Origin of the sequence: Desulfovibrio desulfuricans, assembly GCF_004801255.1 — a bacterium.
GTDB classification, from domain to species: domain Bacteria; phylum Desulfobacterota; class Desulfovibrionia; order Desulfovibrionales; family Desulfovibrionaceae; genus Desulfovibrio; species Desulfovibrio desulfuricans_C.
Window position 1 is genome coordinate 55,992 of record NZ_CP036295.1, and the last position, 57,671, is coordinate 113,662.

Annotated in this window: 44 protein-coding genes (2 of these 44 cut by a window edge); 22 read left to right on the forward strand and 22 right to left on the reverse strand. The window is 60.3% G+C overall.

The window, feature by feature from the left end; genetic code table 11:
• Both DDIC_RS00260 and DDIC_RS00265 read left to right on the forward strand, forming a co-directional pair.
• Positions 1 to 507, forward strand: the 3' portion of a protein-coding gene (locus DDIC_RS00260; RefSeq protein ID WP_136398584.1) for an NADPH-dependent FMN reductase. It extends 36 nt beyond the left edge of the window; the window shows 507 of its 543 coding nt (coding positions 37-543); its start codon lies beyond the left edge, outside the window; its stop codon occupies positions 505 to 507.
• Positions 508 to 580: 73 nt separating this feature from the next.
• Positions 581 to 781 carry a hypothetical protein gene (locus tag DDIC_RS00265; protein WP_136398585.1) on the forward strand — a complete coding sequence of 67 codons (201 nt, stop codon included), beginning with the start codon at positions 581 to 583 and terminating at the stop codon, positions 779 to 781.
• Between the two features lie 433 nt (positions 782 to 1,214).
• Here DDIC_RS00265 and DDIC_RS00270 read toward each other — a convergent pair whose 3' ends face one another.
• Positions 1,215 to 3,362 carry a hypothetical protein gene (locus DDIC_RS00270; protein WP_136398586.1) on the reverse strand — a complete coding sequence of 716 codons (2,148 nt, stop codon included), beginning with the start codon at positions 3,360 to 3,362 and terminating at the stop codon, positions 1,215 to 1,217.
• A gap of 135 nt (positions 3,363 to 3,497) precedes the next feature.
• Entirely contained in the window at positions 3,498 to 7,049 is a 3,552-nt protein-coding gene (locus DDIC_RS00275; protein ID WP_136398587.1) for an FAD-binding and (Fe-S)-binding domain-containing protein, read from the reverse strand.
• Positions 7,050 to 7,515: 466 nt separating this feature from the next.
• On the opposite strand from DDIC_RS00275, the gene DDIC_RS00280 reads away from it, so the two are divergent.
• The gene (locus tag DDIC_RS00280) at positions 7,516 to 8,406 is read left to right on the forward strand and encodes a hypothetical protein (RefSeq protein WP_136398588.1); all 891 of its coding nucleotides are present in this window, start codon (positions 7,516 to 7,518) and stop codon (positions 8,404 to 8,406) included.
• Positions 8,407 to 8,731: 325 nt separating this feature from the next.
• On the opposite strand, the gene cydB is transcribed toward DDIC_RS00280, so the two are convergent.
• Both cydB and DDIC_RS00290 read right to left on the reverse strand, forming a co-directional pair.
• Positions 8,732 to 9,757, reverse strand: a complete 1,026-nt coding sequence (cydB, locus tag DDIC_RS00285; protein WP_136398589.1) for a cytochrome d ubiquinol oxidase subunit II — start codon at positions 9,755 to 9,757, stop codon at positions 8,732 to 8,734.
• A 2-nt stretch (positions 9,758 to 9,759) separates the two neighbouring features.
• Entirely contained in the window at positions 9,760 to 11,076 is a 1,317-nt protein-coding gene (locus DDIC_RS00290; protein ID WP_136398590.1) for a cytochrome ubiquinol oxidase subunit I, read from the reverse strand.
• Between the two features lie 297 nt (positions 11,077 to 11,373).
• Here DDIC_RS00290 and htpG point away from each other — a divergent pair, with 297 nt between their 5' ends.
• Complete coding sequence (gene htpG / locus DDIC_RS00295; protein ID WP_136398591.1) at positions 11,374 to 13,353, forward strand: molecular chaperone HtpG; 1,980 nt, start codon at positions 11,374 to 11,376, stop codon at positions 13,351 to 13,353.
• Positions 13,354 to 13,458: 105 nt separating this feature from the next.
• Here the strand turns inward: htpG and DDIC_RS00300 are convergent, their stop codons facing one another.
• The 3 genes from DDIC_RS00300 to DDIC_RS00310 form a co-directional block, all read right to left on the reverse strand.
• On the reverse strand, positions 13,459 to 14,169 hold the full coding sequence (locus DDIC_RS00300; protein ID WP_136398592.1) for an OmpA/MotB family protein: 711 nt from the start codon (positions 14,167 to 14,169) through the stop codon (positions 13,459 to 13,461).
• 173 nt (positions 14,170 to 14,342) lie between these two features.
• On the reverse strand, positions 14,343 to 15,191 hold the full coding sequence (motA, locus tag DDIC_RS00305; protein WP_136398593.1) for a flagellar motor stator protein MotA: 849 nt from the start codon (positions 15,189 to 15,191) through the stop codon (positions 14,343 to 14,345).
• Between the two features lie 274 nt (positions 15,192 to 15,465).
• Positions 15,466 to 17,496, reverse strand: a complete 2,031-nt coding sequence (locus DDIC_RS00310; protein ID WP_136398594.1) for an AsmA family protein — start codon at positions 17,494 to 17,496, stop codon at positions 15,466 to 15,468.
• Between the two features lie 338 nt (positions 17,497 to 17,834).
• Between DDIC_RS00310 and DDIC_RS00315 the strand changes: the two genes are divergently transcribed.
• Complete coding sequence (locus tag DDIC_RS00315; RefSeq protein ID WP_136400962.1) at positions 17,835 to 19,400, forward strand: cobyric acid synthase; 1,566 nt, start codon at positions 17,835 to 17,837, stop codon at positions 19,398 to 19,400.
• A 16-nt stretch (positions 19,401 to 19,416) separates the two neighbouring features.
• Here the strand turns inward: DDIC_RS00315 and DDIC_RS00320 are convergent, their stop codons facing one another.
• Positions 19,417 to 20,340, reverse strand: coding sequence for a DMT family transporter (locus DDIC_RS00320; RefSeq protein WP_136398595.1), 924 nt, complete (start codon positions 20,338 to 20,340; stop codon positions 19,417 to 19,419).
• A gap of 163 nt (positions 20,341 to 20,503) precedes the next feature.
• Here DDIC_RS00320 and DDIC_RS00325 point away from each other — a divergent pair, with 163 nt between their 5' ends.
• From DDIC_RS00325 to DDIC_RS00365, 9 genes are all read left to right on the forward strand, one after another.
• Positions 20,504 to 23,305, forward strand: a complete 2,802-nt coding sequence (locus tag DDIC_RS00325) for a response regulator (RefSeq protein WP_168732428.1) — start codon at positions 20,504 to 20,506, stop codon at positions 23,303 to 23,305.
• Positions 23,302 to 24,126, forward strand: a complete 825-nt coding sequence (locus DDIC_RS00330) for a glycosyltransferase family 8 protein (protein WP_136398597.1) — start codon at positions 23,302 to 23,304, stop codon at positions 24,124 to 24,126. The genes DDIC_RS00325 and DDIC_RS00330 overlap by 4 nt, the downstream gene beginning before the upstream one ends.
• 226 nt (positions 24,127 to 24,352) lie before the next feature.
• Complete coding sequence (locus DDIC_RS00335) at positions 24,353 to 24,850, forward strand: chemotaxis protein CheW (protein WP_136400963.1); 498 nt, start codon at positions 24,353 to 24,355, stop codon at positions 24,848 to 24,850.
• A gap of 157 nt (positions 24,851 to 25,007) precedes the next feature.
• A complete protein-coding gene (locus tag DDIC_RS00340; RefSeq protein WP_136398598.1) occupies positions 25,008 to 26,147 on the forward strand; it encodes a DegT/DnrJ/EryC1/StrS family aminotransferase in 1,140 nt (379 codons plus the stop codon).
• A 24-nt stretch (positions 26,148 to 26,171) separates the two neighbouring features.
• Positions 26,172 to 26,708 (forward strand): GtrA family protein, encoded by a 537-nt coding sequence (locus tag DDIC_RS00345; RefSeq protein ID WP_247647504.1) that lies wholly within the window; start codon positions 26,172 to 26,174, stop codon positions 26,706 to 26,708.
• Entirely contained in the window at positions 26,705 to 27,679 is a 975-nt protein-coding gene (locus DDIC_RS00350; protein ID WP_136398599.1) for a glycosyltransferase family 2 protein, read from the forward strand. Before DDIC_RS00345 ends, DDIC_RS00350 begins: the two co-directional genes overlap by 4 nt.
• Before the next feature lie 173 nt (positions 27,680 to 27,852).
• Positions 27,853 to 29,526 carry an L-lactate permease gene (locus DDIC_RS00355; protein ID WP_136398600.1) on the forward strand — a complete coding sequence of 558 codons (1,674 nt, stop codon included), beginning with the start codon at positions 27,853 to 27,855 and terminating at the stop codon, positions 29,524 to 29,526.
• Between the two features lie 191 nt (positions 29,527 to 29,717).
• A complete protein-coding gene (locus DDIC_RS00360; RefSeq protein WP_136398601.1) occupies positions 29,718 to 31,532 on the forward strand; it encodes a KUP/HAK/KT family potassium transporter in 1,815 nt (604 codons plus the stop codon).
• 35 nt (positions 31,533 to 31,567) lie between these two features.
• Positions 31,568 to 31,840, forward strand: coding sequence for a hypothetical protein (locus DDIC_RS00365; protein WP_136398602.1), 273 nt, complete (start codon positions 31,568 to 31,570; stop codon positions 31,838 to 31,840).
• Positions 31,841 to 32,094: 254 nt separating this feature from the next.
• On the opposite strand, the gene lepA is transcribed toward DDIC_RS00365, so the two are convergent.
• The 12 genes from lepA to DDIC_RS00425 form a co-directional block, all read right to left on the reverse strand.
• Entirely contained in the window at positions 32,095 to 33,900 is a 1,806-nt protein-coding gene (gene lepA, locus DDIC_RS00370) for a translation elongation factor 4 (protein WP_136398603.1), read from the reverse strand.
• A 112-nt stretch (positions 33,901 to 34,012) separates the two neighbouring features.
• The gene (locus tag DDIC_RS00375) at positions 34,013 to 34,387 is read right to left on the reverse strand and encodes a hypothetical protein (RefSeq protein WP_136398604.1); all 375 of its coding nucleotides are present in this window, start codon (positions 34,385 to 34,387) and stop codon (positions 34,013 to 34,015) included.
• 87 nt (positions 34,388 to 34,474) lie between these two features.
• Positions 34,475 to 34,876: a F0F1 ATP synthase subunit epsilon gene (locus DDIC_RS00380; RefSeq protein ID WP_136398605.1), complete on the reverse strand. Its 402-nt coding sequence runs from the start codon at positions 34,874 to 34,876 to the stop codon at positions 34,475 to 34,477.
• A 94-nt stretch (positions 34,877 to 34,970) separates the two neighbouring features.
• Entirely contained in the window at positions 34,971 to 36,392 is a 1,422-nt protein-coding gene (gene atpD / locus DDIC_RS00385) for a F0F1 ATP synthase subunit beta (RefSeq protein ID WP_136398606.1), read from the reverse strand.
• A gap of 10 nt (positions 36,393 to 36,402) precedes the next feature.
• Positions 36,403 to 37,287 carry a F0F1 ATP synthase subunit gamma gene (locus DDIC_RS00390; RefSeq protein ID WP_136398607.1) on the reverse strand — a complete coding sequence of 295 codons (885 nt, stop codon included), beginning with the start codon at positions 37,285 to 37,287 and terminating at the stop codon, positions 36,403 to 36,405.
• 26 nt (positions 37,288 to 37,313) lie between these two features.
• Positions 37,314 to 38,822, reverse strand: coding sequence for a F0F1 ATP synthase subunit alpha (atpA, locus tag DDIC_RS00395; RefSeq protein WP_136398608.1), 1,509 nt, complete (start codon positions 38,820 to 38,822; stop codon positions 37,314 to 37,316).
• A gap of 3 nt (positions 38,823 to 38,825) precedes the next feature.
• The gene (gene atpH / locus DDIC_RS00400; protein WP_136398609.1) at positions 38,826 to 39,377 is read right to left on the reverse strand and encodes an ATP synthase F1 subunit delta; all 552 of its coding nucleotides are present in this window, start codon (positions 39,375 to 39,377) and stop codon (positions 38,826 to 38,828) included.
• Positions 39,374 to 39,955 (reverse strand): ATP synthase F0 subunit B, encoded by a 582-nt coding sequence (locus DDIC_RS00405; RefSeq protein WP_136398610.1) that lies wholly within the window; start codon positions 39,953 to 39,955, stop codon positions 39,374 to 39,376. The genes atpH and DDIC_RS00405 overlap by 4 nt, the downstream gene beginning before the upstream one ends.
• A gap of 109 nt (positions 39,956 to 40,064) precedes the next feature.
• A complete protein-coding gene (locus DDIC_RS00410) occupies positions 40,065 to 40,484 on the reverse strand; it encodes an ATP synthase F0 subunit B (RefSeq protein ID WP_136398611.1) in 420 nt (139 codons plus the stop codon).
• A 426-nt stretch (positions 40,485 to 40,910) separates the two neighbouring features.
• Positions 40,911 to 41,972, reverse strand: coding sequence for a glycosyltransferase family 2 protein (locus DDIC_RS00415; RefSeq protein WP_247647505.1), 1,062 nt, complete (start codon positions 41,970 to 41,972; stop codon positions 40,911 to 40,913).
• Between the two features lie 67 nt (positions 41,973 to 42,039).
• Positions 42,040 to 42,573, reverse strand: a complete 534-nt coding sequence (gene aroL / locus DDIC_RS00420) for a shikimate kinase AroL (RefSeq protein WP_136398613.1) — start codon at positions 42,571 to 42,573, stop codon at positions 42,040 to 42,042.
• 51 nt (positions 42,574 to 42,624) lie between these two features.
• Positions 42,625 to 43,698 (reverse strand): M24 family metallopeptidase, encoded by a 1,074-nt coding sequence (locus tag DDIC_RS00425; protein ID WP_136398614.1) that lies wholly within the window; start codon positions 43,696 to 43,698, stop codon positions 42,625 to 42,627.
• A 197-nt stretch (positions 43,699 to 43,895) separates the two neighbouring features.
• On the opposite strand from DDIC_RS00425, the gene DDIC_RS00430 reads away from it, so the two are divergent.
• The 7 genes from DDIC_RS00430 to DDIC_RS00460 all read left to right on the forward strand — a co-directional run bounded on the left by DDIC_RS00430 (position 43,896) and on the right by DDIC_RS00460 (position 53,879).
• Positions 43,896 to 44,705 carry a dihydroorotate dehydrogenase electron transfer subunit gene (locus DDIC_RS00430; protein ID WP_136398615.1) on the forward strand — a complete coding sequence of 270 codons (810 nt, stop codon included), beginning with the start codon at positions 43,896 to 43,898 and terminating at the stop codon, positions 44,703 to 44,705.
• Between the two features lie 171 nt (positions 44,706 to 44,876).
• Positions 44,877 to 45,803, forward strand: a complete 927-nt coding sequence (locus tag DDIC_RS00435; RefSeq protein WP_136398616.1) for a dihydroorotate dehydrogenase — start codon at positions 44,877 to 44,879, stop codon at positions 45,801 to 45,803.
• Between the two features lie 2 nt (positions 45,804 to 45,805).
• Complete coding sequence (locus DDIC_RS00440) at positions 45,806 to 46,936, forward strand: hypothetical protein (protein WP_136398617.1); 1,131 nt, start codon at positions 45,806 to 45,808, stop codon at positions 46,934 to 46,936.
• Positions 46,933 to 48,033 (forward strand): NAD-dependent epimerase/dehydratase family protein, encoded by a 1,101-nt coding sequence (locus DDIC_RS00445; RefSeq protein ID WP_136398618.1) that lies wholly within the window; start codon positions 46,933 to 46,935, stop codon positions 48,031 to 48,033. The genes DDIC_RS00440 and DDIC_RS00445 overlap by 4 nt, the downstream gene beginning before the upstream one ends.
• Entirely contained in the window at positions 48,030 to 50,042 is a 2,013-nt protein-coding gene (locus DDIC_RS00450) for an ATP-binding cassette domain-containing protein (protein WP_136398619.1), read from the forward strand. Before DDIC_RS00445 ends, DDIC_RS00450 begins: the two co-directional genes overlap by 4 nt.
• Before the next feature lie 82 nt (positions 50,043 to 50,124).
• Positions 50,125 to 50,532 carry a (deoxy)nucleoside triphosphate pyrophosphohydrolase gene (locus DDIC_RS00455; protein ID WP_136398620.1) on the forward strand — a complete coding sequence of 136 codons (408 nt, stop codon included), beginning with the start codon at positions 50,125 to 50,127 and terminating at the stop codon, positions 50,530 to 50,532.
• Between the two features lie 290 nt (positions 50,533 to 50,822).
• On the forward strand, positions 50,823 to 53,879 hold the full coding sequence (locus DDIC_RS00460) for an EAL domain-containing protein (protein ID WP_136398621.1): 3,057 nt from the start codon (positions 50,823 to 50,825) through the stop codon (positions 53,877 to 53,879).
• A 126-nt stretch (positions 53,880 to 54,005) separates the two neighbouring features.
• On the opposite strand, the gene DDIC_RS00465 is transcribed toward DDIC_RS00460, so the two are convergent.
• Together DDIC_RS00465 and DDIC_RS00470 are read right to left on the reverse strand one after the other, a co-directional pair.
• The gene (locus DDIC_RS00465; RefSeq protein ID WP_136398622.1) at positions 54,006 to 55,355 is read right to left on the reverse strand and encodes a sugar transferase; all 1,350 of its coding nucleotides are present in this window, start codon (positions 55,353 to 55,355) and stop codon (positions 54,006 to 54,008) included.
• The gene (locus DDIC_RS00470; RefSeq protein ID WP_136398623.1) at positions 55,352 to 56,509 is read right to left on the reverse strand and encodes a glycosyltransferase family 4 protein; all 1,158 of its coding nucleotides are present in this window, start codon (positions 56,507 to 56,509) and stop codon (positions 55,352 to 55,354) included. The genes DDIC_RS00465 and DDIC_RS00470 overlap by 4 nt, the downstream gene beginning before the upstream one ends.
• Before the next feature lie 226 nt (positions 56,510 to 56,735).
• Between DDIC_RS00470 and DDIC_RS00475 the strand changes: the two genes are divergently transcribed.
• A protein-coding gene (locus DDIC_RS00475) for an SDR family oxidoreductase (protein ID WP_136398624.1) crosses the window boundary here: on the forward strand, positions 56,736 to 57,671 show its 5' portion. It continues 87 nt past the right edge of the window; the window shows 936 of its 1,023 coding nt (coding positions 1-936); it begins with the start codon at positions 56,736 to 56,738; its stop codon lies beyond the right edge, outside the window.

The following is a 57,671-nucleotide window of genomic DNA, read 5'->3' on the forward strand; positions in this document are numbered from 1 at the left end:
CTGCGCAAGGCCTCGCGCAATACCGGGCTTTTGCGCTGCTGCGCTGCGCATCTTCCACAGGGCGTAAGCCTGCGGATTGCAGATATTTCGTCCCTGCCGCTGTATAATGCGGATATGGAAAAACCCGAGGCAGCGCAGCAGCTGATTGATCTGGTCAGCGCTGCGGACGGTTTGGTGCTGGCCTGCCCGGAATACAACTATTCGTTGGCCCCGGCGCTCAAAAATGCGCTGGACTGGCTTTCGCGCGAGCCTGATCTTGCCCCGCTGGCGGGCAAGACGGCCTGCATTGTGGGCGCGGGCGGCGGTATGGGCACTTCGCGCGCGCAGTACCATCTGCGCCAGGTGTGCGTGTATCTGAACCTGCACCTGCTGAACAAGCCCGAGCTGTTCTCCAATGCCTTTACCCCTGCGTTTGCCGACAACGGCGACGTGCAGGACGAGGCCCTTGCCCAACAGGTGGCGGCGCTTATGCAGGCCATGGCCGACTGGACGCTGCGGCTTAAATAACCCGCTCTTGCGGCCCCGTGGCGTTGCCCATCCGCAATGCGCTGCGGGGCTGAAATGTGCAAAAGGAACTTCAATGGCTGGCTGTGCCGCAAAAGACGCCGTAAGCTGCAGGTACCACAACCGGCGTATGGAGCGCATGCTGCCCGGCATGGATCTGTTGCTGGACGCTTATGCTCCGGTTGATTGCGGCATGGCGAGGGCCATTGACCACAGGGGGCAAAAACCCGCTGCGGGGCTGGCGTCGACTATTGCGGCACGCAGTCTATCCCGATAACGCCGCTGGAAATTGAGGGTTTGCGTCTGTTTGTGCAGCAGGAGGCCTTGCCGCATGAATATGCGGCGCTGTCAGCGGCCTGCGCGATGTTTCGTGGCCAAAAGGCCGTGCTTGGAGCTACGTGCCCTATTTTGCGCGGCAGGTGCTGCGCCGTGTAGCCCGTGCGCCCCATGGACTTCGGTATATTGTGTACGGCCAACCCTGCGCCCATGGCGAGAACCGCACCCAAACGCGCCCGCAGGACGTGCTGTGACCGGGGCGGGATTTTTTGCAGGCTGACTTGCGGCATACACTGCCCTGGCACCGCGAGCGGCATTCGTTGCCTGAGCAGGTGTCCACGGCTGAGGCTCAGGCGTTTTTTCGTTCCGCTACAACCATCTTCAGTCCGTGCCTTGGGCAAGGTAGCTTACGCCGCAGGGCGTGGCCGCCAAAGTCAGCGATTTGCCAGGTCAAGCCTGACCAGCGCTCCGTTGTTTATCCCCACAAAAAGCCCCAGAGGCGTGCTGGCGGCCGGGCAGACCGGCACGGCCAGATACTGGCCGGTTTTCCAGGCGTCTGCGGCAAAGGGCAGGTATTCGCCAGCCAGGGCAACGGCAATCTGGGCAGGGTCTTCCGCCAGAGGCGCGGCGACGGACTTGACGGATGGCCGCGCAAGCAGCATCTCTGCTGCCTGCTGCTGTACAAACAGCGGCAACAGCCTGCGCCAGTCAGGCTTGCTGACGCGCAAAACCGCAATGCGTTCAATCCGGGTCATGTCCTGCCCGTGCAGTACCAGCCACAGATTGCTGAAGGTGGCAGAGGCGGAGAGGGCTTCTACGCCAGCGGGCGCGCCGTTGGCGCGCACCAGCCATGCGCCGTCGATGCCATGCGTGCCCAGGTCCTGCGTCAGCGTCAGCGCCAGCGGTTTTTGCGCCGCAAGCTCGGCCCGCGCCGTCAGCGCGCCAACGGCGGCACTGGCGAGGGGTTGGGCGCTGTGCACGCTGCCAAGCCCGAACATCCAGGCCACCCAAAGGTTGGGCCACGTTTCCGGCTGCGCGGGCAGGGCCTCGCCCGTCTGCACAGGAAAAATTTCATCCGGGATACTGCGCTGCACCGCAGGCTGGGGCTGGCTGGGGTCAATGGCCCGCTTGCGTGCTCCGGGACGGTAAATTTCGCCCAGCAGTCCAAAGCGCGGAGAGGTATTTTGTCCTTGCGCGGCCTGTCCAATGGCTTGCAGGGCGTCGTAGCGTTGCTGCAGCTGCAGGCCAAGCTGCAGCATGCTGCCGTTGACCGTGTTGACAGCCGTAGTGCGCCAGTTGGCGCTGCCAGCCAGCAATCCCAGCAGCAGAACAAGCAGGGCAGGCATCAGTGCCTGCCGGGGCAACCGCGCCAGCGCGCGCTCCAGAGCAGGCATGGCTTCAAGTATTCCCCACAGGGCAAAGCCAAAGGCGTAGGCAGAAAAAATGGCCAGCCCGGAGGGCAATTTGCTTGAAGAGCTGACGGTCACGTCGCTTAAGGCGTGCAGCACGGTGATAAGGCCCGAAAGGCCCATGTAGGCCGCTACGGCGAGCGCCGCCAGCAGCAGGCCCGAACGGGCCGCGCCGGCGGAAGGGCGCAACGGAGGCTGCCCCCGCAGGCCTCGCAGTACAAGCACAAGCAGCAGCACCGCCCACGGCCACAGCCCGTCAAAAAACCAGAAGGCCGCATGACGCCATTCGTCAAACGCCGCAGCCAGCTGCCGCAGTTGCGTGGCCGTATCAATATGGCGGGTGGCTCTGCGCATCTGGTTGCCCGGCGCAAGAAACGAAACAAGCAGCGCGCCAAAAATCCATAGCCATACAACGCACATATGGCGAAACCGCATGCGGGCCGTCTGCGCGGCGTCGGGCTCTGTTTCACGGGCGTCAAAGCGGTCGGCAAGGGCCAGCAAAACCGTAACAGTGCTGGCGGTCAGCGCCGCCAAGGCGGAATGCTCAAACACGCCCACGGTCAGCACGCCCACAATGACGGCGTGCCTGCGCGCCGAGCGCGCCTGTGCAGCGGGCGCGGTCCACAGGCGGCACAGCACCCACAGGTACACCAGCGTCATGGCCTGCAAAAGGCCCATGGTCAGGCTGTCTGTAAGAAGGTAGAGGTTGGGCAGACTCTGGTGGCAGGCCAGCACCGTCAGCACGGCCAGCAGGCCGCAAAAGGCGGCAGGCCCGCGCCGCAGCCGCACCACGCGCGCAAGGCCGTACAGCCCCAGGCCGTACAGCGCCGCCACGCCTGCGCACACAAGACCGTAAAGAGGGCGCAGCTCTGCCGCCTTGCCCAGAAATACCGCAAGAAAGTGATAGGTGTAGCGACCACTCCAGGTAAGCCACTCGCGCACGATCTCATACAGCCCGCCGGGCAGGTCAAAGGGAAACATGGCCCTGGTGACCTCGTCAAAGTCGTCCCCGCGCGGAAACAGGAAACAGCAGGCGTAGGCAAAAGGCAGCAGCAGAGCCAGCAGCAGAGCCCACCAACCCCAGCCGGGGGCTGGCAGAATCAGACGGGAGGGAGACGGTAAGGCCGGGGATGCGCCGTCTTGTGACGCGGCAAAATTGGCAGGCTGCGCCATGTGCTGACAGACCTTGTGTTTGCGCGGGAGGCCCCGTGATCCGGAACCCCCCGCGCGTTATCTTTTGCAGAGATGCCGCCCGGTTGGCAGGCGGCGGGCGGTGCTGTCTGACAGGGCCGCCGTTTGAGCTGCACGTTATTTTACGTCGACGATGCGCACTTCGCCCCGCGCTTCGTTGGCCTTTTTGCGGAAGGTCTGGCGGCGGTCCTCGCCGTCGACCTGTCCGGCCAGCCACTCGACCACATGCATGACCGGGCGCTTGTCGTGCATATTGATAAGGCAGCGGCCAATGCCGATCTTGCACGAGGGGCAGCCCACAATGACCGGCGCATCACTGGCTTCTTCAAAGGCGTCGCCAAGGCGTTGCTGCTTGCGCGAGCGCAGCAGGTTGTAAATTTCGGGCGAGGTCATGGCGCCCATGCCAGATTCGCCGCAGCAGCCGGGGTTGAGGGAGATTTTGGCTCCGCTGAAGTCGCCCAGCGCCTTGACGATCTGCTTTTGCCCCTTGATCTTGTGCACGTCGGCCCATTCGCAGTGGCAGGCGCCGTGGTAGACGACCTGCGATCCCTCGGGCAGGGGCCCCCTGAGATCCTTTTTGTCGAGCAGGGGCAGGGTAAGCTGGCCCACGTCGCGCAGGGTAAGCTGGGGAAACTGCGTTTCCATGTGCAGGCGCTCAAGGCCGTCGCGGCACGAGCCGCAGGCCGTGACCAGATGCTTGCAGTCAAAGCCCTGCTTGGCGAGGTTGCGCAGCATGGAGGCCAGATACTGGCGGTTTTGGGCCATGTTGTCTTCAAAGGCCGTATCCATGCCCGCCGCCAGCAGAGGAAAGCCGCAGCACAGATGCCTGGGCGGCACGGCAACGGCAAAGCCCGCCTTGAGCAGCAGCATGACGGATGAAATGCCGATGCGGTCATGAAACAACGCGCCGCCGCAACCGGGGAAGTACAGCACGCAGGGCATGCCCGGCGCGGGTTCGGCAGGTGCAAAGATGGAACCCTTGTGCAGCTTGAGGGCCTCGTACAGGTTGGTATAGCCCATCTTGGGGCCGCGCCCGGAAAACAGCGGGCTTTTCATGCGCCGCTTCCACATTTCGGGTACGAAACCAAGAAACTTGTTTTGCATCTTTTGGCCCAGCGAGGCCATTTTGGCCGCCTTGGGCACACGGTGCTGAATATCGCCCGAGAGCCACTCGAGGGCATGCCCCTTGATGGGGTGGCCGCCCGCGCCCTCGTGCTCCAGCAGGGCGCGCAGGGTAAGGGCCACCTCGCCCGAGGGAATCTTGACCGGGCAGTTGGCCATGCAACGCCCGCAGGCCGTGCAGTGCTCCACAATGTCGCGCAGCGCCTTGTGCAGGCTTTCGTCAATGCGCCCCTTGTTGACCTGGCTGTAGTAGACAGCCTCAAGCAGCATGCCCAGCACCATGTTTTTGTTGCGGGGGTGATACTGCATGGAGCGCTCGGGGTAGCACATGGAGCAGACCTGCTTGCACTTGCCGCAGCGGGTGCAAACCTGAATGGAAGTGAGCAGGCTGATGAGCTTTTCCTTATCGGGCAGGCCGCTCTCGCGGATATCGCGGATGAGCCTGTTGAACGAAAAGGTGAAGGGCCTGACCGGCAGCTCGCGAAACACCAGCTTGGCCGGGTTCATGACGTCGCGGGGGTCAACGCGCTCTTTAAAGGCGCGTAGCGCGTCCATCTTGTCCTTGCCAAAAAAGGCGATCTTGGTGATGCCTATGCCGTGCTCGCCCGAGACCTCGCCGCCCATCTCCTGACATTCGGCCATGATGCGGGCTGCGGTTTCTTCCGCTTCTTCCAGCATATGGGCGTCGTTGGAGTTGACGGGGATGTTCACATGGCAGTTGCCGTCGCCCGCGTGCATGTGGCTGGCCACCACAATGCGGCTGGCGTCCATGTATTCCCTGATCTTGTCGATTTTTTTGGCAAGATGGGGATATTTTTCCTTGAGCTTGGCAAGGAAGTCTTCCGCCCTGGCGGCCAGCTCCATGTCCGAAACTTCGGCGGCTGCCACGTCGCCCGAGGCGGCCTTGGAGGCCTGCGAAAACTCGCGGTTAAAGTCTTTGTCTTCCATGGGAAAGCCCGGCAGGCGTCCCACTTCCTGCAGGGCGTGGCGGTAGGCCGCTGCCGTGCATTCAAGGTTGATCTGCTCAAGGAACAGCGCAAAGTCGGGGATGCGGTCCATGGGGATAACCACGTCCTCGTTCATTTTAAAGCCCGAGGTGCGTTTGGCGATGGCCGAGAGCCTGTGCCGGTCTTCCCAGAAGCGCTCGCCTTCCTTGTCGTCGGCGGCAACGATAATATCCACGTTGTCCTGCTGTTCGACAACGCCCACGATGTCGGCCACGCACTTGTCGAGCAGGTAGGGGTCGTCGCCGTCCACCTGCAGGATGATGACCGAAATGGGCGAGCCCTCGTATTTTTCGGACTTGCGCTTGTATTCGATGGCCTGCACGTACTTGGCGTTAAATTCTTCCATGGCCGAAAGGTGGGCGTAGTCGCCCTCCTGGCGGATGCGGTTGCGCAGGGCCACCAGCTCGCGCACCACCACGGCTGCGGGGTGCATGGAGCGGCCAAAAAATTCAAGCACCATGACGCGGCTGTACTTGGGCTTGGGGTGGATGATAAAACAGGCCTCGGTGATGATGCCGTCCACGCCTTCCTTCTGCATGCCGGGCAGGCCGCCCAGAACCTTGTTGGTCACGTCCTTGCCAAGGCCGGGCAGGCGTATCTCGTCGCCGCGCAGGTGCACCACGTTGCGCACGCCGCCGCTCACGTCCTTGACCACAAAAACGGCGGTTTCGTCGGGCAGAATCTTGTGGCGGGGGTGGTTTTCGCGCTCGACGGTGATTATTTCGCCCGTAGGGGTAACCATGCGCCACCACAGCAGGTTGTCGAGGGTGGTGCCGTATTCGAAGGCGCTGGGGCCGCCTGCGTTTTCAGAGACGTTGCCGCCGATGGTCGAGGCCTGTTTGGAGGCCGGGTCGACGGAAAAAAGCGCGCCCTTGGCGTCCACCGCATTGATGACAGCCTGCGTGATGACCCCCGCCTGACAGGTGACGGTCATGGCTTCAAGGTCGACGGGGCCTATGCGCGTAAGGCGCGTAAGGCTGACAATGACCGTGCGCTTGCGCGCGGGCACAGCGCCGCCGGTCATGCCCGAGCCGCCGCCGCGCGGGATAAGCGCAAACTTCATGTCGTTGGCAAGCTTGACCAGCTCGGCCACCTGCTCGGTATTGTCTGGCTCGACGACCAGCAGCGGCAGTTCCATGCGCAGGTCTGTGGCGTCGGTGGCCGATTCGACCATGGCGGCAGGGTTGGTGAGGATGCACTCATCGGGCAGGATGCGGTGCAGCGCGTCCACCAGTTTGGTGCGAAAGGCCGTCTCGGCCTCGTGGGCCGACCAGAACATGGTAAGGCCTTCGCTGATGGCGGTGGCGTAGTAGTGCGCCAGCGAAACCGATTCCTTGTCAAAGCTCTCGCGCACGCTGGTGCGCACGGTTTCCGCATTGATAAAGGGGTTGTAGGCCACCAGAAAAAGCTCTTCGGCTATGGCGATGGCCAGGCTGCGGACAGATTCGGGCCATTCTGCGAAGTCGTCGATGTTGATACGCAGAATCCTGTTCACCACATAGTCAGGAGAAATGGAGATATGCGGACCCTTGTGGGGCATGACGTTCTACCTCATGAAGCTCTTGCGGCGTTGCCGCCGGTCAAATCCAATGAAGACAGGGCGGGTATGCGCAACCCGTCGCCGTTTGTGCCCCGCATCTTGCCGTAACCCTCACCTGCCATGCGTTGCGCCGCCAATAGCCAACCATGCCGAACCGAAGCCCGTATTTGTGCGGGGTCGGGCGGCATGGTAAATGGGTAACAGCTCGCGCGCTTGTCAGGCCGCAGGCGGCTGGCAATTTTTAAAACCACCGGGTACGCCGATGGTCTCTTGCGCGGGGAAGCCTTTTATCTACGTTCTATATGGGCGGTTGGCAAGTGCGCAGGGCAGGCCCCGCGCCACGATCAGGCCAGTAATACGCGATAACAGGAATAGTAGTCTTTGACATTTGGCGGGCTGTGGATATTCTCTGCCTGACGGCAGGCCCCCTTGGGAGTTTCCGCTTTTATCTACGGAGTTATCTTTGATGTTTATTGTAAAATTACAGCCTATTACGGATGTTTTTGACTGGCTGCATTCTGCCTGGGAGCGGGCCACAACCCAGCGGAGGGTGGCCCTGTGCATCCTGTGGGTATACTTGCTCTCGCTGCTTGGGGTGGAGCTGAACAGGCTGAGCATTTTTCCGCCCTGGTTGGCGGCAATCACGCCGCGCAGCCATTTTTATGCGATCCATCTGGCATTTACGTTGATTCTCGGGCTTGAGGTCATGAGCCTCATCTTGGTGATACCCAGTTCACTTTCGCAATCCATGGGCAAGCAGTTTGAAATTCTCACCCTCATACTGTTGCGCAACGCTTTTAAGGAGCTGGCCCACCTGCCCGAACCCGTGAGCGTGGTCAACGACCTGTTGCCGGTTCTCAACATTGCGGTTTCCGGGGCGGGAGCGCTGGCCGTGTATCTGTGCCTGGGGCTGTACAAGCGTATTGCCAGGCAGCATCTGCACTTTATCGCCTCCGCCGATCTGCGCATGCGCTATGTCATGAGCAAAAAAATGCTGGCGCTGGCCTTGTTCGGCATTTTTCTTTTCACGGGCCTCAGGGATCTTGTCCTTTTTGTGCAAACCGGCGAGGAACATAATTTTTTTGAGACGCTCTACACGGTGCTGATTTTTGCCGATATTGCCATGGTGCTCATAGCGCAGCGGTACATGCCCGCCTTTCATGCGGTGTTTCGCAATTCCGGCTTTGTTATCGGCACATTGCTCATGCGGCTGGCCCTTTCGGCCACGCCGCTGTGGAGCCCGGCCATCGGTATTTTTGCCGCCGTGTTTGTGCTGGCCGTAACCTGGGGAACCAACTATTTTACGCCCCTGCACCAGCAGGGCTACTGCGTGCGCGAGGTCGAATCCACCGACTGAGCCTGCCGGGCTAGCTGAACTAAAGCAGACATTGGGCCGCACCGGCATGGCGCTTTTTACGCCCCGGTGCGGTTTTTTGCGCGCATTGCCAGCTCGTGCGGCGTGCCAGGCGAGTGGCCGCGTATGAATCGGCGAAATGCCCGCCCGCGCGGCGTCGCGCGCAAGCGCAAGCGCTGCTGCGGCCGTGCGTGGTAAAATATATCTGTCTACGCCTGCAGTTTTTTTATGCTGTTTGCGGTTCTGCGCCGGAATTGCCTTGATCAATAAAAACGTCCCGCACTGCAAGGCAGCGCGGGACGTTTTGTCAATCAACCGGCAGAGCAGGCTAGTAGGCGTGCTCGTCCTTGAGGTCGTCGTTGGTGACCGGCGCGGAGAATGTCTTGTACAGCCAGAACTGGTAGGCAAGCACAATGGGAACCATCACCAGGGCCACGCCCAGCATGATCTTGAGGGTCAGCTGGCTCGAAGCGCCGTTGAAGGCGGTGACAGTGGCGGCAGGATCAATGGAAGAAATGATCATGCCGGGGAACATGCCCGCCACGCCAAAGAAGGTAACTCCCAGGATGAACAAGGCGCTGCAGGCCCAGGCCAGCCAGAGCTTGCCCGCGCCAAGCATGACGCGCGCGCCCACAAGGCCGGCCAGAGCCAGCAAAGGCAGAGCAAACAGCACTGGCGAGGCAAAAAAGTTGGCGTAGAGCTTGGTGTAGATGCCCGTAAGCACCAGAAACACCACCAGCAGCAACAGCATGAGGGGCCACAGGAAGGTAGCCGAAGCCACAGCGCGGGTCTGCAGGCTGCCTGTGCTCTTGATGGCCAGCCACAGCGAGCCGTGCAGCAAAAACATGCAGAGAAAGAACACGCCGCCCGCAAGGCCGTAAATGCTCAGCAGGCCAAGCAGGTTGCCGTGGTACACGCCCCTGGCGTCAACAGGAATGCCCATAAACAGGTTGGCAAAGGCAACGCCGAGCAGCACGCAGGGCACAAGGTTGGAGATAAAGTGCACGCAGTCCCACAGGGCGCGCCAGCTGTCGTGCTCGACCTTGTTGCGAAACTCAAAGGAAACAGCCCGGAAAATAAGGGCAAAAAGCAGCAGCAGCAGGGGCGCGTACAGCGCGCTGAACATGACCGCATAGGCCTTGGGAAAAGCCGCAAAGGTCACGCCGCCGGCGGAAATAAGCCACACTTCGTTACCGTCCCAGAAGGGCCCGGCAGCATTGTACATGATGCGGCGCTCAGACTCGTTTTTGCCCAAAAAGGGCAGCAAAGCGCCAAGGCCAAGGTCAAAGCCGTCCAGAACAAAGTACACGGCCCACAACAGCGCCCACAGCACAAACCAGATGGTTTCCAACATGGCTATACCTCCTGGGCGTCGGGGCCCTTGATGGCGTATTTACGCAGCAAGTAAATGTCCAGCAGGCCCAGCAGTGAATACACCACAATAAAACCGCCAAGCGAAATGGCGATATTCTCTGCGGGTACCGGCGATACCGCGTCGGAAGTGCGCATGAGACCGTAGACAATCCAGGGCTGACGGCCAATTTCGGCCACTGCCCAGCCCAGCATGATGGCAATGTAGGGCAGGGGAATGTTCCATACCAACGCCTTGAGCAGCAGCGGGCAGGGTTCGTCCTTTTTGCGCTGCAAAAAGGCGCCAACCGCCAGCAGCACAAATATTCCCGCCATGGCGATCATGCCGCGGAAGCTCAGGAAGGTGGGCATAACCGGGGGTCGGTCTTCCTTGGCAAAGTCTTTGAGGCCCTTCACTTCGGCATCGGCGTTGCCATAGGCAATCCAGCTCAGCATGCCGGGCAGGCCAATGGCCTGCACCTTGTTGCCCTCGTTGGCTTCATCGGGCCAGGCCAGCAGGTAGAAGGGCACGTTGCGCCCCGTTTCCCAGTGCGATTCAAGCGCAGCCAGCTTGGTAGGCTGCACCTGGGCCACGGTTTTGCCCTGCTGGTCGCCAGACAGGCCCAGCAGCAGCACAAGCGCCAGCGTAAACCCAGCGGACATCTTGAACGATGCGCGGAAAAATTCCACGTTGCTCTTGCGCAGCAGGTGCCAGGCCGAAACGCCCAGCACAAAAAAACCGCCAAGCGCCCACGATGCCAGCACTGTGTGGGCGTACATGCCCCAGGCGTAACCGTTGGTCACCACCTGCCAGAAGTTGGCAAGTTCGGCGCGCCCCATGGTTTCATTGATGGTATAACCCACGGGGTTCTGCATAAAGCCGTTGGCAAGGATGATCCAGAGCGCGGAAAGGTTGCCCGCAAAGGCCACAATGTAGATGGACGCGAGGTGCATTTTTTTGCTGACCCGCTTCCAGCCAAAGTGCCAGACGGCAAGAAATGTGGATTCCAGAAAAAAGGCCACCGTGGCTTCAATGGCCAGCAGTGAACCAAAAATATCGCCCACGTACTCCGAGTAGCGCGACCAGTTTGTGCCAAACTGAAATTCCAGCGTGATGCCAGTCACCACGCCCAGGGTAAAGTTGATGAGAAAAAGTTTTCCCCAGAATTTGGCTTGTTTTTTCCAGAATTCGTCACCGGTGCGGACATATCGGGTTTCCATCCATGCAAGAATGATGGAAAGACCGAGCGTGAGCGGCACGAATATGAAATGGAAAAAAACGGCCACAGCGAATTGCAAACGCGAAAGCATTACAGCGTCCATGCAGGCCCTCCTTGAATATCCTTCAGGCGAGATAGCTTTTTTCCCATCAAATGGCAAGTAGTTACGAATATCGTTTTACCTCGCATTCCTTTAATGGCGCGGGTATTATTATTTATCCCCCTTATTTTTGAAATATGATTTCATATTTTTGGGCCAAAATTTTACCGCCGCAGCCAGTCTTTCTGCTGCGTTGCGGCAAAGTCCACGCAAAAAACAGGTGCTTTTTTTACGTGCCTCCCCTTGAAAATTCGGTAAGGGATATTATTTTAAACCATATCGTTTTTCAGGAGGTTTGTCATGGCAGAGGCTGGTAATAATTCCCGCCAATTCCGCGCTGAGGTGCGCAAGGTCCTGCATATCCTCACCAATTCACTCTACACTAATCGCGAAATTTTTTTGCGGGAACTTGTTTCCAACGCATCGGACGCGCTGGATAAATTGCGTTATCGCATGAACCGGGGCGAGAGCCCGAGCTTGCATGATCTTCCGCTCGAAATCAGCATCACCCTGGACAAGGACGCCAAGGTGCTGACCATTGCCGATACAGGCGTTGGCATGACCGCAGACGAGCTGGCCGAAAACCTGGGCACCATCGCCCGGTCCGGTTCGGAACAGTTTTTGGCGGACGTGGCTGCGGACAATGCCGCCAAGGCAACAGACCCAGCAGCCGAAGCCGCACCTGGTGAAGAAGGCGCGGATGCCCGGCCCGCGGATGCAGCCAACATCATCGGACGCTTTGGCGTGGGCTTTTATTCCGTCTTTATGGTGGCCAGCAAGGTCGAGGTTACCTCGCGTCCGGCTTTTGGCGACAACGCCGAAGCCAGCGTGTGGGTGAGCGACGGCCTGGGCACGTTTACCATTGACCCCGCCACTGGCGACGCCCCCAGGCGCGGTACGGTCATCAAGGCCTGGCTCAAGGACGACGCCGCCGAGTTTGCAGAAAAATTCCGCGTGGAATCGGTCATCCGCAAGCACTCGGCCTTTGTGCCCTTTCCCGTGCTGGTGGACGGCGAGCGCGTAAACACCCAACCCGCCCTGTGGCGCGAGCCCAAGTTTTCGGTCACCAAGGAGCAGTACGACTCCTTTTACAAGGCGCTGACGTATGACGCCAAGGATCCGCTGGATACCTTGCATCTTTCGGTGGACGCGCCCGTGCAGTTTAACGCCCTGCTGTTCACGCCCGATTCGGCGCAGGACTTTTTTGGCGCTGACCGTGAATACTGGGGGCTTGATCTCTATGCCCGGCGCGTGCTGATCCAGCACCGCAACAAGGAGCTTGTGCCGGAGTATCTGGCCTTCCTTAAGGGCGTGGTGGACACCGAAGACCTGCCGCTGAACATCTCGCGCGAAACGCTGCAGGAAAACGTGGTGCTGCGCAAGATCAGCCAGGTACTGGTAAAGCAGGCCCTTGGGCATCTTGAAAAGCTGGCTGGCAACGACGCGGAAAAGTACAGCCGCTTCTGGCAGCTGCACGGCAAGGTCTTCAAGCTGGGCTACCACGATTACGCCAACCGCGAGCGCATCTGCGCCCTGTTGCGTTTTAACTCCTCGGCGCTGGCAGACGCAGATGCGCTCACGAGCCTTGACGAGTACATGGCCCGCGCCCCCGAGACGCAAAAGATCATCTGGTACGTGGCCGCGCCCAACCGCGAGGCCGCCCGCCTCAACCCGCACATGGAGCGCTTCCGGCGCAAGGGTGTGGAGGTGCTGTGGCTCTACGAGCCGGTTGACGAATTTGTCATGGACAGCCTTGCCAAGTACAAGGACTGGGAATTCAAGTCGGTGGAAACAGCGGCGGACGACGCCCTGAAGGATTTTGCCGACAAGGAGCAGCCGGAACACGAAGCGGCAGCGCCGCTTTCGGAAGACGATACGGCGAGCTTTGACGCCCTGTTGGCAAAAATGAAAGAGATTCTGGGAGAAAAGGTCACCGACGTGCGTGTGTCGCATCGCCTGGCCGACAGCCCGGCTGTGCTGGTTTCGCCCGACGGGGGCATGTCCTCTTCCATGGAAAAACTGCTCAAGGTCATGCAGAAGGACGACTCCATCCCCGTAAAAGTGCTGGAGGTCAACCGCGACCACCCGCTGCTGCGCAGCATGCTGCGCATCTTTAAGGCCGACGCCGACGACAGGATCCTTGCCGACATGACGGGCTGCCTGTTTGACTCCAGCCTGCTGCTGGACGGTTACCTCAAGGACCCGCAGGCGCTGGCCGCACGCACGGGCAAACTGCTTGAGGAAGCCGCCGCCTGGTATACGGAAGTGCGCAAGATATAGTTGGCGGGGCGCCCCAGCTGGGTGTACCGGCCATGGCCAGAATACAAACGGCCCCTGTGATCGCTCACGGGGGCCGCTTTATTTTTTATCTGTGCAAGCCGGGGGTTAGTACACCACGCTGTACGACATGACCTCGGGCCTGTGGAAGAAAAACTCTACCCGCCGGTTCATGGCGCGGCTTTGTTCGTCAATGCCGGGCTTGAGGGGGCGGGTGTCGCCGTAGCTTACAGCGCGCATGCGCGTGGGCTTGATGCCCTTGTTGGCGAGATAGTGCACCATGGCCGAGGCGCGCGCGCCGGAAAGCTCCCACGCAGAGGCAAAAGGCGGCCTGGCCTCGGACGAATCCGCATGTCCCCGCACCACGAGGTACAGGTTATACTCGTTCATGAGTTTGAGCACCGCTTCGAGCACTTTTGTGCCCTCGGGCAGCAGGTCGATGCTGCCGGGCTTGAACATGACGTCCGAGTTGACGCGCAGCTGCACGCCCACGTCGTCGGCGCTGATGCCCGACGAATTTTGCGGCACGGCGTCAGCCATGAGCATCTGCTTGATTTTTTGCGCGATGGCGTAGTGCGACTTTTCAACCTCGTTGATCTTGAGGTCGCGCGCGTCGATCTTGTCCGTATTCTGGATAAACGGATTGTTGGAAATGGGGGATGTGGAACTGGAATCGAAGTTTCTGTCGCCGCTAAAATAGGCGGCAAGACCCGCCTTGGTATCCGGCGGAACCATGCTGAGGATCCACAGCAGAAGAAAGAAGGCCATCATGGCCGTAACAAAGTCGGCATAGGCCACTTTCCATGCGCCGCCGCCCATAGGCTTTCTCCTTTCTGTAGTATTTTGCGCCGGGCCGTGCTCATACTGCCGGGGCCAGCAAAAGCTGGCCTTCAGCGCCCTTGCCTCCAATCCATATCAGGTTTTTGCGCAAGGGCAAAATATCAGCACGTTCACGCCCCCGCCGGGGGGGCAGCCAGCCCCGCATGGGCCTGTTAGCCGCTCTTGAGGCGTTCTTCCATTTCGGCAAACGAAGGCCGGAAGGGATAGGGTATGGCCCTGCGTCCGTATTCAACGGCGATAAGCGGGGTAGAGCCGCGAATAGCCGCCGCCACGGCTTCCTTGATGGAGTTGAAATAAAAATGTTCTTCAGCCACATAGTTTTCAAGCTTTGCGCCCATGGGGCCAAAGAGGCCATAGCAGGCAAGAATACCAAAAAACGTGCCTACAAGTGCTGCCGCGATGTAGTGGCCCAGAACTTCCGGCGGTTCGTTGATCTTGCCCATGGCAAGCACGACGCCCAGCACGCAGGCCACAATACCCATGCCCGGCAGCGATTCGGCCATGTGCGATACGGCATGCGCCGGCAAGATGCCTTCTTCGCGCATGGTCTCGATATCCACGTCCATAAGGCTGTCAATGTCGGCGGGGTCGCCGGTGGTCAGGTACACGCGCAACGTGTCGCCCACAAAGTTGACCACTGTGGCGTCTTTGGAAATGTTGGGATACTTGCTGAAAATGGGGCTGGATTCGGGCTTTTCCACATCGCTTTCAATACTGATGACGCCTTCGCGGTGCATCTTGGAAAAAAGCGCGTAAAGCAGGGCCAGCGTTTCGAGGTAGTGTCCCTTGCTGGAACCCGGGTCGGCAAAGAGGTGCTTGAGGCTTTTGACAACCAGGCCAAAGGTGTACTTGGTCTGCGAACCAAAAAAAGCCCCAAGACCGCAACCCAGAATGATGATGAACTCGGCGGGCTGAAAAAGAACGCCCCAGTCGCCGTGGGCCATGGTGTAGCCCGTGCCGACAGAAGCCGCAACAATGACCAGTCCTATAAGTAAGTACATACCGCCGCCTGTTCTCTCAATGCTGTCCGTGTCGTTCGGTCACCTGCCAGGGGCGTCGCCGCCCTGAAAAAACGCGTACTAGCCCGATGAACGGGATTTCGTACCCATAAATCACGTGCGCATGTCGTCGCACTGTCAGGCCTTCTTGTATGCTTAACGCCCGCAATGCTAATAGCTTTAGCCCAAGGCGCTGAAAAGGCAAGCCCTGGTTCAAATTCGCTGGCTCCGCGATGTTGCGGACAGCCTGTTCATGGGGCTGCCCGTTTGCCGGGCGTTACTTGCCCAAAATGCCGCGCAACAGGCCGCCCGCGCCCTTGGTCGCGTCCTTGGTGACGCCTCCGGCCTGTTTGCCCGTGTTTACCAGCGTGCCGGGCAGACTTTTGGCCATATCCAGGGCAAATTTGGGGTCAACGCCGTACGAAATGTCACTCAAAGGTCCCTTAGCCGTCACAGGTATGGTCAGCCCTAGGGTCTTGATGTCCATTGCGGCGTCGAGGTGCTGCCTGGGCAGGCTGATGCGGGCCTTGCCAAGGGCGTTGAGGCTGGGCGAGGTCACGGTTATGGGCGCTGCGTTTATTTCGCCGTCCTTGGCCGTAAAGGGCGCGCGGGCCAGATCAAACCGGTCGGGCAGGGGGCCGCCCTTGCCCGCGAGCATGGGCAGGCTTTTTGAAAGCTCGGCCATGGCGGGCACGTGCAGCTGGCGTATTTCAACCAGCCCTCGCCCGGCGAGGCTTTGCCGCATGTCTGCCGCTGAGCCGCAGCCCATGGTCAGGTCCGCGTCGAACAGGGCTGTACCGTCCACCATACGGCTCTTGCCAAGGGCCACCATAAGCGGGCCAAGTTCCACATCGGCGGCATGGGCCTTGACGGCGCAGGTCTGCGCGGCCATGTCCATGCTGCCCGTGGCCTTGACGGCTCCGCCGCTGCCAAGGCTGGCCGTCAGCGAGGTCAGGTTGTAGCGGCCTTTTTCGCCCTTGAGGGCCAGTATAATGTCCTTGACCTGCAGGCCGTCCTTGCTGATGCCGCCCACCTTGGCGCGGATGTCCAGGGCGGGCATCTTGCGCATTGCCGCAGCATCTGGTTTGGCGGTGCGTTTGGCGTGGGCCGGGCCGCCGTCGCTGGCTTGGGCCTTGGCCTCCGCACCCTTGGCGGGAGCCTCGGGGGCAGGCAGATAGGGGTCGAGATTGATCATGCCCGCCTGTACGTCCGCTGTTATGCCCATAGGGGCATCAGCAGGCAGGTCGAGGCGCAGCCCGCCGCGCAGGGCAATATCGTCCAGCTGCAGCTGCATCTGGCTGAAGTTGAGGGCATCGGACGTGTAACGCAGCATGGTTCTGAACCGCAACTCGTCCTTGCCTGCGACGGCCTTGATTTTTTGGCCCGCCAGCGCCGCCAGCTTGTGGGGCGAGCCTTCGATCTCCAGTGAGCCGTTAAACGACGGCGCGCCAAGGGCCGCCTCGCCGGAAATGTTCAGACGCGCCTGCGGCATGTTGAGCACGGCCTTGTTCAGCTGCAGGTGCAGGTCGCTGAGCCGTAGCGAACCCTCGCAGGTCAGCTGCAGAGGGCCTGCCTCCTTGGGCAGCAACCCTGTCAGTGGGGTGACGGTCAGCGCGGTCTGCCGAAAAAGCAGCTGCGGCGGCGCGTAGCGCAGACGGGATGAAAAGGCCAGCGTTCCTGTCATGCTGCCAGCCTCAGACGCGGCGGCGGTTTTGCCGCCAAGGACAAAGGTAAAGTCGCACTGCACCACGGCCTCTTGCCCCACGCGCAGGTTTTCGACCGAAAGATTCACGTCGTTGATGCTCAGGGTCTGGCCGCTAGCGGCCATATAGACAACCGAACCCTGGCGCAGGACCAGGCGTTTCAGTTCAATGGGCAGGGCTACGGGTTCCGCGCCGGCCTTGGGCGCGTTTTCGGCGGCGGGCTGGTCGGTTTTGGGCGAGCCGGCGGCGACGGATTTGCCCTCGCGCACTTCGATGGCAGGGCTGTCCAACCGGATTTCGCGCACAACCACATTGCCCGCCAGCAGCGGGCTGAGTTCCAGCTGGGCCATGCCGCTCTTGACCGCGATGGACACGCCCTGTCCGTCGCTTGCATTGCCCCAGTGAGCTTGACCAAAGTGGACGCCAGGGGGGAAAAAGGAAATTCCGGGCGGGGTGTCGAACTGCAGGGGCTGGCCTGTGGCTTTGGCCGTGGCGTCAGCGATCTGCCGCACCACAAAGCCCGTGTCCACGCGACTGACCAGAACAAACGCCGCCCCTGCCAGCAGGGCAATGCCGCCCATAATCCATAAAAAAACACGCTTCATTGAAACTCCGCAGGCGTCGCGCGGCCAGAAGGCCGCGTTAGCCGTCCGTGCCTTGTGGGCAGCGGGGTATGGATATGACCACTGTTTCTCTTATACGAAAAGCCCGCGAGCAGCGCAAGGCGAAGAAAAGGCGGGTTTGTTGCTGTGCATCCCTGTGCGGTCGTAGTTGCGGTCAGCCCTTGCAATCCATATATTGCCAAAAAAAGACGCATAATGCTCGGCGCTCCATACGGCCTGGGCCGCAGGTGCAGGGAGGACGTATCAACATGGCGGGCAAAACCATCCAGACAACAACCAGGCGGGGGGGCGGCGCGCCCTCGGCCCTGCCACCAGCCCTGATGGTTCAGGGAACCTGCTCCAATGCAGGCAAAAGCCTGCTCGCGGCCGCCCTGTGCCGTCTGCTGGCCCGGCGCGGCCTGCGCGTGGCGCCCTTCAAGGCGCAAAACATGGCCCTCAACTCCTTTGTCACCAGCGACGGCAAGGAAATGGGACGCGCCCAGGTGCTGCAGGCGGCGGCCTGCGGTCTTGCCCCCGACGTGCGCATGAACCCGGTTTTGCTCAAGCCCACATCCAACACCGGCTCGCAGGTCATCGTGCTGGGGCAGCCCGTGGGGCAGATGCGCGTGGGCGAGTACCTGCGCTATAAACCCACGGCCTGGCAGCATGTGCGCCAGGCGTATCGCAGCCTGTCGGCGGGCATGGACGTCATGGTGCTTGAGGGGGCAGGCAGCCCGGCGGAGATCAACCTCAAGGCGCACGACATCGTCAACATGCGCATGGCCCGTTATGCCAGGGCGCACGTGGCGCTGGTGGCCGACATCGATCGCGGCGGCGCCTTTGCCGCGCTGGCGGGAACCATGGCCCTGCTCACCCGCGCTGAAAGGGCGCGGGTGGGAGGATTTATTCTCAACAAATTCCGGGGCGACGCAAGCCTGCTGGATCCGGCCCTGACCATGCTGCAAAAGCGCACAGGCAAACCCTTTTGGGGGGTGGTGCCCATGCTGGAAGACCTGCGCCTGCCCGAAGAAGATTCGGTCAGCCTCAAGGAAGGGCTGACGCCGGGCCTGCACTCGGGCGCGGCAGACGGTACGGCAGACGTGCTGGATATTGTCGTGCCCGACCTGCCGCATCTGAGCAACGCCACCGACCTTGACGCTCTGCGCGACGAACCAGGGGTGCGGCTGCGCATTGCGCGCAACGCCGACCAGTGGGGCGCGCCGCATGCGGTTATCCTGCCGGGAAGCCGCAATACCGTAGACGATCTGCGCTTTTTGCGGCGCACAGGTCTGGCGGCCTGCGTGCTTGATTTTGCCGACCAGTGCCTGCGGCACGGGCGCGGCGCGCTGGTGGGCGTTTGCGGGGGCCTGCAGATGCTGGGGGCGGAAATCGTCGATCCCCTGGGGCTTGAAGAAGGCGGCCGCGAGGCGGGGCTTGGTCTGCTGCCGCTCGGCACAAGCCTGCAGGCGGCCAAGCGGCTGTGCCGCTCAAACGGGTGGGCGCAGGCATGCCTGACCGGGCAGGGGCGGCAACAGGTCTGGGGTTACGAAATTCACCATGGGCAGACCTCGCCTGTGACCACTGTGGCCCGCCAGCGTCCCGACGGCCTGGCGCAATGGGCGTGCGCCCCAGTGCAGGTGGTAATGGCGGACAGCGAGGGGCAGCCTCTGGGCTGGGGCTTGTGCGATGCGCGGGGCCGCGCCCGGGTGTGGGGCAGTTATCTGCACGGGCTTTTTGACGCGGATGCCTTTCGCCACGCGTTTTTACAGGGCCTGCGGCACGAGGCCGGTCTGCCGTCCGGACCGAAGACCGTGTACAGCCTTGGCCCGGAGCTGGACAGGCTGGCGGACGCTGTGGAGTCGGCGCTGGACATGCCCGCCATACTCAGGCTGATGGGGCTGGACTGAAGCCTGGGCCCGCCAGCTAGCTCGCGGGGTTTGCCGCAGCCTTGCCCCGCCACTGGCTCAGCAGTACGCCGAGCACTATGAGGGCAGCCCCGCCGTATTGGGCGGGGAGCAGTTTTTCGTCCAGCAGGGCAATGCCGAACAGCAGGGCAAAAACAGGGATAAGGTTGGTGTAGGCGGCGGCCCGCCCGGCGTTAAGGCGCTTGACGCCAAAATTGTACAGGCCGTATCCGGCAAAGGTAACGATGCCGCCAAGATAGAGCAGACAGGCCCAGGGCGCCCAGGCGGGAAAGGTTCTGCCAAGGCTGACAAGCGCGGCGGATTCAGGAATGGTCGCGGCCAGCAGGCAAAAAAAGACCATGCCCACAAAGGCCTGCACGGCCGTGATGCACAGTGCGCTGTACTGGGCCGAAAGGTGGCGGGCCAGCACGGTGTACCCGGCGGCGCAACACATGGCGACGCCTTCAAGGATGTTGCCCAGCAGGGGGTTGGCCGCTTTTTCGTCCGGCACGGCGGTCAGGGTCAGCCAGGTGACGCCGCATACCGCCAGCAAAAAACCCAGCCACATGCGCAGGCCGGCGTGTTCGCGCAGCGTGGCAAAGGCGGTTACGGCCACCAGCAGCGGCAGCATGGAAGTGATCATGCCTGCCTGCGAGGCGGTGGTAAGCCGCAGGGCGTTGGTTTCAAAAAGAAAAAAAAGACAGGGTTCGCACAGGGCCATGAGCGTGAGCGTGCCCAGATGCCCGTGCGTTTTCAGTTCGCGCCACAGCCTCGGCCATAGGGGCAAAAAAACAATGCAGGCCACGAGCATGCGCCCTGCCATGGTTTGCAGGGGGCTCAGGGTGGTCAGGGCAATGCGCAGCACGACAAAGGTGGACCCCCAAAAAGCCATGGCGGTCAGCAGTGCCAGATGGGGCAGCAGATTGGGAGCGGTGGGGGGCATGGCGGTTTTTCGGTTTCTCCAGACTGGTCGCGGATGATTTTTGCTGCAGCCTATGGTAAGAAGCCCAATACTTCAAGGTTCAGCTGTACCAGTTGATTGCGCGGGGCATTGCCTGACGGTTTGCGGTTTGGCGGAGGCAACATTGCCTGCGGGAGCACGAAGCATGAGCATCAAAACCATCATCAAAACTTCCAATCTCGCGCAGTTGCTGCTTCTTTTGCTGCTGGGGCTTTGCCTTGTATCCTTTGGGCGCGGGCTGCACGAAAGCAGGCGGACGCTCGAAAACTATTACAGGCTCGATTCCCTGCTGGTGGATGTGGAAACCAACACCCGCCAGAGCTATGAAGAAGCCAATGCCTTCATGTTTACCGGCAGTCCTGAAAGGTACGCCAACTGGCAGATACTGAGCCAGGCCAGAGCGGGGGCGCAGCAGGATTCCGCCATGCACGGCGTGTCTTTTGAGGACACGGCGCGCAATCTCAACCTGTCCACGAGCCTGCAGGTGCAGGTGCAGTCGCTGCTTGCCCGGCGCAAACACCTGGACAATCTGCTGGATACCGCCGTCAGCATGGCCGTGGGCAGCAGCGGCCCCCCGCACTGGGACAGGGACAGCCTTGATTTGCGCGGCGCGCAAAACTGGGCCGACAGGGTAAACCTGGACAGCGAGGTGCAGCAGATGCTGTTCAGCGCCCAGACCCTGCGCGAGGTGCAGTACCGCAGTTTTCTCGACCAGGTAAGCATGCAGGAAGAGCCGCTCGTGCAGATGGTCTGGGCCATGGGTATCGCCTTGCTGGCCCTGGCCGCCAGCGCGCTTGCCAACATCTATATTTTTCAAAAAAGGGTTGCGCAGCCGCTGGACGAGGTCAGCCTGTACGCCGAGGGCGTGGCTGCGGGCGAGGATCCCCAGCCGGTCAAGCTCAGATACAGGGACGAGCTTTCGGGCATGTTTGGCTCGCTGCAGCGCATGAAGGGAACCCTGTTTACGCGTATACGCGAGCTCAAGGAGGCCGAACGCTGGGCGCGTAAAAGCAAGCAGCAGGCCGTGCTTGCCCGGGCGCAGGCCCTGACCTCGCTGGAGCTTGCCCAAAAGGCCTCGCATGTGCAGGAAGACTTTTTGCGGCGTATGAGCCACGAAATACGCACGCCCCTCAACGCCATTATCGGCATGAGCTATCTCAGCCTGCAGACGGGCCTCAGCGGCGTGCAGCGCGATTACATGTCGCAGATCAACACGTCCGGCAGCGTGCTGCTGGACATGGTCAACCGCATCCTCGATTTTTCCAGCGTCAACGAGGGCTTGCTGCGGCGTGAAAGCCGCGCTTTTCTGCTGCCCCGGCTGCTGGAGCTGCTGCGGCAAAGTGTTGCGGGCAGCGCCCTTGATAAGCATCTGGAACTCCATTTTACCCTTGATTCTGACGTGCCCAAAGTTATAGAGGGCGACGAGCGCCATCTTGAAGAAGCGCTGCGCATCCTTTTGGACAACGCGGTCAAGTACACCCGCACGGGTTCTGTGGAGTGCAGCGTGCAATACGCGCGCGACGGCGGGCAGGACGATGCCTGCCGCCTGCTTTTTGTGGTGGCGGACACCGGTCCCGGCATGGATTCGACCCTTAAGGAAAAACTTTTTGAGCCCTTTGCTCTGGGCGACGAATCGATGACCCGCTCGACCAGCGGCCTCGGCCTCGGGCTGGCGCTGGCCCGTCAGCTGGTCAACCTGCTGGGCGGCGAGCTGTCTGTGGCAAGCTCGCTGGGCAAGGGCAGCCGCTTTTTCTTTGAGCTTTCGTTTGGCCGGGTGCAACATGGCGAAGCGCCGGAATCCCTCTCCGCCCAGGAGGAGGCGCTCGCCGCCGTAGAGAGCATTTTTACCCCCGCCGATGTGCAGCAGCAGACCGTGCTGGTAGTGGAAGACAACGACATCAACGCCCAGATCGCCAGCGAGCTGCTTGCTCAGGCCCGGCTGGCAGTGCGTGTGGCCTCCAATGGCCTGGCGGCGGTGGAAGAAGTGCGCCGTGGAGGCGTTGACCTGGTGCTCATGGACGTGCAGATGCCGGTGATGGACGGCCTCGAAGCCACTACGCGCATACGCGAACTGGGCTATACGCCGGAGATTCTGCCGATTTTGGCCATGACGGCGCATGCCGACGCAGCCTCGCGCATGGACGGAAAAAATGTGGGGATGAACGACTACCTCACCAAGCCGGTGGATCCGGCAGCCCTGTACGCGGCGCTTGAAAAATGGCTGCCGGGCGGGCTTGAATTCAACCCGCTGACCCAGGGCGGCGTCCCATGCGTGGCAACGGTGGAGGAGAGCGCAGGGCAGGGGCTGGACGTTATGCGTTCAGCGGATGCCGCCGTGGCTGAGCCGGAGGGGCTGGCCGTCAACGTGGAGGCGGGGCTTGCCACCGTGGGCGGCAACCGCGACCTGTACCGCGAGCTTTTGCTGCGTTTTGTCGACCACTATGGCGAAAGCGCCAGAGAGCTGCGCGGGATGCTGGCCTGCGGCGACTTGCGGGGAGCGGCGCGGCTGGCGCATACGGTCAAGGGCGTTGCCGCCAATCTGGGCGTGGAGCGCGTCTGCCGCCTCACGCGGCGCATGGAAAGCTCCCTGCCGCTGAACCCGCCCGGCGAAAGCCTGATGGATGAATTTGAAAAGAGCATGGATGAAGTGCTCATGCGCGTACGTTGCCTTGAGGGCGCAAACGCCATGACCACCACCGGCACGCTGCACCTGGACGGCGAGCACCGCGAGGCCCTGACGGCCCTGATGGCGGAGCTGCCGGAACTGATGGAAGTTGACTGGGGCAATGCGGAAAGCACGCTGGAAAGCTTTGTGCCCTTTGTGGACGGCACGCCGTATGCGGAAGATCTGGCCGCCATCCTTGCTTCGGTAAAGGACTTTGACAACGGGGCGTTGCAGGGGCAGGCGGCCGCCCTGCAAATCCGCCTGCTGGGTGATCGAGCGTGAAAACCGTATTTTGCCTCGACGACAAGATCCAGTACCTGACGCTGCTCAAGGTGGCTGTGCGCTCCCTGCGCGCGGTGCAGGGCAGCGAAGCCCCCTGCCTGTGCGTGTATGCGGGCAGCGACGCGGCCCTGCTGGCCGAGCTTGAGGCCGAGAACATCCCCGTGGCGCGGTATGCTCCGCGTCTTGACCCCAGCGGCTTTACCCCGTTGGGGCAGGCCTGCGCCGGGTGTTTTCTCAAGCTCGAGCTGGCGCTTGTGCCCGAGCTTGCGCAGGACGACCGCGTGCTTTACTGCGATACGGACGTGCTGTTTTACCGTCCGCTTGATGAACTTTTTGCGCAGCAGCCGACGTATGTGGGCATGGCCAGGGAATACACGGCGCCCTTTTTTCACCAGTACCAGCAGCTGTCGTACGAATACAGGGGCGCCAGCTACACGGTGCCCCTGCCGTTCCCCATCTGGACATATTCGAGCGGCGTGGCCCTGTTTAATCTGGACAGGCTGCGCAAGCGCGATTTTATCGGGCACTTCATGGCCTTTTGCAAAGAGAACGAATCTCGCATCGGCAACCTTGACCAGTCGCTGATCAATTATTTTTTCGGCAAGCGCATCACCCGGCTGGACGACTGCTGGAACTGCCCGCCGTACCGGGAGGAATGCAGGGATGCGGCACGGATAGTGCATTTTCACGGGCCAAAACCATGGGAGCACAACAGGCCCGAGCTGGCCGACCTGCGCATCAACCATTACCCCTACATGCGTGAGCGCTGGATGGAATACCTGACCTCGCAGGAGCGTGCGCTTGTGCAGAGCTGGGCCTGAAACCGGTGTTGCGTCAGGATGCGCGGCCAGCCGGGTGGACGGTCTGGATTTGTTCTGACCTCTGAAGTATTTTGCGCATTGACCGATAAGAATGAAAACCGGGCCTTAAAAAACCCAATTAACGCAGTCGGCAACGGCGCGTAACAGGCCTGGCCGCAGCGGTTGCGGCGGTTCAAGGGCCGAAAACGCCCGCTTATACCATGGAGGCCATCCCATGACGGATACAATGGACGCGGCGCAAGCGCCGAGGCTGGAGGCGCAGGACTCTGACCAGGAACACGACGGCGACCTGCTCCAGCTCGTCACCTTTCGCATTGGCGAAGAAGAATTCGGGGTTGATATCCTTTCTGTTCAGGAAATCATCCGGCTCATGCAGATTACCATGGTGCCCCATGCCGCAGCGTTTATCGAAGGCGTCATCAACCTGCGCGGCAAGGTTATTCCCGTCATCAACATGCGCACCCGGTTCAGCCTGCCTGCGGTGGAGCATGACGCCAACACGCGCATTGTGGTGATGGAATTCAACCAGAAGATCGTGGGTTTTCTGGTTGACGGCGTGTCCGAAGTGCTGCGCATCCCCGTCTCAACCGTCGAACCCGCGCCCCCGGTAGTGTGCGGCATCGGCTCGGAGTACATACGCGGGGTGGGCAAGCTCGAAGACCGACTGCTCATTCTGCTTGACCTCGACACGTTATTGAGCGACATGAACGCCGATGCGGGTTAGCATGGCGGCCAGGCGCGCACACCTGAATCTGCACGGACGGCGGGTCTGTTGAAGCCCGGCTGCCTGCGCTTTTTTGAGTGAACGACGCGCAGCCTGAAGCCAAAGCCAGCCGGAGCGGCCCAGCCGCTACGGTCATGCCGCCGCAGCAGGAGGCCTTATGTCCATGCGTCTTTCCCGTTCCATTGTGGGTGAAGCAGAAGCCCGCGCAGTCAGCCGCGTCATCACTGAAGATGGCTACCTCGGCATGGGCAACGAGGTGCGCCTTTTTGAAGAAGAAGTGGCGCGCTACATTGGCGTCAAGCCCAGTCAGGTTATCACGGTCAATACGGGCACAGCGGCCCTGCATCTGGCTGTGGACGCCGTTGCCGCGCAGTGCCGCGTAGACGGCAAACCCGAAGTCCTCGTTCCATCGCTTACCTTTGTGGCGTCTTTTCAGGCCATCGCCGCCGCAGGCTGCGTGCCTGTGGCCTGCGATGTGCTGGCAGAAACCGGCACCATTGATCTTGCCGATGCCGAGCGCCGCGTGACCCCCCGCACCATTGCCATCATGCCAGTGCACTATGCCAGCAACCCCTGGCATCTCGATGCCGTGTACAGTTTTGCCCGCGACAGGGGCCTGCGCGTTGTGGAAGACGCCGCCCATGCCTTTGGCTGCAAAAGCCACGGGCGCATGATCGGCAGCTTTGGCGACATGGTCTGCTTCAGCTTTGACGGCATAAAAAATATCACCTGCGGCGAAGGCGGCTGTCTGGTGGCCTTTGACGAAGAGGCCGGGCAGCTGGCTTCGGACGCCCGCCTGCTCTCTGTGGCCAACGATGCGCAAAAGCGCTTTACGGGCGGGCGCTCGTGGGATCCGGACGTCAAGCGGCAGGGCTGGCGCTACCATATGAGCAACATCATGGCCGCCATTGGCCGCGTACAGCTTGGACGCCTTGAGGCGGAATTCATACCGGCCAGGCGGGCGCTTACAGCCATTTATGAAGAACGGCTCGCCGGGGTGGACGGTCTGGCGTTGCTGGCCACTGACCCGCAGGATTTTGTTGTGCGCCACATCATGCCCGTGCGTGTGCTTGACGGCCGCAAGGACGCGGTCAAGGAATTTTTGGCCGCGCGGGACATCCCCACCGGCGTGCACTACAAGCCCAACCACCTGTTGAGCTGCTTTGGCGGGGGAGCCCAGTCGCTGCCCGTAACAGAGCAGCTCTATGCCGAGCTGGTAACCCTGCCCCTGCACCCCGGCCTCAGCGTCGAAGATGTGGAGAGCGTGTGCGAAGCGCTTGTTGCGGCACTGAAGTAACCGCATCCGCAAGGGTGGCCCGCCGTGGCTAGCGGCTGGCAAAGACTGCCTGGCTGCTCCCGGCTTGCGGCGCTGGCGCGCGGGCTTTTGGCCCGGCGCTGGGTGCGCTTTGGCATTGTGGGCGGCGCGGCTTCGGCGAGCTACTTTTTGCTGGGGTTGCTGTTTGTCAACGTGCTGCAGCTACCTACGCTGGCGGGCAATGCCCTGGCCTTTGCGCTCAGTTTTATCGTATCCTATCTTGGGCAATGCCTGTGGACGTTCCGCGCGGCGGATGCGGGCGCGGGCATTGCCACCCACCGCTCCATGCTGCCGCGCTATGCGGCTACCCAGGCCGTGGGCCTGGGTCTGAATTCAGCCATTATCTGGCTGCTCATGCAAATGGGCGTCCCCTATGCCTGGGCCATGCCCATAGCCGTATTGCTTGTGCCGGTTATGGTCTATATGCTGTGCAAAGTCTGGGTATTCAAAAAGCAGGCGTCGTTTGCCCCGGTCGGAGCAAGGCAGACGCCTCCGCAACCTTCGGCCGACTCCGGCCCTGCCCGCAACAAGGATAACGCATGAATGCCCCAGCTGTTTCGGTTATCATGAACTGCCTGAACAGTTCCCGCGATCTGCGCGAAGCCATGGACAGCCTCATGGCCCAGACCTTTGCGGATTTTGAAGTCATTTTTTGGGACAATTGCTCCACTGACGGGAGCCCCGCCATTGCCCGGAGTTACGGCGACAGGGTGCGCTATTTTCGCGGCGAGACCATCGTGCCGCTGGGCGAGGGGCGCAACCTGGCGCTGGCCCAGGCGCGCGGGCGCTATCTGGCCTTTCTCGACTGCGACGACGTGTGGAAACCCACCAAGCTGGAGCGCCAGGTCGCCCTGTTTGAAGCCAACCCCCGCGTGGGGCTGGTATGCACCGATACGGAGATATTTGACGGCAGGCGGGTGCTCAAACGGCTGTTTGCCGAAACCTCGCCCGCAAGAGGCATGGCCTTTGCCGCGCTGATGCAGCGGCAGTGGATATCCATGTCGTCGGCCATGGTCAGCCGCGAGGCGCTGACGAGCCTTTCGGCGGATAAAATTCCCTCCGGGCAGGGCAGCAACGGGGGCTGGTTTGACCAGAGCCTCAACGTCTGCGAAGAGGCCGACGTTTTTTATCGCATTGCCCACGACTGGGAGCTGGACTTTGTGGATGAGCCCCTGACCATGTGGCGGGTGCACGGCAACAACACCACGTTCAGAAAATTTGGGCAATTTGCCGATGAAACCCTGCGCATACTTGAAAAGCACCGGATGCTTTATCCCGGATATGATCAGGAATATTCGGAGCTTGTAGCAATGATGACCCGCAGGGCGGGTTTTCAGAAAGCAGTGGCGCTGTGGCGCGAGGGACACAACAGCGCCGCCCGCGAGGCTATAAAGCCCTGGCGGTACAGCGGGCTCAAGTTCAAGATTTTTTGGTGGGCCAGTTACCTGCCTGGAGTTTTTTTTGACATGGCCGCCCGCCTCTATTTCGCTCTACCCGCCAATTTGCGACAATAGCGCTAAGTTTTGTGTCGTCAATATAGGAAAAACGTGTTGTTTTTTTGGCTAAAAGATTATATTCGCTCTCAATGGTCTTAGAGGGGGACAAGGTAGTATTACAGGGTCGCACGGAAGGGACTCCGCACTGCCATATGCCCCCTAGTAACACATAACAGTTGAGGGTCTGTTATATGGTTTGGACACAAGTGTATGATCCATTGGAAAAAATGCTGGGCTCTTCTGGTTACCTCTTGTCTGCCCTAGTGGCAGCCATCCCCCTGTACATTCTCTTTTACATGCTGGCAGTAAAGCGGGCTGCCGGGCACAAAGCCGCTTTCTGCGGCACGCTCGCAGCTGTTTTGCTGGCTATTGTTGCCTGGCACATGCCTGTGGGTCTGGCTGTCAACGCTACAGTCAAAGGCGCTGCCTTCGGTCTGTTCCCCATCGTCTGGATTATCATCACCGCCGTTTGGATTTACAATATGACGGTGGAATCCGGTGAATTTGAGATCATCAAAAATTCACTGGCCAGCATGACGGATGACCGCCGCCTGCAGGCGATTTTCATCGCCTTCGCCTTCGGTTCCTTCATTGAAGGCACCGCCGGTTTCGGCACCCCTGTGGCCATCACCGCCGCCATGCTGGTGGGTCTTGGCTTTAATCCGCTTTACGCTGCTGGTATCTGTCTTATCGCCAACACCGCGCCCGTTGCCTTTGGCGCTATCGGCGTGCCGATCCTTGTGGCCGGCGCGGCCTCCGGTCTGCCCAACGCCAACGGTGAAGCCGTGCACCACATCAGCCAGATCGTGGGCCGCCAGCTTCCTTTCCTGTCCATAATCGTGCCTTGCTGGGTTTCCGTCACCATGTGCGGTTTCAAGCGTTCCCTTGAGGTGCTGCCCGCCCTGGTGGTTGCTGGCGTGTGCTTTGCCGGTACCCAGTTCTGGACTTCTAACCACCTTGGACCTTACCTGCCGGACATTTTGTCCGCCATGGTGACCATTATTGGTCTTATCCTTCTGCTGCGCGTCTGGAAGCCCAAGAACATCTTCCACTTCCCCGACGAAAAAGTGTCGGAAGGTCCAGTTAAGTCCAACTATCCCGGTGGTCAAGTTATTCGCGCCTGGATGCCTTACATCATTCTTGCCGCTCTTGTTACCGTTTGGGGCCTGCCTGACTTCAAGGCCGCGATGAAGCCTTTTGAAGGCTGGGCGCTGAACATTCCGTGGCCCGGTTTGCATGGCGCCATCGAAAAAATGCCCCCGCTCGTCAAGGCGGCCTCGGTATATGCGGCTACGTATAGCTTCAACTTCATCACCTCGGGCGGCACGGCCATCTTCATTGCTGGCGTTATTTCCGCCTTTGTGATGCCCGGGTATAACATCGGCCGCGGTTTTGCGTGCTTTGTGCGCACCATATTCCAGCTGCGTTACCCCATCGCGACCATCGCCATGATTCTGGGCCTGGCCGAAATCATGAACGCCTCCGGCATGAGCGGTACGTTGGGTCTGGCCTTTACCATGACCGGCGCCCTGTACCCCTTCTTTGCTCCTCTGCTGGGCTGGTTGGGCGTGTTCCTGACCGGTTCGGACACTTCGTCCAACGCCCTGTTCGCCAACCTGCAGGCCACAACGGCCAACCAGGTGGGCGTGGACCCCTACCTGACCGTCGCCTCCAACTCTTCCGGCGGCGTTACGGGCAAGATGATTTCGCCCCAGTCCATCTCTGTGGCGACTTCGGCTACCGGTATGGTAGGCCAGGAAGGCAACCTCTTCCGCTTCACGGTCTTCCATTCTCTGGCCATGACCTTGGTTGTCTGCATTATCACCTTGCTTCAGGCGTACCCGCTTAAGTGGATGCTGCCGTAAACGTGGTTTACCTTCCGTAATGCGACGCCGCCCCGCAAGGGGCGGCGTTTTTGCGTTTTTGCGGCGTATGCAGGGATAGGGCCCCGCGTCAAAACCGGTCTCTCGCAAGGCCTTGCCGGGCAAGCATTTTGGCCAGTCTTGCCAGCCGGGCTTGCGTGCTTTATGGTGCGCTGCAATGCTTGGAGGAGTAAATGGATTCGCAGCAGGTCTCTTTTTCTACTATCATCAAATCGCTGGGCCTTGTGTTTGGCGATATCGGCACAAGCCCCATCTACACGCTGGCCGTCATATTTTTACTCACAGAACGCACGGAGGCCCATTTTATCGGCATTTTGTCGCTGATAATCTGGACCTTGCTGCTGCTTGTGACGGTGGGCTACGCGTGGCTCGCCATGAGCCTGAGCAAGGGCGGCGAGGGTGGAACCATTGTGCTGCTTTCCATTTTGCGGCCGCTGCTCAAATCGTCCAAAAAGCTCGGCGTTGCTTCGGTGCTGGCCTTTGTGGGCGTTTCGCTGCTCATCGGCGACGGGGTCATCACACCCGCCATTTCCATTCTCTCCGCCGTGGAAGGCCTGACCCTTGTGCCCGGACTGGAAGATACGTCCAAGGGCGTTATTGTGGGGCTGGCTCTGGCAATTACTGTAGTGCTGTTTGCCGTGCAGCGTAGGGGCAGCGGTGCTGTCTCCGTTGTTTTTGGACCTGTCATGGCCCTGTGGTTCGTGGTGCTGGCTTTTTCTGGCGGGGTCTCCATTGTGCAGACTCCGCAGGTGATCAAGGCCCTGAACCCCTGGTACGCCATTGATTTTATGATCCACAACGGTCTGGTGAGCTTTTTTGTGCTTTCAGAGGTCATACTGTGCGCAACCGGCGGCGAGGCTCTGTATGCGGATATGGGCCACATGGGGCGCAAGCCCATCATTGCCGCCTGGGGCATTGTGCTTTTGGCCCTGATTGCCAGCTACATGGGGCAGACTTCGTTTCTGATTCGCAACCCCGGCGCGGAAAACGTGCTGTTTGAAATGATCAACAGCCAGGCGCACTATCTCTACGTCCCCTTTCTTGCGCTCAGCCTGATGGCGACAGTCATTGCCTCTCAGGCGCTCATCAGCGGGCTGTTTTCTATCATGTATCAGAGCATGGCCACCCATATCATGCCGCTGTTTAAGGTCGATTACACCTCCAAGGAGCTGCATTCGCAGATCTACATCAATTCGGTGAACTGGGGCCTGTTTATCGCGGTGGTGCTTGTGATCTGCGGCTTTGGCGAATCGCACAAGCTGGCTGCCGCCTATGGTCTGGCGGTTACGGGCACTATGACCATCACCGGTATTTTTATGGTGTGGATATTCCACCTGCAGGGCAGAAACTTTAAAGCCGTGATTGCGGCCTTTGTCTGCGCTCTTGATTTTGTCTATCTGCTGGCGAACTTCTATAAGTTCCCGCACGGCGGCTACTGGTCCATACTTATTTCGCTTATCCCGCTTTCGGTTATCCTTGTGTACACGCAGGGGCAGAAGGCCGCCTACCAGCGCATGCGCCCCATGGGCAAAGAGCAGTTTTTAAAGAAATTTGCCGAAGAAAAAGCCCAGGGACACACCATACGGGGCACTGCTATCTTTTTTTTGCGCAATCTGGACAAGGTTTCGCCCTACATTGTCAAAACCATGTTCAGCAACGGCATCATTTATGAGCAAAACATCATGCTGTGCATGGCGCGTACCTATGAACCCACGGGCGTGATCTGGCGCTTTGCCGAAGACCCGGCGGAAGGTATCCGCGTTTTTGAAGTTTCCGCTGGCTATATGGAAGTTGTGGACATCGACCACATCATGTCCGAGGCGGGCATAAAGCCGCGAGTCATCTTTTACGGCGTGGAGGACATCCTCACCAGCTCCCCGCTGTGGCGTATTTACGCCCTGATCAAAAAGCTGGCCCCGTCGTTTGTGCAGTTTTACAAAATGCCGGTGCACGCCGTACACGGGGTCATCAGCAGAATTGACATGTAAGGCCGCCGCCGTGCTGGGCAAAAGGAGGCCCCGGGATGTACAATTACGCGCGCTTTGTCCGCCTGTTGCTGCTGTGCCTGACGGCTGGACTCTGGCTTGGGGGCTGTGCCCAGCAGCAACGGCAGCCTCTCTCGTTTGACGACCAGCAGGCGCTGGCTGCCAACAGGCAGTGCAGGGCCGAAGCCACGCAGATGAACAACGAGTGGCGCGGCGACACCAGTTATTTTCCCTGGCGATCCTATTACAATATGTGCATGCGGCGGTTTGAGATAAGCGATGAACAGATGCGCAGACTCCGGCTGCCGTAAACGGCCGCGCCGTGCACGGCGGCTGGCAAATTGCCCGACGAGGCATGACGCTATCGGCTAGCGGTCAACCGGGCGTCTCTGGCGGCGCTACAAGGCCTTTTTTAAATTTTACGGCTTCGTAGTAGTCGTTGCGGGAGATGACGCCGGGAAGGCCGTTTCTGCTCCAAATTTGCCAATGTCTTGAAACGGGCAGGTACTGCTGCGCATATAAAAAAAGGGTGACTTTTCAGTCACCCTTTTTTTGCATTCGCTGATTATTCGTCCCCGACTTTGAGCGCCGCCAAAAACGCTTCCTGCGGCAACTCGACGTTGCCCATGCGCTTCATGCGTTTTTTGCCTTCCTTCTGCTTTTCCAGCAGTTTGCGCTTACGGGTGATGTCGCCGCCGTAGCACTTGGCCGTGACGTCCTTGCGGAAGGCCGAGACGGTCTCGCGGGCGATGATCTTTTGCCCGATGGCCGCCTGAATGGCCACCTGGAACAGCTGGCGCGGGATGCTGCGCTTGAGCTTGAGCGCCAGCCCGCGCCCGTAGGTGTAGGCGCGGTCGCGGTGCACAATGACCGCCAGGGCGTCAACGGTTTCGCCGTTGAGCATGATGTCGAGCCGCACGAGATCGGAGGCGCGGTAGTCCAGCGGGTGGTAGTCCATGGAGGCGTAGCCGCGCGTGGCCGACTTGAGCCGGTCAAAAAAGTCGTAAACAATTTCCGCAAACGGCAGCTCATAGGTCACGACAACGCGGTTGGTTGCCAGATAGTGCAGGTTTTTTTGCGTGCCGCGCTTTTCTTCGCACAGTTTCATGACATTGCCCACGTAGTCGTTGGGCACGTGGATGTCCATGGTTACGTATGGCTCGTACAGCTCCCGTACCTTGGTGGGGTCTGGCAGGTGGCTGGGGTTGTCGATGTCCATGCTTTTGCCGTCGTTGGTGTCCACCTTGTAGACCACCGAAGGCGCGGTGGCGATGAGGCTGACCTCAAATTCGCGTTCCAGCCGCTCCTGAATGATCTCCATATGCAGCAGGCCCAAAAAGCCGCAGCGAAAGCCAAAACCCAGGGCCTGCGAGGTTTCCGGCTCAAATGAAAAGGCCGCGTCGTTGAGCTGCAGCTTTTCCAGAGCGGTTTTGAGGTTCTCGTACTCGTCGGATTCCGTGGGGTACAGACCGCAAAAAACCATGGGCTTCACTTCGGTAAAGCCGGGCACGGGCGATGAGGCCGGGTTGTCTGCAAGGGTGATGGTGTCGCCCACGCGGGCGTCGCCCAGATCCTTGATGGAGCCGCACATAAAGCCCACCTCGCCCGTATGCAGCGCGTCGACGTCTGTGGCCTCGGGCGAAAAAACGCCCAGCCGCAGCACTTCATATTCCTTGCCCGTGCTCATGAGACGCACGATCTCGTTAAGCTTGATGGCCCCGTCCATAACACGGAAAAGAATCACCACGCCCTGATAGCTGTCGTACCAGGAGTCGAAAATAAGCGCCTTGAGCGGAGCTTTTTCGTCGCCGTGGGGCGCTGGCAGGCGGTGCACAATGGCTTCTAGCACCGCGTCCACGCCCATGCCGGTTTTGGCGGAGACGGGCAAGGCTCCTGCGCAGTCGAGACCGATGCTTTCTTCAATCTCGGCCTTGACGCGGTCCACTTCGGCGCTGGGCAGGTCGATCTTGTTGAGCACGGGGACGATTTCGTGGTCATGGTCAAGAGCGAGATACACGTTGGCCAGTGTCTGCGCCTCGACGCCCTGCGTGGCGTCTACCACCAGCAGCGCGCCTTCGCAGGCTGCCAGAGAGCGCGAGACTTCATAGTTGAAGTCCACATGGCCGGGCGTATCGATGAGGTTAAGCTCGTACACCTGCCCGTTTTGTGCGGTGTAGGGAATGCGCACTGTCTGGGCCTTGATGGTGATGCCGCGCTCCCGTTCCAGATCCATTTTGTCTAGGTACTGCTGACGCGCCTCCCGCTTGCTGACAACCTGGGTCAGCTCAAGAATGCGGTCGGCCAGGGTGGATTTGCCATGGTCGATGTGGGCGATAATGCAAAAATTGCGGATATTTTCCTGCTTGGGCATGGTCATGTCCTGGAAAACCGGATGGGGTTGGCGGCTGTTTTCCGCGTTGAACCTGAATCAATATCCAAGATTCGCGCGGAAGTCTATTTGCTGTTGGGTGGAACCCGTGCAGCTACCTGTCGGTGGTAATGGGCAAGGAGCAGAGAAAAAACAGATCGAACGTAATTTTCTTTTTGCGTATTTCAGTATAGCTTGGATCTTTGGTAGAAACTTCTATTGATGATCTGTTGTCTTTACGTTGGTGAAAAACAGATGCCGGTGTGGATATGCTATTTGCTGGAATAAAAAATACAAGTAGTTTATTATTACTATCGCTAAGAACAATAAAGAGGTCTTGCAAAAATTTTTTATTGTCAGGCGTCATCCACCAAACAGATTTACCCCTGTTTACATTAGCAAAAACTGTATTTTTAGGCGTGATTGCTAGCTCCAGGGAATGGGTCATGAGAAAACTGACGGCCCATTTTCTGTCTACATTCCCGTTCATTGGAACCTCCGCAAGAAATAAGCAAAGCCGCAACAGCGCGGAAGCATTCCACGCGGCTGCGGCTCCACAAATCTGAAAATTGGTAGCTCAGCGAAGCTGGGCCAGCTGCAAACGCACAAGAGCGCGTTGCAGAGCGGCTTCAGCGCGGGTGATGTCCACCTTTTCGTCATGACTGGTAATGCGCTTTTCGGCGCGTTCCTTGGCAGCCATGGCACGGGCGGTGTCAATGCTGTCCGCCAGCTCTGCCGATTCGGCAAGCACGGTGAGCACATCGTTGTTCACATCGGCGAAACCGCCAGAGATGAAAACATGCTCATCCTTGCCGCCGGCGCGGTAGCGCAGGCCACCGATCTTCAGGGCGGAAAGCAGGGAAACGTGCTTGGGCAGCACGCCGAATTCGCCCTCAATGCCAGGGCAGACGGCCATTTCCACTTCGCCGCTTACCACGGTTTTGTCCGGCGTAACCACTTCAAGTTGCAGCGTGCCCATAGGTACTCCTTCGCTCCTGATATACGCAGATGGCCAGGTTTGGGTCGCGCCTGACCGGCGCGACCCATAACCTCAAAGCGTTGCGGTTAACGCCTTACTTTTCTTCCTGCAGCTTGCGCTGCTCGTACTTGGCAACGGCCTGTTCAATGCCGCCCAGCATGTAGAAGTCGCCTTCCGCCATGTGGTCGTATTCGCCGTCCAGGATGCCCTTGAAGCCCTTGATGGTGTCTTCAAGCTTCACATACTGGCCAGGGGTGCCGGTGAAGGTTTCGGCCACATGGAAGGGCTGCGAGAGGAAGCGCTGAATGCGGCGCGCGCGCGACACGGTCAGCTTGTCTTCGTCAGACAGTTCGTCCATACCGAGGATGGCGATGATGTCCTGCAGTTCTTTGTACTTCTGCAGCACCATCTGCACACGACGGGCCACCAGGTAGTGATCTTCGCCCACAACGTTGGGGTCGAGGATGCGCGAGGTGGAGTCGAGCGGGTCCACGGCGGGGTAAATGCCCAGTTCCGCGATCTGGCGGGAAAGCACGAGCGTGCCGTCCAAGTGCGAGAACGTGGTGGCCGGGGCCGGGTCGGTCAAGTCGTCGGCAGGGACGTAAACGGCCTGCACCGACGTGATCGAACCGTTGTTGGTCGAGGTGATGCGTTCCTGCAAGGCGCCAAGGTCAGTACCCAGGGTGGGCTGGTAACCCACGGCCGAGGGCATGCGGCCAAGCAGAGCGGACACTTCGGAACCAGCCTGCGTGAAACGGAAGATGTTGTCGATGAAGAGCAGCACGTCCTGGTGTTCTTCATCACGGAAGTATTCCGCGCAGGCAAGGGCCGTAAGGGCCACGCGGGCACGGGCTCCCGGAGGTTCGTTCATCTGGCCGTACACAAGTGTGGCGCGTTCCAGAACGCCCGCTTCCTTGAGCTCGTGGTACAAGTCGTTGCCTTCACGGGTGCGTTCGCCCACGCCCGCGAAAACCGACGAGCCGCCGTGCTGCTTGGCGATGTTGTTGATCATCTCCATCAGAATAACGGTCTTGCCCACGCCGGCGCCGCCGAAGAGGCCCATCTTGCCGCCCTTGGGGAAGGGAACAAGCAGGTCAACGACCTTGATGCCGGTTTCAAGCAGTTCCACCTTGGTGTTCAGGTCTGTAAAGGCCGGAGCAGGACGGTGGATGGGATAGTATTTTTCAGCGTTAACCGGACCCAGTTCGTCAACGGGGCGACCGATGACGTTCAGGATACGGCCAACAGCGGCCTTGCCAACGGGAACCATGATGGGGTTCCCGGTGTCGACCGCGTCCATGCCGCGGACGAGACCTTCGGTGGCGTCCATGGCGATGGTACGAACGACGTTGTCGCCCAGGTGCTGCGCAACCTCACAGATGAGGCTGGGAGCATCGCTATTGTTCGGGTTGGTTATCTCCAGGGCGGTGAAGATACTCGGCAGGTTGCCGTCGCTGAACTCTACGTCCACCACGGCGCCGATAACCTGAACGACTTTACCGATGTTTTTGCTCATGTTTGGCTCCTTAACCCTTCAGCGCTTCAGCGCCGCCGACGATGTCGATGAGGTCGCTGGTGATGGAAGCCTGCCGCGTCTTGTTATAGAGCCGCGTCAGCATGTTGATCATCTCGTTGCAGTTACGGGTGGCGTTGTCCATGGCGGCCATGCGGGCGGCGTGCTCGCTGGCCGAGGTGTCCAACATGCCACGGTAAACCTGCACTTTGACATAGCGGGGCAAAAGCTCCGCCAACAACTTTTCTTCCTGCGGCTCGTACACGTATTCACAGTGGGGCGTACCAGCTGTGTCGGCAACTTCTTCGGCTTCAGGCGTTTGCAACGGCAGAAGGCGAAGGGTGCGCGGGGGCTGGCTGCCCATGGATACAAACTCGCCGTAAATCAGCCACACTTCGTCGAATGCGAAGGTTTCGTAGCCGTGTATGACTTCCTGAGCCACTGAGCTGGCCAGAGGGAAGTCAATGCTACCCATGCGGTCGCCATAGGCGGTGAAGATCGTGTGACCGGCAGAACGAATGGCGTCGCGGCCCTTACGTCCTACACAGGCAAAGCTGATCTCCATTCCTGCCCCGGCCTTTTCCTTCGCCAGCCGCAGAGCGGTGGCGATGATATTGCCGTTAAAGCTGCCGCACAGGCCACGGTCTGATGTAACCAGCACGATGGCGCAGTGCTTCTTTTCCTCATGCTCTGCCAGCAGGGGGTGGGCGTTGCCCTCCACCTTGCTCGACAGTTCGGCGAGCACGTCGCGGTATTTGGCCGCGTACGGCCTGAAGCGCTCGATGCGGGCCTGGGCGCCGCGCAGTTTCGCCGAGGCCACCATGTTCATGGCCTTGGTGATCTGCTTGGTCTTACCGACCCCCACGATCTTCATTTTTACGTCTTTGAGTGAAGGCATGCTTATCTCCCGTATGGAGGGGGCCCCTAGGCCTTCCAGCCCTGCTTGAAGGCGGTAATGGCCTCGGTGAGCGCTTTTTCCACAGCCTCGTCAATGACTTTCTTATCTTTAATTGCGTCAAACACATCCTTACGCGTATCTCGCATAAAGGTGAGCATGTCGTCTTCAAACTTGCGGATGCTGTCCACCGGCACGTCATCCATGAAGCCACGGGTAGCGGCAAAGATGGAAGCCACCTGCTCATGCGAGGGCATGGGCTTGTACTGGGGCTGCTTGAGCAGTTCCACCAGACGTGCACCACGGTCAAGCTTGGCCTTGGTGGTTTTGTCCAGGTCAGAACCGAACTGGGCAAAAGCCGCAAGTTCACGGTACTGAGCAAGGTCGAGACGCATGGTGCCGGCGACCTGCTTCATGGCCTTGATCTGCGCGGCGCCACCCACGCGGGACACGGAAAGGCCCACGTTAATGGCCGGACGCACACCGGCGTTGAAGAGGTTGGGTTCCAAGTACACCTGACCGTCGGTGATGGAGATCACGTTGGTGGGGATGTACGCGGAAACGTCGCCTGCCTGGGTTTCAATGATGGGCAGAGCCGTCAAAGAACCGGCACCCAGGCTGTCGTTCACCTTCGCGGCGCGTTCAAGCAAACGCGAGTGGAGGTAGAACACGTCGCCGGGGAAAGCTTCACGTCCCGGGGGGCGACGGAGCAGCAGCGACATCTGGCGATAAGCCACGGCCTGCTTGGAAAGGTCGTCGTAAATGATGAGGGCGTGCTTGCCGTTGTTGCGGTAGTACTCGGCCATTGCGCAGCCGGTGTATGCCGCAATGTACTGCAAAGGCGCAGGATCGGACGCCGTGGCTGAAATGATGGTGGTGTATTCCAGTGCGCCGTAACGGCGCAAGGTGTCGGCCACCAGAGCCACGGAAGACTTCTTTTGGCCGATGGCCACGTAGAAGCAGTGAATGTCCGTTTCTTTCTGCGCCAGGATGGCGTCAAGGCAAACGGCGGTCTTACCAGTCTGGCGGTCGCCAATGATAAGTTCGCGCTGTCCGCGGCCGATAGGCGTCATGGCGTCGATGGCCTTAAGGCCAGTGGGCATGGGCTCATGCACGCTCTTACGCGCGATGATGCCGGGGGCCTTGATTTCCACCGGGCGCACTTGCGTGGTGTCGATGGGTCCAAGGCCGTCGATGGGCTCACCCAGAGGGTTGAGCACGCGCCCCATAACGCTGTCGCCCACGGGCACGGAGAAGATCTTGCCGGTACGCTTGACCGGGTCGCCTTCCTTGATGCCCACGTCCGAACCGAGCAGGGCCACGCCGACGTTGTCTTCTTCGAGGTTGAGCACCATACCCATGACGCCGCCGGGGAATTCCAGCAGTTCCATGGACATGGCGTTCTGCACCCCATAGACACGGGCGATACCGTCACCGACGTAGAGCACGGTGCCGGTTTCGCTCATTTCTACGCGCTGCTCGTAGTTTTGGATTTGATCCTCAATGATCTTGCTAATCTCTTCCGCTTTGATCTGCATGTGCTATTCACCCCTCTTGAATGTCTCCCGAAGGATTCCCAACTGCGCGCGCAGACTTGCGTCCAGCACCCGGTCACCCATTTTGAGCACCATACCCCCTAGTATGTCTTTGTCCACGGCAAAGGTCAGCTCGATATCGGTTCCCGCCTTCTTTTGGAGGGTATCCTTGAGCTTAGACTGTTTGTCTGCGGAAAGTTGTACTGCGGTTATACATTGGCCGCGGATAATACCCTTGGCCTCGTCCAGCAGTTTGCCGTACCACGCTGCGATTCCTTTCAGAAAGGCAAGCCTTTCTTTATCTGCCAGCAGAAAGCAGAAATTGCGCATGGTGGTGTCGGCCTTAAGCTTGCCCAGCAGTTTGTCGAGAACTGCCTTTTTTTCTTCCACGCCGATAACAGGGCTTTTCAGGGTAAGGTCAAGCCCAGGCGCAGTGGCAAGCAGCTTGCCAAGAGCTGCCAGGCATTCACCGTGCGAGCTCAGGGCTGCTTCCCCTTCCTTTTTGCCCAACGCGAATATTGCGTTGGCGTACCTGCGTGCAACCACGGTGTCGATCAATGGAGCACCACCTTGTTAAGGGAGTTGGCGATAAGCTTGTCGTGCTCGGCCGCGTTAAGCCTAGAGGCAAGGGCCTTCTCGGCGGCGTTCACGATTTCATCGGCAATGGAGGCGCGCACTTCAGCGAAGATGGCGCGGCCTTCATTTTCCGCCGTTAGGCGCGCCTGCTCCACAATCTGAGCGGCCTGGCGGTGAGCCTCTTCCACAATGCCCTGCTTGAGGGCTTCGGCCTGCTGGCGGCTTTCGGCCAAAATGGCCTCGCGCTCAACATTAAGGTTAGCAATGCGGGCTTCTACCGAAGCCAGCTGCTCCTTGGCCGTCTTGCGACGTTCGTCAAGATTGTCCAGGGCATTCTTGATGCCTTCGCGGCGGTTCTTAAAGAAACGCTTGGCCAGATCGCCGACGAAGTGCCAGAGGATGCCGGCAAAAATCACGAAGTTGAGCACGCGCCAGCCGAAGTCGCCCCAACGCGGCGCTGCATGTCCCTCAGAAGCCATGGCTCCTGCAGGAATGGCCACCAGCGCGGCAAAGGCAATAACGAGCGGCAGGATAAACCCCGCGTGTTTCCATCTGCTCAAAGCCCACCCCCTCTGTTCGATAATATGCCGATTCAAAACAGTTCCCAATGATGCCCGCAACGCGCAGCGCTGCGGAACGGCCCGCAAAGGCCTGAGTCAGCGCCGCTTGCTAGCTCTTGATCAGCCGGTCGGCAAGGCGGGAAGAAAATTCGCCCACCTGCTTGCGCAGCGCGTCAAGGGTTTCCGCAGCCTGTGCCTGCAGCGAGGCGCGGGTTTCAGCCAGAATGTTGCGGGCGCTCTGCTGTGCTTCGCCCACCAGCTTCTGCTGTTCTACCACGCCAGCGGCGCGGCCGTCCTCACGGTTGCTGCCTGCGTCCTGACGGGCGCGGGCCAGTTCAGCCTCATAGTTGGTGAGCCGTTCGCCAGCCTGATACTCGAAAGAGCCGGCTTCTTCGGCCATGTCATCCATGACGCCGTTGCGCTTTTTGATGATTTCGCGGATGGGGCGAATCAGGAGGATGTTAAGCACGTAAATAGCGATAAAGAAATTCGCCAGCTGAAAAAGCAGGGTGACATTTAAGTCCAGCATGCCGCATCCTCCATATGAATTGCGGATTGAAGGAGTTGAAAATACATAAAGCCCTTGCAACATAGCCCCTTGCCCCTGTTATGTCAAAGGGTATTGGTGACAAATTTCGCAAACTCCGCAATTTTTTTCCCGCGCGCGTTGTCACGGCTTTTGGGAGTCGAGGAAAATGCCGGCCTCGATGTTCGTCGGCGTGCACTGCATCGACCGCACAGGAAAAATGCGTTGGCGTTGGCTGTTTAAACAAACAAATAAAGAGCAGGGGCAACAATGGCGGCGCGTGAAGCAGCCAATTGTGTTGTAAGCTGCAATGCAATTACAGTGTTGCAGTGCTGGGGGCAGGGCAGAAGGGAATATGTGTTTGAGAAGAAAGACACAAAGCAATGCAAAATCTGATTTAACAGGTCTGCATTATTTCTGGTTTGCCAATCACACTATGATCGAATGGGCCGGGTCGTACCCGGCCTGGGCGAGCCACCGGGCGGCTTCTTCCGCCGCGCCGTGAGCCGTCAGGGCGTTGAGAATGCGGCAGCGGTCTGGCGGGGGCAGAGCGTCGCGCCCCCTGACGGGCACGCCCTGCACGGTGTTGCCGATCTTGCGCGGATCTATATCAACGTATGCCGCAGGCGCAACGCCCAGCCGCCACAGCGGGGCCAGGCGCTGGCGGGCTACCCGCCCCGCGCCGATTACCCATACGCGGGGATGAAAGGGATTGTTGCGCTCAAGCCAGCGGGCCAGCCAGACGGCCCGCAGGTTGTCGCAGGCCGCGCGTGCGTAGCGTTGGTCGGCACGGGTCGCACGGGTGGGGGTGTCGTTCCACACCAGCATCCGCTGCGGCAGTTTGTCCATTACCGCGCCGCTGTCGAGCCAGCGCAGCCATATTTCCCAGTCTTCGGCAAAGTTGCCGTGGCGGTACGCGCCCCATTGATCCACGCGCTGGCGGCGAAACATGACCGAAGGATGGCACACGGGCGTATCTCGAAAGCGGGCGCGGCTGATCTGCTCATGGCTCAAGAGGGAGTTCTGCCAGTCCACAAAGTGCGCAAAGCCGTACGCCGACTGCCGGTCGCCGCCAAAAGCCACGCAGGTGGCGGAAAGGTCAACGCGGGGATTGTCAAACAGGTGGGCCGTCTGCAGGGCCAGCCGCTGTGGATGCGCTGCATCGTCCGCGTCCATGCGCGCCATGTATGCGCCGCGAGCGGCGTCAAGCCCGGCGTTGAGCGCTGCCACAATGCCGCCGTGGGGCAGGTGCAGGGAGCGCAAGCGGTGGCCCAGAAGGCGCGCCGAGCCCCAGTGCCGCAAAACCTGCCGGGTGTCGTCAGTGGAGCCGTCGTCGACGACAACGACTTCAAAATCCGGCAGGGGAGCGCTGGCGGCGGGCTGCTGGTCGAGTAGGCTTTGCAGGGCCGCAGGCAGGGTGTCTGCCGCGTTGTATGCGGGCAAAACCACAGATACCAGCGGCAGGGCCGGGGACCCTTGGCTCGTGCTCACAGCTTCGACCATGCGCAATATTCAGGGCTGGCTGCGACCGCTGGCGGGGCAAGGGCAGCGGTGCCGGTCATGCCTGGTCCGCGTGCGCGCGCCACAGCTGGGCAATGCGGCGGCAGATGGCCGAAAGCGGCCGTGATGCGTCCACCACATGGTGGGCCGCCGCTTCGTACAATGCGCGGCGCTCGGCGAGCACCTGGTTGATTTCTTCCACAAGCCCCCGGCCCGTCAGCGAAGGCCGCTGGCTGCTGAGAGGGTTGCGTCCCAGACGCTCGGCCAGAACCTGCACCGGCGCGTCAAGAAAGACGACCATGCCGCGTTGGCGCATGAGCTGCCGGTTTGCCTCGGCCAGCACCATGCCGCCGCCGGTGGCTACCACGCAGCCGCCACGGTGGGCGTCGGCCACGTCGCGCAAGGCAGCGCTCTCGCGGGTGCGAAAGCCGGGCCAGCCCTCCTCGGCTACAATCTGGTCTACCGTGCGGCTCGCGCTGTCCAGCAGATGCTGGTCGGTATCGGCAAAAGGCAGATCAAGCTTTTTGGCCAGAGCCTTGCCGATGGTGGTCTTGCCCGAGGCTCGCGCGCCCACGAGAAAAAGAATGCTCATCCTGCCCCCAGAGAGGATCAGCGCCGCAATGCTAGCAGCGCTGCAACGCGGTTAAAGAATGCGTACGCCGTCCTCTTCGACCAGCACCGTGTATTCCCAGCGGATGCCGCCCCACTGCGGGTAGTACAGCCCCGGTTCGACAGTCACGACCATGCCGGTCTCAAGCGCGCCCTCGGCCCGCGGCGAAAGGCTGGGCGCTTCATGGGTTTCAAGCCCCACGCCGTGCCCCAGGCCGTGGGTAAATGCTTTGGCCACGCCCGCCTTGGCAAAAACATCGTGCGCCAGGGCGTAGACCATGCGCAGGGGCATGCCGGGGCGCATGCCCTCGATGGCGGCAGTTTGCGCCTGCCGGGTGAGGTCGAGCGCACGGCGAAAGGCGTCGGTGGGCGCATCGCCGACCCAGAATGTGCGGGTCTGATCGGAGCAGTAGCAGCCCACGCGGCAGCCCACGTCAACAAGCACCGGGCAGTTGTCGGTGACGGCGTCCGCGCCGGGTATTGCGTGGGGCAGGGCGGCGTTTTTGCCGACGGCCACAATGTTTGCAAAGGCAAGCTCGGATGCGCCGTTTTCACGAAAAAACTTCTCGATCAGCCAGCTGATGTCGGCCTCGGTGCGGCCCGGCTCCAGCTGCCCCTCGACCCACTTCATGAGCTTGTGGTTGAGGGCGAATGATTTTTCAAGGGCGGCTATTTCGCTGGGTTCCTTGATGCGGCGCAGGCGCTCCACCATGCCGTCGGCCGCTTCGCAATACAGGCCGGAGCCTGCGGCGGCAAGGGCGCGTGCAAAGGCCAGGCTGACGCCCTGCGACTCAAGGCCGATGCGGCTGCCGCAACGGCGCAGCAGGCCGTGCAGCTCGCGGGCCGCGCTGCCGCCGTAGATAAAAATACGTTCCCGGTCCCAGATGCGGGAGGCGGCGTCAAGATAGCGGGCATCCGTAGCCAGCCAGTCGTGCCCGTCGGCGGCGATGACGAGCCTGCCTGCGCTTTCGTTAAACTGCGGGTCGTGCAGCTCAAAGCCGGAGAGATAAAACCTGTTGGCGGCCTGGCTGATCAGCATGGCGTCAAGGCCGCGAACGCGCATGGCGCGGCGCAGCTTTTCACGACGGGAGGCAAAAATGTCTGTCATAAAAAAATCTCCTGAGCGCAGCATACCCGGCGCGGGCCCCAGTGAAAAGTTGAAAGTTGGCGATGTTGCGGGAGGGCGCGGTAGGAAAAGTTTGGCCTTGCGTTGGACAACTGATACTTTTTTTGTATAGATTAGCCATGAGGCTTTGCACCGCTGGTCAGTTGACCTAGAACCCAAGTAGGACTATATATATAGACATGTCACAATCAACTTCTTGCGAACTTGACGTACTTGATCTGGTCCCCTTTGGCCAGACCGGCAATGAAAGTCGCTTTTTTGCGTTGCGCCTTTCACGCCCAGACTGGACACGGTGGCGGCCGGGTCAGTTTGTGATGGTGCGTCCGCGAAATTTTGGCCTGGATATTCCATGGGCCCGTCCGCTCGGCATCTGCCACATGACATCACGGCACATGATCTGCTTCTTTCAGGTGCGCGGCAAGGGTACGCGCCGCATGGCGGAGCTGCGTTCGGGCGACAAGGTGCGCGTGTGGGGGCCGCTTGGCAACGGTTTTGCCGTCGAGCCCGAAACCCCGACGCTGCTGCTTGCGGGCGGCATGGGCATTGTGCCCTTTGTGGGCTACGTGAGCGAGCACCCGAAGCCCTGGAACATCTCCATGCTCTTTGGCCACCGCGAGCACATCAGCTGCTACCCGGTAGACAGCATCAACGAGCATGTGCCGCTGGACAGCCTGCGCGAGGCGGAATCGGGCGATCTTGACGACTTTATATTTACCATCCAGGAGCGCATGAGCGAATACGCCGAGCAGAAGGGCCTTGTGCTCGCCTGCGGCCCCACGCCCTTTATGCGCACAGTGCAGAAGTTTGCCGCCGAGCTTAACGTGCGCTGTCAGCTCTCGCTTGAAAACCGCATGGCCTGCGGCGTGGGCGCGTGCCTGGGCTGCGTGACAAAAACCACAGAGGCCTGGCCGGTGGAAGAAAAGCGCGAAGGGCTGGTGCAGGTATGCAACCACGGTCCGGTGTTCTGGTCTGATCAGGTCGAACTGTAATCCGCCTGCGCTCAATCGATTTCAGAAACGACGCTTGACGCCAACACGCGGCAACCGTTGCGGCCATAGCGAGCCGCGCCGCCAACTGGCGGGCGCGTTCAGCCGTGTGCCAGTACTATCGGGCAAAGCCACGCATAAAATGCCGGATGCCGGCAATCTGGAGAATGCGGCATGGATCTTTCTGTTACGCTCAAGGGGCAGACGCACGATCTGACCCTTAAGAACCCTGTGCTCACGGCTTCAGGCACGTTTGGCTACGGAATGGAATTTGCCACCTACGGCAACCTTGCGGCTTTGGGCGGCATGGTGGTCAAGGGGCTCTCCCTGCTGCCGCGCCAGGGCAACGCCACGCCGCGCATTGTGGAAACCACGGCGGGCATGCTCAATGCCGTGGGCCTGCAAAACGACGGCGTCGAAAAGTTCTGCACCGACAAGCTGCCACGTCTGCCCTGGCAGGAAACAGCCGTTATCGCCAACATCTACGCCGGTTCCGTCGAAGAATTTGCCGAGCTTGCAGCCCGCCTTAACGAAGAAGAAGGCGTGGCCGCGCTTGAGGTCAATGTTTCGTGCCCCAACGTCAAGGAGGGCGGCGTGCTTTTTGGGCAGGACCCCGTCCTTGCCGCTCAGGTAACAGCAGCCGTGCGCCGCGCCGCGCCGGGCAAGCACGTCATGGTCAAGCTTTCGCCCAACGTGACGGATATCGCCCTGATGGCCCGCAGCGTTGAAGACGCTGGCGCGGACAGCATCTCGTGCATCAACACCCTGCTGGGCATGGCGGTTGACCTGCAAAGCCGCAGGCCCTCGCTGGCCAATGTGGTGGGCGGGCTCTCCGGCCCGGCCATCAAGCCTGTGGCCCTGCGCTGCGTATGGCAGGTCGCCAGGGCTGTGGACATCCCCGTGGTGGGGGTTGGCGGCATCGCCACGGCTGAGGACGCGCTGGAATTTTTGCTGGTTGGCGCCAGCGCCGTGCAGGTGGGTACGGGCAACTTTATGCGGCCCGACTGCGCCTTTGTCCTGGTGGAGGAGCTTCCCGCTGTTTGCGAACGGCTGGGAATTGACGATATTGGCGCCTTTCGCGGCAGCCTGAATCTGGATTAACCATGTCGCTTACCATCATCCCCGCCCGCTCCAAGCAGGAGTTTGCGCTGTTCATGGATCTGCCCTGGAGCCTCTATGAACGCGATTCCCTCTGGACGCCCGGTCTCAAAAGCCAGGATGCCGAGCTGCTTACTCCCGGTGAGCATCCCTTCTGGGAGAGCGCGCGGCGCGAACTTTTTCTGGCCATGCGCGACGGCCGCCCCGTTGGGCGCATCGCCGCCATTGTGGACGACAAATACAATGCCTACGCCAACGAAAAGTGCGGGGCGTTTGGCTTTTTTGAATGCGCCAACGATCAGGAAGCCGCCCACGCGCTGCTGGACGCGGCGCGCGACTGGCTGGCCGGGCAGGGCATGGCCTTTATGCGCGGGCCGTTGAATCCCTCGGCCAACTATACCTGCGGACTTCTGGTGGACGGCTTTGAGCATGCCCCCTCCATCATGATGCCCTGGAACCCGCCCTATTACGCCGAGCTGCTCGAGACCTGGCACTTGCGCAAAGAGCAGGACCTGTTTGCCTACCTTATCGAGCGCTCGCGCATTGCGCAGCCCGACTGGCTCAACGCGGAGGTGGCCCGCCTCAAGGCCGAGGGCCGCTTTACCTGCCGCACCTCAAGCAAGGCGACCCTGGCGGACGACATCCGCACCATGCTGGATCTGTACAAGATTTCGTGGGCCAAAAACTGGGGTTTTTCGCCCCTTTCGGACGGCGAGGCAGAGCACCACGTCAAAGAGCTCAAGGGTGTTCTGGATCCCGAATTTTTTGTGCTGTTTTTCCACAACAACGAGCCAGCGGCGGGCATGGTGGCCCTGCCGGACATGGCCCCGCTGCTGCGGCGGCTCAACGGCAAGCTGGGCATATCGGCCCTGTGGCACTGGTGGCAGTCGCGGGCCGAGATCCGCGGCGGCTACCGCATTATCCTGTTCGGCATCCGTGAAGAATTCCGCCTTATGGGCCTGCCCTTGCTGCTGCTTGACTTTTTGCTGGAAAAAGCCCGCCAAAAGCCAGATTTTCAGTGGGTTGAAGGTTCGTGGGTGCTCGAAGACAACGTGCCCGTCAACGAACTGATTGAAGATTTTTCGGGTCAGCTCACCAAACGCTACCGTATTTATCGCAGGGAGATACAGCCATGACCCCGGCGGCAGGCAACATCACGGCCCCGCATCTGGCGGGAAAAAAGGTGCTGCTTACGGGCGGCACCGGTTTTGTGGGCCGTCATCTGCTGCCGCAGCTGCTGGCGGCGGGGGCCGAGGTTACCTGCCTCACGCGGGCCGTATCGCGCACCGGGCATCTGCCTGCGGGCGTAGCTACGGTTCAGGCCGACCTGACCAGCGGTCAGGGGCTGGAAGAAGCCCTGCAGGGCAAGGATGTGGTCGTCCATATGGCGGCCCTGCTGTTTGGTCTGGGCTGGCAGGATTATTTGCGGGCCAACGCGCTGGCCGCCCGCAGCATGGCCGCAACTCTCGCGCGGTTGTCCGCCGGGGGCGGGCTGCCGGATACTTTTCGCTTTGTGCTGGTCTCGAGCCTTGCGGCGACAGGCCCCAGCGGCCTTGCCCCCGGTGTGGACGACGCCACGCCGCCCGCGCCGGTTTCGGCTTACGGCTGGTCAAAAATGCTTACAGAGCAGGTGCTTGGCCGCGCCCTTGGACAAAGCCTTGTAACCCTGCGCCCCCCCATCATTTACGGGTCGGGCGACAAGGGGTTGCTGCCGGTCTTCAAGGGCGTGCTGCGGGTCGGTACGGCTGTGAGCCCCGGTGCGGGGCGCGAGTTTTACGTCAGCGCCGTGCACGCCGACGATATGGCCCAGGCCGTGTTGTGCGCCTGCAGGCCCGAAGCTCGCGGGGTATATCACCTCAGCGACGGCGAGGCCTATACAATGGCGGAGTTTTGCCGCACCATGGGCGTCGCCATGGACAAGGTCATGGGCCAGACCTCTCGCAAGAGGGGAGCTGTGCGCATAGTGCGCATGCCCCTGCCGGTCATGGCGTGTACCGCCGGGCTTTCCACGGCATTTGCCGTGGCGGCCGATGCCGTAGCCAACCGCCTGCTGGGCCATGGCCTGCGGCGCGCACCGGCGTGGAATCTGGACAAATACCGCGAGGCCCGTCAGGCGGGGTGGCTGTGCGACAACAGCCGCATCTGCAGCGAACTGGGCTTTGCGCCGCGCGTGAACCTTGAGGCGGGCATGACCGAAGCCATCGAGGGCTACCGTCGAGAGGGCTGGTTGTGAAGATCACCATACAGGAACTTTCCAAGGCATTTGGCGGCAGGGACATCCTCAGCAATTTTTCGCTGGAGGTGGACTCTGGCGTGCGGCTGTGCGTCTGCGGCCCCAACGGCACGGGCAAATCCACTCTGCTGCGTCTGCTGGCAGGTGTAGAAAGCCCCGACGGCGGCAGGGTCATCTTGCCGCGCGGCTGCCGCCTGGGCTTTGTGGAGCAGGAGTTTGCGGAACAGGTTCTGGATACGCCCCTGCTGACCTTTGTGCTGGACGTGCTGCACGACTGGAGCGACTTTTGGTCAGAGTGGGAGGAGGCCGCCGCCAGCAAGGACGAACCCCGGCTTACGGCCCTGATGCACCGTCAGGGCGAGCTTGAGGCGCTCTACGGCTACAACCCCGAGCACAGGGCCAAGGCCGTGTTGTCTGGTCTGGGTTTTGCCGAAAGCAAATGGGGCCGTACCCTGCGCGAACTTTCGGGCGGCTGGCGCGAGCGCGCCAAGCTGGCCCGCGTGCTCACCGCCGGGGCCGACGTGCTGTTGCTGGACGAACCCACCAACCACCTGGATGTTGAAGCCGTGGAATGGCTCGAGTCGTTCCTTATGGACTTCAAGGGCGCGCTGGTTTTTGTGGCGCACGACCGCATGTTTATGGACAATGTGGGCACGCACGTGCTCTATCTGGGGCTGTCCAAGCCCGTGTTCCGCAAGGCGACCTATACGCAGTTTTTGACCCTGCAGGAAGAATACAACGCCCAGCGCGAGCGCGAGGCCCGCGCCCTCAGGGAAGACCTTGACCGCAAGATGGCCTTTGTGGAGCGGTTTCGTGCCAAGGCCACCAAGGCGCGGCAAGCCGGGTCGCGCCAAAAGATGGCCAAAAAGCTCGAAAAAGAGCTGGAAGACTACAGACCTGAGCCAAAGCGCAAAGATCTGAATTTCAGCTGGCCTGAAGCACCGCATTCCGAAAAAATCGTTCTGGCCGCCGCTGATCTGGATTTTCGTTTTGACGACGGCAAAACCATGTGGCCACCGTTGACGTTTACCCTGTTTCGCGGGCAGCGGGTGGCGCTGGTAGGGCACAACGGCTGCGGCAAATCCACACTGCTCAAGCTGCTGGCAGGCACGCTTGAGCGCCGGGGCGGCAACCTGGTTACCGCCTCGCAGATGCGCATGGGCTACTACACCCAGCACCAGATGGACACCCTGCGCAGCGACACCACCGTGCTCGGCGAGCTGCGCCGTCTTTCTGACCCGCACACCACTGAAGAAGAACTGATGAGCGTGCTCGGCCTCTTTTTGCTGGGGCAGGAATATTTTGAACGGCAGGTCAGCGCCCTTTCGGGCGGTGAAAAAAGCCGCCTTGTGCTGAGCTCGCTGTTTTTGAAGCGCTGCAACTTTTTGCTGCTGGACGAACCCACCAACCACCTTGACCTCGAAAGTCGCGAGGCTCTTGTCAGCGCGCTGCAAAAATTTACCGGCACGCTGCTCATGGTGGCGCACGACCGCTGGCTGCTTTCGCAGGTGGGGGCTGAGGCCTGGGAGCTCAACGAAAAAGGGCTGACGGTGTTTCCGGACTTTACGTCCTACGACGACAACCGTCGCGCCCGACTGAGCGGAGCCTTGGACGAGGCGCAGCCCGCAGTGCCGGGCGCTGGCGGGCAGGCAGGGGGGAGGGCCCGGCAGGCCGATGCTCCTCTGGCCCAGCCGCTGTCGCGCGACGAGCAAAAACGCATCAAGCGCGAGCAGGCCGACAGACGCAACGCCCTGCACAAGGAACTGAAGCCCCTGCAGAGCCGCTACGAGGCGCTGGAAACGGAGCTTGCGGCGGTGCTTGACCAGCAGGGCACGGTAGAGGCGCAGCTGGCAGACCCCGACGTGTATGCAGATCACGCGCATGCCGGCGAGCTGCTCAAGACGTTTGAGGCTTGCAAACAGCGCAGCGAAGCCATACTGGAAGAAATGACAGGGCTTGAAGAAAACATGGCGGCGGCGCGGGCCAGGTGGCACGTGGAGCAGGACTGATTGATCCGGCTTGCGGGCAGGGTCGTTTTACAATAGTTGGCAGCCATTCAGATTCGGGCCTGCGCCCGATGCGGAGTAATGCATGCAGCATATAGAAGTAGCTGCCGGTATCATCTGGCGGGGCAAACGTTTTCTGGCCAGCCAGCGTCTCTGCGACAAGCCGCTGGAAGGGTACTGGGAGTTTCCCGGCGGCAAGCTCGAAGCTGGCGAAAGCCCCCTGGACGCCCTCAAGCGCGAGCTGGCCGAAGAGCTCGGCATAGGCGTGCGTCAGGCCGTGTTCTGGAAAAGCCTTGACCACGAATACACCGAGCGCGGCTTTGGCGTGCGCATCTACTTTTTTCATGTGACGGAATTTGCTGGCGAGCCCTGCGGCGCGGAGGGCCAGAACCTGCGCTGGGTCGAGCCGCAGGAGGCTTTCGCCCTTGGCTTTTTGCCCGCTGATGCCGTGGTGCTTGAAGAGCTTGTCTCCAGACAGCCCAGCATTGCCTGAGGCCCCTTGCGACATGCCCGAAAAAAAAGCAAATTTGTTTTGTCAAGCAAGCCCGCCATGTGCGGGCTTTTTTATGACCCCAGGCTTCGTCCCGGACCAGCCCGGCTCTGGAAATGTTCCTCATAAAAAGCTAATTTGAAAAAAGAATTAGCGAATATCGGTTGCGCTACGGGGTCTGTCAGCCAATTGCAGGCTTCTGGCAGCAGCCTCTTGCGTCAATAGTCTACATGCCGCGCGGTCTGCCGGCTGCAGTACGCGCTCGCACAGTCAAACGTAACGGCAGGTGATCCATGCGCATAAAGCAGCTCTCATTTATCGTGTGCGCTGCCATTGTGGGCCTGTTTGTTCTGATCTCCTATATTACGTCCGAGGTTGTGGTGCTGCGCGGGGTGGATGCCATAGAAGGCAAAAGCTCCAGCGAAAAAATGAAACAGCTGCGCAACCACCTGCACGCCCAGCAAACCCAGTTGAGCCATATTGCCGTGGACTGGGGCTGCTGGGACGACGCCTACCGCTTCATGCAGGATTCAAATGCAGAATTTATCGCCACAAATCTGCGGCAGCAGATGCTTGCCAAACTCAACGTGTCGTCCATTGCCTATTACGGCAGCGACGCCGTGCACGCGACCATTGCCGTGGACTCCTCTGAAAACTGGGATTCCGGCCAGTCGGCGGAGGCGCAACGGCTTTTTGCGTTTTTGACCCGCAAGATCATGAGCGGTACGGACGAAGGGCTGATGGGTATTGTGATGATCAGCGGCGTGCCGCACATCATGGCGGCCCAAAAGATACGCGATACCGCAATGCTGCTGCCCTCCAACGGCGTAGTGTTTATGACGCGGGCCATGGATGCCGATTTTATTGAGGATGTCGAGCATGATACGCTGCTGAATTTTAGCATCCTACCCGTGGAAGTGTTCAATAATGTGGGCATGCCTGCGGATGATGCGACCGGTTTTAAAACCGTGCGCGAAGACGGCGCAGTCAACTCCTATTCAGTCGTGCGCGACGTGTTTGACTGCGCCGCCTTTTGCCTGAGGCTCGTAACGGACAGAGAGATTGCACAGCTCGGCAAGCGCATGTTTATGCAGAACTTTGTTCTTATCGTGATCACGGGCATGGGCATGCTTGTGGCCTTTCTGTATTTTGCCGAAAAGCAGATACTGCGGCGCATTCTCTCCATGCAGAAGCAGGCTCAGCACATCGAAAAAAGCAGCAAACCACTAAAAAAGATTGAAATTCAGGGAGATGACGAAATTTTTGATCTCTCCATGAAGATCAACAGCATGATCGATGCGCTGCAGTCGAACGAAAAATTTTTGCAGCAAACGCTGGATACGCTTCAGGCGGGCGTTATCACCATAGATCCCCGGACGCAGAAGATCCGCAGCATCAACGCTTTTGCCCAACAGTTCATAGGCCTGCCCGCCGAGGATATTGTGGGCAGGCCCTGTCATGAGTTTATCTGCCCGCAGGGGGTTGAACGGTGCCCCATGGACAAGGGCAGCACCAAGACCGAGCTGCTGGCGGGCAAGCTGGTGTCTGCCGACGGTACGCAAAAAACTATCGTCAAATCCGTGCGGGCCATCCAGATGAACGGCGAGGAAATTTATCTGGAATCGTTTGTGGACATAACAGATCTGGAAACCACGCGACAGGAGCTGCAACGCACTGAAGAACGTTACAAAACCCTGTTTATGAACACGGGCACGGCTACGGCCGTTATCAGCAGTACCGGACTGATTTTTTTGACCAATACGGAATTTTCCAATCTTGTGGGTCTCCCCTCGGAGCAAATTGAGGGCAAGCTGTTTATCGGCCGTTTTTTGGACAAGGGCGGGTTTGGGCCCAAAAAGCTGTATGACGAGCAAGTACGCCATACTCGCGTAAAGTACGAGGCCGAGCTGCAGACGCACAGCGGCAAAACGGCCAATGTCCTCGTGACGCTGGCCAGGATACCCGACAGCGGGCTTTCGGTCATTTCGCTGCTGGATATTTCCGAACGCTCGGCCATGGAAAAAGAGCTGGCTTACAGGGCCAACCACGATCTGCTTACGGGGCTGGCCAACAAATCTCTGGCCGAGGAGCGACTGCTGAGCGCCCTGAAGGACGCCAGCGACGCCGGGGGCATGGTGGGGGTTCTGCTGGTGGATCTTGACCGCTTCAAGCAGGTCAACGACAGCTTTGGGCACTCGCTGGGCGACAAGCTTTTGCGGCAGGCGGCCGAGCGTCTGACCTATCTTGCGCGGTGCGACGACTGCGTAGCCCGTACCGGCGGGGACGAATTTGTCATTGTGGCGGGCAAGGTGCACGACAGAAAGCAGATAGAAGCGCTGGCAAAAAATGTGCTGTGCGCGCTGAACCGCTGTTTTTATGTTGACGAATATTCCATCTATCTCAGCGCCAGTATCGGCATTGCCTGTTATCCCGACAACGGCGGCACCATGGAGTCGCTGTTGCAAAGCGCCGATCTTGCCATGTACAGGGCCAAGGCCAAGGGCAAGAACACCTATGAATTCTTTACCGAAGACCTGACCGTAGCCGCCAACGACCGCATGGCCCTTGAGACGGAACTGTTCAGGGCCATGGACGCCGCTGTTTTTGAAGTGCACTACCAGCCCAAGATCAACATTGCCGACAGAACCCTTGAAGGCTGCGAGGCCCTGGTGCGCTGGAAGCGTGCCGACGGCAACTGGATATCGCCGTCGGTGTTCATCCCTCTTGCCGAAGAGACGGGCCTTGTGCGCCGGCTCGACATGTTTGTGCTGCGCCGGGCTTGCAGGCAGCAGCGCGAGTGGCTGGCCCAGGGCCTGGGCAATGTGCGGGTGGCGGTCAACATGTCGGGCCGCAGCATCGCGGCCGAAACCTTTGCGGACGACGTGCTGGACTTGTTGAGGCGGGAGGACGTGCGGCCGGAGCATGTCGGCATCGAAATAACCGAGACGGCCTTTATGTCCAACATGGCCGAGGCGTCACGAGCCATCGCGGCCCTGAGCGAGCAAGGCGTGCGGATATATCTGGACGATTTTGGCACGGGCTATTCTTCGCTCCACTATCTGCACACTATGCCCATTGCCAGCCTCAAAATCGACAAGTCGTTCATCGACGGCATCAACGCGCCCGCCAACGCCTCCAACGAAATGGTCAAAACCGTGCTTACGCTGGCCTCGGGCCTTGGCATGTCCACCGTGGCCGAAGGCGTGGAAACGCGCGAACAGGCAGAATTTCTGGCGGAAAACGGCTGCAGGGTCATCCAGGGCTACCTGTTTTCGCCAGCGCTCAAGGGCAGCGACTTTGCGGCCTTTCTTATGGATTACCCGGCGCGGGTGGCGGCGGCCCTGGCATAAACAGTTCTTGCCGTATTGGCCAACAAAAGCCCCGTGAGACTTCTCACGGGGCTTTTGCTGCTGATAATTGCTGCGACGTGCCGTGCAGCGAGCGGTGCGGGCCATTGCCGCGCATCTACGTGCAGGTTAGCGCGCTCCCTTGGGAAACAGCACCACGCCCACGGTTTTGAAAACAATGTTGATGTCCAGCAGGATGGACATGTTCTTGATGTAGTACAGGTCGTACTCAAGCTTGCGGCGCGCGTCTTCCTCGGATGCGCCGTAGGGGTAGCACACCTGCGCCCAGCCTGTGAGGCCAGGCTTAACCGTGTGGCGCAGGCTGTAGTAGGGTATGGTGTCCTTGAGCTGGCGCACAAAGGCCATACGCTCGGGGCGGGGGCCGATAAAGCTCATGTCGCCCTTGAGGATGTTCCATATCTGGGGCAGCTCGTCTATGCGCACCTTGCGGATAAATTTGCCAAACGTGGTCACGCGGGCGTCATGGGCGCTGGCCCAGACCGCGCCGTTCTTTTCCGCATCGGCCCGCATGGAGCGGAATTTGTAAACGGTAAATTCCTTTTCAAACAGGCCCACGCGGTCCTGCTTGTAGATGACCGGGCCGGGCGATTCGAGCCGCACGATAATGGCCGTCAACAGCATGATGGGCGCTGCGGGTATGAGCAGCAGCAGCGAAATCAGCACGTCCAGCGCACGCTTGAGGCGGCGCAGCGACCCACGGGTGTTGAGCGAAAAGCCCTCGGTCTGCAGCAGCCACTCGTCGTTGATCTGCGAGAGCGGCAGGCGCTGCACCACATGCTCGTAAAAACTGCGTATATCCACCACCATGCTGCCGCGCAGTTTTGCTTCGAGCAGGTCGTGGGCAATGTCGTCGTCAATGGGGGCGTCGGGCAGCAGCAGAATCATGGTCGCCTGCTTTTCCTTGGCGATGTCCAGCGCCATAAAGGGCGCGCCAAGGCACGGCCCGGCGTCAGGCCCCTGGTCGCGTTCGCCCACGTAGCCCAGAATCTGGGCCTTGGGCAGGCCCTCGGCCAGCAGCTGGCGCACCTTGCCAGCGCGGTCTACGCCCACAAGCAGGATGCGCAGGGGGTGGGTGAGCCTTTCGGCATTGAGGTGGTATATCCAGCGCCAGCCCAGCGAAAAGCAGAGCGAAAGCAAAAAGAGCATGACCACGGTTTCGCGGTCAAACCGCCAGTGCTGAAAGGCGTAGGAAGCCGTTGCCGAAGAAATGATGCCCAGCAGGCAGGCCACCAGCACCCGGCCCACGGTCTCTTTAAAATCCTCGTTGCCCACGCTGTAGGCATCAAGAATGTAAAAAAAGAGCATATAAAAAAAGATGGTAAAGAGCGTGGCGCCCGTATAGTCATGAAAAATGCTCAGATCCGGCTCGACCGTCAAAAAGCCGGAAATGCTGAGGGCAAGCAGAATGCAGACGAGATCCAGCAACTGCAGAAGCGCCATGCGGTATGTACTTATCATAGTGTGTCCTCAGTGGCGGGGACGTGCATGTCTTGAAGAATGCGCGCAGCCACTTTTTCGGCGTCAAATTCGTTCACGGCCATTTCGCGTCCGGACTGACCCATGCGGGCAATGTCTTGCGGACGGGTGATAAAGGCTTCCATGGCGCTGGCCAGAGCCTGCGGGTCGCGTACAGGCACAAGATACCCGTTGACGCCGTCGCGCACAACTTCGCGGCAGCCCGGCGCATCGGTAACCACGGCAGGCCGCCCCATGCTCATTCCCTCCATGATGGAGGTGGGCGTACCCTCGCGCCACGAGGGCAGCACCAGCACATGGGCCGCGCCCACATAGGGGCGCACGTCGCGCGTTTCACCAAGGTATTCGATGCCGCCCTGTTGCTGCCAGCTGCGCATCTGTTCCATGCTCACGCTGCCAAGGCCTTTTTCCGGCGGGCCAAGCACCTGAAAGCGGGCCTCGGGGTAGCGGGCCTTGAGCAGGCGCGCCGCCTCGGCGTATTCCGGCAGGCCCTTGGCCTCAAGCAGCCGCGCAACCAGCAGAAAAACCGGGGCTCCGTTCAGTTGTCCATCAGGGGAATAGTTGGGGAACGGGGTGGGGGCAAAGCGCCTGGTATCCACCCCTGTGCCGCGCGCCGTTAGCACGCGGGCGCTGGAGCCCAAAATGCCCGACTGGCGAAAAACCGCGATGTCGTCCTGGTTTTGAAAAAAAACGCCCTCAACCCCGGCAAGGGCCGTGGCGTAAAGCAGACGGCCCAGACGGTTGACGCATTTTTTCAAAAGAGTGTCGGCCTCAAAGGCGTAGCCAAGGCCCGTAATGGTTGCGTAGATGTGCGGCACCCGCGCCAGCTTTGCGGCCAGGCAACCGTATATGACGGGCTTGATGGTGGAGGCGAAAAGCAAATCGGGCTTTTCCTGCCTGAAAAGACAAAACAGTTCGCGGGCGGTGCGCAGGTCGCTCAGGGGGTTGAGCCCCTTGCGGTCCAGCGCGTAGTGGCGCAGGCGCGCTCCCTGTGCGGCCAGCGCCGCCTCGGCGTCGGCATCCCCCGCAGGAGCGCAGCAAATGACCTCATGCCCTGCCCGCCGCATGTGGCGAATCAGCACGCTCCAAAAATTGCTCATGGCTTTTGCCTGGTTGCCCAGAACAATGATCTTCATGCTTGGCGCTCTCCCTTGCCCCGCGCTGCCCTGCGGGCGTATGTCGCATACGCAAGCCTATAGCATCACAACGATGCTATGAAAAGGGGCAAGCCATGTGTGGGTATGCAGTGGCCCGCCAGAGCTCCGGCTTTACAGTCGCACCGCTACGGGGTAAAAGCGTTGTGGTTGTGACGCCCGGCAGAGAGCCGGGGCATACCGCAAATCTGAAAACAGGACGCAACACATGAGCGCGTATTCCGACCTTACCAAATCCATGACCGCCCAGCCTTCACGTTGGCTTGTTACCGGCGTGGCGGGCTTTATTGGCTCAAATTTGCTGGAACATCTTTTGAAACTTGGCCAGACCGTTGTGGGGCTGGACAACTTTCTCACCGGTTACCAGAAGAACCTGGACATGGTGCGCGACATCGTGGGGCCTGAAGCGTGGAGCCGGTTTACCTTTATTGAAGGCGATATCCGCGATATCGACACCTGCCGCGCCGCCTGCCAGGGTGTGCAGCACGTGCTGCACGAGGCCGCCCTTGGCTCTGTGCCGCGTTCCATCGACGATCCCCTGCTGTCCAACAGCTGCAATATTACCGGCTATCTGCACATGCTTGTGGCCGCGCGTGATGCGGGCGTAAAAAGCTTTGTGTACGCGGCGTCTTCCTCCACCTACGGCGATTCGCCCGAGTTGCCCAAGGTGGAAGACAAGATCGGCAACCCCCTGTCGCCCTACGCCGTCACCAAGTACGTGGACGAACTGTATGCCGACGTGTTCCACCGCTGCTACGGTTTTTCCAGCGTGGGCCTGCGCTACTTCAACGTGTTCGGCCAGCGGCAGGATCCCTACGGGGCCTATGCGGCCGTCATCCCCCAGTGGTTTGCCAGCCTCATCAAGCAGGAAACCGTTTTTGTGAACGGCGACGGCGAGACCAGCCGCGATTTTTGCTACATCGACAACGTCGTGCAGGCCAATCTGCTGGCCAGTTTTGCCCAGGGCGACGCCGCCAACAAGGTTTACAACGTGGCCTTTGGCCAGCGTACGACCCTGAACGAGCTTTTTGACCTGATCAAGGAAGAAGTGGCCCGCCACAAGCCCGAGGTGCAGGGCGCGCAGTGCGTGCACCGCGACTTCCGCGCTGGCGACGTGCGCCATTCGCTTGCCGACATCAGCCGC

Coding starts and splice junctions, on each gene's coding strand:
- DDIC_RS00265 (WP_136398585.1), top strand. CDS start 581: ATGGCTGGCTGTGCCGCAAAAGACGCCGTAAGCTGCAGGTACCACAAC.
- DDIC_RS00270 (WP_136398586.1), bottom strand. CDS start 3,362: ATGGCGCAGCCTGCCAATTTTGCCGCGTCACAAGACGGCGCATCCCCG.
- DDIC_RS00275 (WP_136398587.1), bottom strand. CDS start 7,049: ATGCCCCACAAGGGTCCGCATATCTCCATTTCTCCTGACTATGTGGTG.
- DDIC_RS00280 (WP_136398588.1), top strand. CDS start 7,516: ATGTTTATTGTAAAATTACAGCCTATTACGGATGTTTTTGACTGGCTG.
- cydB (WP_136398589.1), bottom strand. CDS start 9,757: ATGTTGGAAACCATCTGGTTTGTGCTGTGGGCGCTGTTGTGGGCCGTG.
- DDIC_RS00290 (WP_136398590.1), bottom strand. CDS start 11,076: ATGGACGCTGTAATGCTTTCGCGTTTGCAATTCGCTGTGGCCGTTTTT.
- htpG (WP_136398591.1), top strand. CDS start 11,374: ATGGCAGAGGCTGGTAATAATTCCCGCCAATTCCGCGCTGAGGTGCGC.
- DDIC_RS00300 (WP_136398592.1), bottom strand. CDS start 14,169: ATGGGCGGCGGCGCATGGAAAGTGGCCTATGCCGACTTTGTTACGGCC.
- motA (WP_136398593.1), bottom strand. CDS start 15,191: ATGTACTTACTTATAGGACTGGTCATTGTTGCGGCTTCTGTCGGCACG.
- DDIC_RS00310 (WP_136398594.1), bottom strand. CDS start 17,496: ATGAAGCGTGTTTTTTTATGGATTATGGGCGGCATTGCCCTGCTGGCA.
- DDIC_RS00315 (WP_136400962.1), top strand. CDS start 17,835: ATGGTTCAGGGAACCTGCTCCAATGCAGGCAAAAGCCTGCTCGCGGCC.
- DDIC_RS00320 (WP_136398595.1), bottom strand. CDS start 20,340: ATGCCCCCCACCGCTCCCAATCTGCTGCCCCATCTGGCACTGCTGACC.
- DDIC_RS00325 (WP_168732428.1), top strand. CDS start 20,504: ATGAGCATCAAAACCATCATCAAAACTTCCAATCTCGCGCAGTTGCTG.
- DDIC_RS00335 (WP_136400963.1), top strand. CDS start 24,353: ATGGACGCGGCGCAAGCGCCGAGGCTGGAGGCGCAGGACTCTGACCAG.
- DDIC_RS00340 (WP_136398598.1), top strand. CDS start 25,008: ATGTCCATGCGTCTTTCCCGTTCCATTGTGGGTGAAGCAGAAGCCCGC.
- DDIC_RS00350 (WP_136398599.1), top strand. CDS start 26,705: ATGAATGCCCCAGCTGTTTCGGTTATCATGAACTGCCTGAACAGTTCC.
- DDIC_RS00355 (WP_136398600.1), top strand. CDS start 27,853: ATGGTTTGGACACAAGTGTATGATCCATTGGAAAAAATGCTGGGCTCT.
- DDIC_RS00360 (WP_136398601.1), top strand. CDS start 29,718: ATGGATTCGCAGCAGGTCTCTTTTTCTACTATCATCAAATCGCTGGGC.
- DDIC_RS00365 (WP_136398602.1), top strand. CDS start 31,568: ATGTACAATTACGCGCGCTTTGTCCGCCTGTTGCTGCTGTGCCTGACG.
- lepA (WP_136398603.1), bottom strand. CDS start 33,900: ATGCCCAAGCAGGAAAATATCCGCAATTTTTGCATTATCGCCCACATC.
- DDIC_RS00375 (WP_136398604.1), bottom strand. CDS start 34,387: ATGAACGGGAATGTAGACAGAAAATGGGCCGTCAGTTTTCTCATGACC.
- DDIC_RS00380 (WP_136398605.1), bottom strand. CDS start 34,876: ATGGGCACGCTGCAACTTGAAGTGGTTACGCCGGACAAAACCGTGGTA.
- atpD (WP_136398606.1), bottom strand. CDS start 36,392: ATGAGCAAAAACATCGGTAAAGTCGTTCAGGTTATCGGCGCCGTGGTG.
- DDIC_RS00390 (WP_136398607.1), bottom strand. CDS start 37,287: ATGCCTTCACTCAAAGACGTAAAAATGAAGATCGTGGGGGTCGGTAAG.
- atpA (WP_136398608.1), bottom strand. CDS start 38,822: ATGCAGATCAAAGCGGAAGAGATTAGCAAGATCATTGAGGATCAAATC.
- DDIC_RS00410 (WP_136398611.1), bottom strand. CDS start 40,484: ATGCTGGACTTAAATGTCACCCTGCTTTTTCAGCTGGCGAATTTCTTT.
- aroL (WP_136398613.1), bottom strand. CDS start 42,573: ATGAGCATTCTTTTTCTCGTGGGCGCGCGAGCCTCGGGCAAGACCACC.
- DDIC_RS00425 (WP_136398614.1), bottom strand. CDS start 43,698: ATGACAGACATTTTTGCCTCCCGTCGTGAAAAGCTGCGCCGCGCCATG.
- DDIC_RS00430 (WP_136398615.1), top strand. CDS start 43,896: ATGTCACAATCAACTTCTTGCGAACTTGACGTACTTGATCTGGTCCCC.
- DDIC_RS00435 (WP_136398616.1), top strand. CDS start 44,877: ATGGATCTTTCTGTTACGCTCAAGGGGCAGACGCACGATCTGACCCTT.
- DDIC_RS00440 (WP_136398617.1), top strand. CDS start 45,806: ATGTCGCTTACCATCATCCCCGCCCGCTCCAAGCAGGAGTTTGCGCTG.
- DDIC_RS00445 (WP_136398618.1), top strand. CDS start 46,933: ATGACCCCGGCGGCAGGCAACATCACGGCCCCGCATCTGGCGGGAAAA.
- DDIC_RS00455 (WP_136398620.1), top strand. CDS start 50,125: ATGCAGCATATAGAAGTAGCTGCCGGTATCATCTGGCGGGGCAAACGT.
- DDIC_RS00460 (WP_136398621.1), top strand. CDS start 50,823: ATGCGCATAAAGCAGCTCTCATTTATCGTGTGCGCTGCCATTGTGGGC.
- DDIC_RS00465 (WP_136398622.1), bottom strand. CDS start 55,355: ATGATAAGTACATACCGCATGGCGCTTCTGCAGTTGCTGGATCTCGTC.
- DDIC_RS00470 (WP_136398623.1), bottom strand. CDS start 56,509: ATGAAGATCATTGTTCTGGGCAACCAGGCAAAAGCCATGAGCAATTTT.